Below are 57,671 nucleotides of genomic sequence, written 5' to 3'. Positions count from 1 at the left end.
GCCTGAACACGAAGTCGATGCCCTTGGCGGCGGCCTGAAGACGGAACATGCCGACGAGCTGGTCGAGGAATTCGCTGAGGCGAACCTCGTCGCGCGAGAGATACAGTCGCCCCGCCTCGATCTTGGAGATGTCCAGGATGCCGTCGATCAGGCCGGAGAGATGATCGGCGCTGCGGCGAACCACGCGGACCTGGTCGCGCGGCTTGGTGTTGAGCGTCGTATCCTGCTCGAGGAGCTGCGCATAGCCGCTGATCGCATTCAGCGGCGAGCGCAGCTCGTGGCTGAGGCCGACGACATAGCGGCTCTTGGCGAGGTTGGCGGATTCGGCGACCTCCTTGGCGCGCTGGAGCTCGGCGTCGGTGCGCTTGTGCGCGTCGATCTCCTGGATCAGCAGCGTGGTCTGCCGCCGCGTCTCGGCCTCCGCGGCGCGCCGGCTCTGCTGCGCCAGCACGAACAGCCAGGCCACCACGCCGATGATGATGCTGAGCGAGAAGAACACCTTCCACAGCACGTCGGAGACGAGCATGTTCTCGCCATGCGCGCTCGCGGAGGTCTGGAGATAGATCAGCCCCAGCACGAGCGCGACGAGGCCGGCCGAGATCACGAACACGCCGATGTAATGGCCGAGCTGCGAATTGATCCGCTGGTAGATCGGCTGCGGCAGGATCTTGCCGAGCGTCTCGGAGAATTGCGTCTGTACGCGCGCATGCGGCTTGCAGAGGTCGTGGCAGCGGGCGTCGAGCGAGCAGCACAAGGAGCAGATCGGCCCGGCGTAAGCGGGGCAGGAGGCCATGTCCTCCGGTTCGAACGAGTGCTCGCAGATGCAGCACTGGATCGCCTCGATGTTCTGCCAGCTCCGCTTCGGCTTGCGCGCGATGTAGTATTTGCCACCGGTCGCCCATGCGATCAGGGGGGCGGCGAGGAAGGCAACCGCCAGCGCGATGAAGGCCGACAGCGCCTTCGCGGTCGGCCCGAACAGGCCGTAGAAGGCGCTGATGGAGATGATGGTCGCGATCGTCATCGCACCGACGCCGACCGGATTGATGTCGTAGAGATGCGCGCGCTTGAACTCGATCTGCTGTGGCCGCAATCCAAGCGGCTTGTTGATGACGAGGTCGGCGACCAGTGCGCCGACCCAGGCGATCGCGACGTTGGAATAGAGTGCCAGCGTCTGCTCCAGCGCCTTGTAGACGCCGATCTCCATCAACAGCAGCGCCACAATGACGTTGAAGACCAGCCAGACCACGCGGCCGGGATGGCTGTGGGTCAGGCGCGAGAAGAAGTTCGACCAGGCGATCGAGCCGGCATAGGCGTTGGTGACGTTGATCTTGACCTGCGACAGGATCACGAAGGTGCCGGTCAGCGCCAGCGCGAGGTCGGGCTGTGACAGCACGTATCGAAATGCTTCGAGATACATATGCGCCGGCTCGGCGGCCTCTTCGGGCGGCACGCCGTGGCTGAGCGCGAAGAAGGCGAGGAACGAGCCGGCCAGCAATTTCAGCGCGCCGAGCACGATCCAGCCGGGGCCCGCGCTCATCAGTGCGATCCACCAGGAGGTCCTGGAGGCCCGACGGTCGCGCGGCAGGAATCGCAGGAAGTCGACCTGCTCGCCGATCTGCGCCACCAGCGAAAACACGACCGAGGCCGCAACACCGAACAGCAGCAGATCGAAATGTCCGTTGAGGTCGCCGTGCTCGCCCGAGAACTTGCGCCACTCCGTGAACGAGTAGGGGTTGGCCCAGGCGATCGCCGCAAAGGGCAGGATGTGCAGAATGATCCAGAGTGGTTGGGTCCAGAGCTGGAAGCGGCTGATCAGCGTGATGCCGTAGGCCACCAGCGGGATGATGACGACCGCACTGATGAGATAGCCGACCGGCCTCGGAATCCCGAAGCACATCTCGAGCGCGGACGCCAGGATCACGGCTTCGATCGCGAAGAAGATGAAGGTGAAGGACGCGTAGATCAGTGAGGTGACGGTCGATCCGATGTAGCCGAAACCAGCGCCGCGCGTCAGCAGGTCAATGTCGATGCCGCATTTGGCGGCATAATAGGCAATCGGCACGCCGCAGCAGAAGATGATGGTCGAGACCACGAGGATCGCGGCGGTGGCGTTGGTGACGCCGTAGTTCAGGGTGATGGTGCCGCCGATCGCCTCCATCGCCAGGAACGAGATCGCGCCCAGCGCGGTGTTGGCAACGCGGGCGGTGGACCAGCGACGCGCGCTCTTGGCCGTGAAGCGCAGCGCGTAGTCTTCCAGCGTCTGGTTGGCGACCCATTGGTTGTACTGGCGCCTGACGCGGTCTATTCGCTGCCGCCCTGCCACTTAATCCCACTCCCGATACGACCCGGATCCCTCGCAAATCCCGTACCAAAAGCCTACGTCGGCATTTTGCGGTGCAGTATACGCGATCTTGCGTATGCTTGCGCTGCACAAATTCGAGCCATCCTCACGGCACCAATCGCGTGTCCTCGAACAAAAGTGGGGTGCTCATGTCAGACGAAGCAAACAAGGGCCTGTTGTCGCCGCTCCGGCGCAAATTATTGATGGGAATGGCGGCGGTGCCGGCCATCACGATGCTGCCGCGGGCGTCTTTTGCACAGGCCCCGGCGACCTCGGCGGTCAATACCACGGGTCTCGCGGTCACCGACACCGAGGTGACGGTCGGCATCCTGCATTCGGCGACCGGCACCATGGCGATCTCCGAGACCGGCTCGATCGAAGCGGAAAAGCTCGCCATCGAGCAGATCAACGCCATGGGCGGCGTGCTCGGCCGCAAGATCAAGTTCATCCAGGAGGACGGCGCCAGCGATTGGCCGACCTTCGCCGAGAAGGCCAAGAAGCTGCTGGTCAACGACAAGGTCGCGGCGATCATGGGCTGCTGGACCTCGGCCTCGCGCAAGGCGGTGTTGCCGGTCGTCGAGCAGTACAACGGTATGCTCTATTACCCGACCTTCTACGAAGGCCTCGAGCAGTCCAAGAACGTGATCTACACCGGCCAGGAGGCGACCCAGCAGATCCTCGCGGGCCTGAACTGGATCGCCAAGGAGAAGGGCGCGAAGTCGTTCTTCTTCATCGGCTCCGACTACATCTGGCCGCGCACCTCGAACAAGATCGCGCGCAAGCACGTCGAGAACGTGCTGAAGGGCAAGGTCGTCGGCGAGGAGTATTATCCGCTCGGCAACACCCAGTTCAATTCGGTCATCAACAAGATCAAGCTGACCAAGCCCGACGTGATCTTCACTGACGTCGTCGGCGGTTCCAACGTCGCGTTCTACAAGCAGCTCAAGGCTGCCGGCATCGACCTCGCCAAGCAGCCGCTGCTGACGATCTCGGTGACCGAAGACGAAATCGACGGCATCGGCGGCGAGAACATCGCAGGCGCCTATGCCTGCATGAAGTACTTCCAGTCGCTCGACAATCCGAACAACAAGACTTTCGTGCCCGCGTTCAAGAAGATGTGGGGCGAGAAGACCGTGATCGGAGACGTCACCCAGGCTGCCTATCTCGGCCCGTGGCTGTGGAAGTTGACGGTCGAGAAGGCCGGCTCGTTCGACGTCGACAAGATCGCGGCGGCGTCGCCGGGCGTCGAGTTCAAGGGTGCTCCGGAAGGCTATGTGCGCATCCACGAGAACCATCACCTCTGGTCGAAGACCCGGGTGGGCCGCGCCAAGCTCGATGGCCAGTTCGAGCTGATCTACGAGACCGCCGATCTCGTCGAGCCGGATCCGTTCCCCAAGGGCTACCAGTAAGAAGCGCTACCAGTAAGGGCGCGGCCTCTGCCGCGTCTCCCTCGAGGCAAAACCGCTCCCTGGCGTGGATCGCAAGTCCATGCCCAAGACCCCCGCGTCGCGAACCTGCTCGCGACGCGGGACCCTTTCCCTGACGGAGGACATCGATGTTCGGCGACTACTCGATTGGCGACCTTGGCTCCATCTTCGTCATGCAGGGTTTTGCGGGACTGATCCTGTTCTCGGTCTACGTGCTGATGGCGCTCGGTCTTGCGATCATCTTCGGCCAGATGGGCGTCATCAACATGGCCCATGGCGAGTTCATGATCCTCGGGGCCTACGTCACCTGGATGACCTCCAATCTATTCCAGTCCTATTTGCCGAGCCTGTTCAGCGGCTACTTCTTCCTCGCGATGATCCTGGCCTTCGTCGCGTCCGGCGCGCTGGGAATGCTGGTGGAATGGGTGCTGATACGGCACCTCTACAAGCGCCCGCTCGATACGCTGCTCGCCACCTGGGGCCTCAGCCTGATGTTGCAGCAGGCCTATCGTTCGGTGTTCGGCGCGCGCGAGGTCGGCGTCGAGCTGCCGCAGTGGATGCTCGGCTCGCTGCACGTGACCGACAGCATCGAAGTGCCGATCAACGGCGTCTTCGTGATGTGCCTCACCGTGCTGATCACGCTGGGCGTCGCCTATGTGATGTACAAATCGCGCTGGGGCCGGCAGGTGCGCGCCGTCGTGCAGAACCGCATCATGGCCGGCGCCGTCGGCATCAACACCGAAAAGGTCGATCGCTATACCTACGGCCTCGGCTGCGGCATCGCCGGCATCGCGGGCAGCGCCTTCACCATGATCGGTTCGACCGGGCCGACCTCCGGTCAGCTCTACATCGTCGACACGTTCCTGGTGGTCGTGTTCGGCGGCGCCGCGAGCCTGCTCGGCACCATCGCCTCGGCCTTCTCGATCTCGCAGACGCAATCCACCCTCGAGTTCTTCATGTCGGGCTCGATGGCCAAGGTGCTGACGCTGCTCGCCGTTGTCGGAATCCTGATGCTGCGGCCGCAGGGGCTGTTCGCCCTCAAGGTCCGGAAGTAAGAAAATGGGGCTGATGCAATGACCGACAATCGGTTCTTCAATCGATCGGAGCTCATCGGAATTCTGGTGCTCGCGGTGTTCCTGGTGGTGGTGCTGCCGCTCTCGCTCGATGTCTTCAGGCTCAATCTGGTCGCGAAATACCTGACCTATGCATTCGTCGCGCTGGGGCTGGTGATCTGCTGGGGCTATGGCGGCATCTTAAGCCTCGGTCAGGGCGTGTTCTTCGGGCTCGGCGGCTACTGCATGGCGATGTTCCTCAAGCTCGAGGCATCAAGCGTGGAGAACACCAAGATCCAGTCGACCCCCGGCATCCCCGATTTCATGGACTGGAATCAGATCACCGCGCTGCCGTTCTTCTGGAAGCCCTTCAACAGCCTCACCTTTACCATCGCCGCTATCATTCTCGTGCCCGGCATCTTCGCTCTCATCATCGGCACCGCGATGTTCAAGCGCCGGGTCGGCGGCACCTACTTCGCCATCATCACCCAGGCCGTCGCCGCCATCCTCACCATCCTGATCGTCGGACAGCAGGGTTACACCGGCGGCATCAACGGCATGACCGATCTGCGCACGCTGAAGGGCTGGGACATCCGGCCCGACCACGCCAAGATCGTGCTGTACTTCTTCGAGGTCGGACTGCTGTTCGCCTGCATCATGATCGCGCAGTTCGTTCGGCACTCCAAGCTGGGGCGCATCCTGGTCGCGATGCGCGAGAAGGAGGACCGGGTTCGCTTCTCCGGCTACAGCGTCGCGAACTTCAAGATCTTCGCCTTCTGCATCGCCGCGGTCTTCGCCGCGATCGGCGGCGCCATGTTCGCGCTGAACGTCGGTTTCATGTCGCCCTCTTTCGTCGGCATCGTGCCCTCGATCGAAATGGTGATCTACACCGCGGTCGGCGGCCGGCTGTCGATCCTGGGCGCGATCTACGGCACGCTGCTGGTCAACTTCGCCAAGACCAGCCTGTCGGAAACCTTTCCCGAATTGTGGCTGTTTGGCCTCGGCGGATTGTTCATCGCCGTGGTCCTGGCCTTCCCGAACGGCCTTGCCGGGATCTGGGGCGACTATGTGCAGCCGCGCATCGATCGCCTGATCTCGTCACGCAAACCGAAACCCGAGGGCTGGACCGACAGCTCGGTCGCCGACGGCGCTCCGGCAGAGTGAGGAGATGATCATGCTCGTAGGTCACCACGATGCCGATGCCATGCTGGCAGTGAGGAGATAGGTCATGCTCGTCGGTCACCAGCCCAAGGAATTCCTGCTCGCCGTCGAAGCGCTCACCGTGTCGTTCGACGGGTTCAAGGCGGTCAATGATCTCTCCTTCTACGTGGACGAGAACGAGATCCGCGTCATCATCGGCCCCAACGGTGCCGGCAAGACCACGGTGCTCGATCTGATCTGCGGCAAAACCAAGGCCACGTCGGGCTCGATCCAGTTCCGCGGCAAGGAGCTGACGCGGATGAAGGAAAACGAGATCGTCAAGACCGGGGTCGGCCGCAAGTTCCAGAACCCATCGATCTACGACGATCTCACAGTGTTCGAGAATCTCGAGATCTCATATCCCCGCGGCCGCTCCGTGTTCGGCGCGCTGACCTTCACCCGCGACGCCGCCGTGCGCGACCGGGTGCACGAAGTCGCCGAAATGATCTTCCTGAAGGATCGGCTCAACGTGAACGCCGATCTGCTCAGCCACGGCCAGAAGCAATGGCTCGAGATCGGCATGCTGCTGATCCAGGACCCGGACCTCTTGATGCTGGACGAGCCCGTCGCCGGCATGAGCGTGTCCGAGCGCGCCAAGACCGCCGAGCTGCTCAATCGCATCATCAAGAACCGCTCGGTGCTGGTGATCGAGCACGACATGAAGTTCGTCGAGGACATCGCGCACAAGGTCACCGTGCTTCACCAGGGCCAGATCCTCTCCGAGGGGACCATGGAGAAGGTGAAGAACGATCCCAAGGTCGTTGAAGTCTATCTGGGTCATTAGGAGCGCGATGATGCTGGCAATTTCCGACCTCCACGTCGCCTACGGCCAGAGCGAGGTGCTGCATGGGCTCAACGTCAAGGTCGCGCCGAACGAGATCGTTGCGATCATGGGCCGCAACGGCATGGGCAAGACCACGCTGATGAAGTCGCTGATGGGCATTCTGCCGGCGAAAAGCGGCTCGGTGACCATGGACGGCGCCGAGCTCGGTGGTCTGCCGAGCTACGAGAGGGTGGCCAAGGGCCTCGCCTATGTGCCGCAGGGCCGCATGATCTTCTCGACCATGACGGTGAAGGAGAACATCGAGACCGGCCTCGTCGTCTCCGGCGGCACCGAGGTACCTGAAGACATCTACGAATTATTCCCGGTGCTGCTGGAGATGAAGGGCCGCCGCGGCGGCAATCTGTCCGGCGGCCAGCAGCAGCAGCTCGCGATTGCGCGGGCGCTCGCGACCAAGCCGAAGGTGCTGCTGCTGGATGAGCCGACCGAAGGCATCCAGCCGTCGATCATCAAGGACATGGCGCGCACCCTGAAGCGCATCCGTGACGAAAAGGGGCTCTCGATCGTCGTGTCCGAGCAGGTCCTGAGCTTCGCGCTCGAGATCGCCGACCGCGTGCTGGTCATCGAGAACGGCGAGATCGTCCGCGACGATCCGCGCGACGCCGTCGATGCCGCGCAGGTCTCCAAATATCTGTCCGTCTAACCAACCGTAGTAAAAGGGGAGCATCTCGATGCCAGAGACACTGATCAAGGTCGATCTCACCAAGTCGGCCTACGAAAATGACATGGTGCATAATCGCTGGCACCCCGACATTCCGATCGTGGCCTGGGTCAATCCCGGCGACGATTTCATCATCGAGACCTATGACTGGACCGGCGGCTTCATCAAGAACAACGATTCCGCCGACGACGTCCGCGACATCGATCTGTCGATCGTGCACTTCCTCTCCGGCCCGATCGGCGTCAAGGGCGCCGAGCCCGGCGATCTCCTGGTCGTCGACCTGCTCGACGTCGGCCCGATGAAGGAGAGCCTTTGGGGCTTCAACGGCTTCTTCTCCAAGCAGAACGGCGGTGGCTTCCTCACCGACCACTTCCCGCTGGCGCAGAAATCGATCTGGGACATCAAGGGCCTCTACACCTCGTCGCGTCACGTTCCCGGCGTCAACTTCGCCGGCCTGATCCATCCCGGCCTGATCGGCTGTCTGCCCGATCCGAAGATGCTGGATATGTGGAACAAGCGCGAGGCCGAGCTGATCTCGACCAACCCGACCCGCGTGCCCGGCCTTGCCAACCCGCCATTCGCGCCGACCGCCCATGGCGGCCGCGCCAAGGGCGAGGTCAAGGCGAAGATCGGCGCCGAAGGCGCGCGCACAGTGCCGCCGCGCGAGCATGGCGGCAATTGCGACATCAAGGACCTGTCGCGCGGATCGAAGATCTACTTCCCGGTCTATGTGCCCGGCGCCGGTCTCTCGATGGGCGACCTGCACTTCAGCCAGGGCGACGGCGAGATCACCTTCTGCGGCGCGATCGAGATGGCCGGCTGGCTGCATCTGAAGGTCGAGGTGATCAAGGACGGCATGGCGAAGTACGGCATCAAGAACCCGATCTTCAAGCCGTCGCCGATCACGCCGAACTACAAGGACTACCTGATCTTTGAGGGCATCTCGGTGGACGAGGCCGGCAAGCAGCACTATCTCGACGTCCACATCGCCTACCGCCAGGCCTGCCTCAACGCCATCGAATATCTGAAGAAGTTCGGCTACTCCGGCGCGCAGGCCTACTCGATCCTCGGCACCGCGCCGTGCCAGGGGCACATTTCCGGCGTGGTCGACGTGCCCAACGCCTGCGCCACGCTATGGTTGCCGACCGAGATCTTCGACTTCGACGTGATGCCGTCGGCGGCGGGTCCCATCAAGCACATCACCGGCGATATCCAGATGCCGATCTCGCCGGACAAGTAATCCCTGCGCGACGGGATGCGGGACGGCGCGTATCTGCCGCCCCGCATCCGCCGCCAGGTGTGTTGAACAGGCAAGAGCGTGGGGATGATGCGATGCCGGTCTATGAATATCTCTGTGACGACTGCGGTCCCTTCAAGGACCTGCGCCCGATGGCGGAATGCGACGATCCGCAAAGCTGTCCGCATTGCGAGACCATGGCGCCGCGGGTGATCCTGACCGCGCCGAATTTCTTCTGCATGCCGGCGGAGAAGCGCAAGGCGCACGCCGTCAACGAGCGCAGCACGCACGCGCCGCAGACGCTCGCGCAATACAAGGCCTCGCACGGCCCCGGCTGCGGCTGCTGCTCCACGGGCAAGACGGTCAAGGACAAGGGCTCGGCGGACAAGAAGAAGCCGGCGCGGTTGATGACCAAGAGCAGGAGCGGCGCCAAGGGTTTTCCAACGGCCCGCCCCTGGATGATCAGCCACTAACCCACGCGACCGCTCGATCGGCGGCCAACCCAGAACAACAAGTCAAGAACAGGAGCGGTCAAAATGCTTCACGGCGACATTTCCAGCAGCAACGACACCGTCGGCGTCGCAGTGGTGAACTACAAGATGCCTCGCCTGCACACCAAGGCTGAGGTGCTCGACAACGCCCGCAAGATCGCCGACATGGTGGTGGGCATGAAGGTCGGCCTGCCCGGCATGGACCTCGTGATCTTCCCCGAATACTCCACTCAGGGGATCATGTACGATTCCAAGGAGATGTATGAGACCGCCTCGGCGGTGCCCGGTGAAGAGACCGCGATCTTCGCCGAGGCCTGCCGCAAGGCGAAAGTGTGGGGCGTGTTCTCGCTGACCGGCGAGCGCCACGAGGAGCACCCGCACAAGGCGCCCTACAACACCTTGATCCTGATGAACGACAAGGGCGAGATCGTCCAGAAGTACCGCAAGATCATGCCCTGGGTGCCGATCGAGGGCTGGTATCCCGGCAATTGCACTTATGTCTCCGACGGCCCGAAGGGCCTCAAGGTCAGCCTGATCATCTGCGACGACGGCAACTATCCGGAGATCTGGCGGGACTGCGCCATGAAGGGCGCCGAGCTGATCGTGCGTTGCCAGGGCTACATGTATCCGGCCAAGGAGCAGCAGGTCCTGATTTCCAAGGCCATGGCATGGGCCAACAATGTCTATGTCGCGGTCGCTAATGCCGCCGGCTTCGACGGCGTCTATTCCTACTTCGGTCACTCCGCGATCATAGGCTTCGACGGCCGCACACTCGGCGAGTGCGGCGAAGAGGATTACGGCATCCAGTACGCCCAGCTGTCGAAGCATCTGATCCGCGACGCGCGCCGCAATGGCCAGTCGCAGAACCACCTCTACAAGCTGGTCCACCGTGGTTACACCGGCATGATCAATTCCGGCGAAAGCCCGCGCGGTGTTGCGTCGTGTCCGTATGATTTCTACAAGAACTGGATCAAGGATCCCGAAGGCACGCGCGACATGGTCGAGGCGATGACCCGCTCGACGCCGGGGACCGACGAGTGCCCGATCGAGGGCATCCCCAATGAGGCAGCAGCCAGCAACTACTGAGCTGTCGCGGATGTCGCAGGGTGGGCAAAGCGTTCGCGTGCCCGCCCCTCATCGCGAACCCGCGGACAGGGGCGCCAAGTGTGTTCGCGGCGCAGCGCCAAGCCCCGACTGGCGGGGCAGTTCTACTGTGCATGGGGTTGTTTTCGACGTTTTTGGGGGGAGGGGCGGATCAGCTCGCCACGCCTACCGCTTCTTCTGCTCGGGCTTGCGCGGTGGCCGCGGCGGCACGGGTGTGCCGGCCATCTTGTTGGCGGTCTCGCTGACGTCGAGCAGCGAGCGTCGAATGTCCTCGATGTAGCTCGCCGACTTCTTCCTCATGGTGTCGGTCAGCTCGCGCAGCCCCTGCACCGTTTCGAACAGCTCGTCGGCCCTGCCATCGACGAAGCCCGGCACTACGCCCTCGATCTTCGTGACCGCCTTGTCGAAGCCTGCGAAGGCGCTGTCGACCTTGGCCATGACGGAATCGATTTCGCCGCCCTTGCTCCTGAGGTCGGCGCTGGAGTTCTCGAATGTGCGGAGCCCCTCCTTGATCGCAGGGGCATTGCTCACGATCGTGCGGTCGACACTGTGCAAGGTGTCGACGATGGATTCGACGTCGCTGAGATCGGCGGTGAGCACGGGAATGCCGTCCGAATCAAGCGGCACCGGCGGTGCGGAAGGCGCTCCGCCGATCAGGGAGACCGCGGCGACGCCGGTGAGACCCTGGAACTCGATTCCCGCCACGGTGTCCTTGCGGATCGGCGCGGAGTTGTCGAGCAACACCAGCGCCACGACCTTGCGGGGATTGTCCAGCTTGATCGACAGGATCTGGCCCGCGAGCACACCGTCGAAATTGACCGGGCCGCCCCGGCGCAAGCCGCTGGCGGAACCGCCTTCGAACACCACGCGCAACTGGCTGCGACTCTGGATGGTGCGCCATTTCTGTACGCCGAGCAGGCCGCCGAACGCCACGGCGATCACCGCCAGCGTCGCCGTCCCGATCACCAGATTGCTCGCGCGTGCCATGCGGGTGCGATTTTACGACCAAAGCGGGGAAGTTGGAAGGAGTCCGAACGAGCGCAATGCTAACGCGGGCGGGTTAACGACTTGTCCGCCGTAGCTCGAAGAGCGAAGGCGGAAGTGTAACCCGCCACTGCTCTCCGCCGTGCAAAATGGCGCGCTAGTCCGCCCAACGCGACATCAATGCCCGGCCGCGCGCTTTGCCGCGGCATTGTTCAGCACGATCAGGGCATCGACCGCCACGCCCGTCCTGGTGTTGATCAGGAACGGATTGACGTCGATCGAGGCGATCCGGTCGCCGGCATCCGCGATCAGGTTGGACAGGCCGACCAGCGCCTTCACCGCGGAGGCCTCGTGCAAGGCCGGCTTGCCGCGATAGCCGCGCATCTTGATGCCGGCCTTGGTGCGGCCGATCAGGAGCCGCGCCTCGGCCTCGTCGAGCGGCGCGCCCGCGAGCGCGACGTCCTTCATCAGCTCGATGTCGATGCCGCCGGTGCCGAACAGCACGACCGGACCCATCTCGGCATCGAGCGAGGCGCCGACCACGAGTTCGAGGTCGGCCTTGACCTGCTGCGCGATCAGGATGCCGTCGAGCCTCGGCTTGCCCTTCAGCCGCTTCACCCGCGCGGTGATATCGGCGAACGCCTTCTTCACCTCGGCCGCATTGCTCAGGTTCAGCACCACGCCGCCGATGTCGGACTTGTGCAGGATCTCGGCGCTGACGACCTTTGCCACGACCGGGAAGCCGATCTGTTTCGCGATCTTCACGGCCTCCGCCGCCGTCTGTGCGGTCGCTTCCTTCGAGGTCGGGATGCCATAGGCCTTCAGGAGCTTCTTCGAGGCGACTTCGTCGAGCGCGGCGCCGTTCGCCGAAGTCAGCGCCTTTTCCAGCACGGCACGCGCGGCGGGTTTCGAGCTCGAGACGATGTCGGGTACTTCCTTGCGTAGCTTCGCATAGGCGAGCAGTGACTTGATCGCGGTCACCGCGCGGTCCATGCCCTGCATGACCGCGAGATGCGGCAGCGATTTGCGCAAGGACTTGGTGAACTCGGTGAAGCCGATCGACATCGCGCTGATGTAGATCACGGGCTTTGAGGCCCGGCTCGCCATCTCGTCGACGATGCGCAGGTTACGCTCGCGCAGCTCGTGCGGCGCCTTCGGCAGCTCGGCATCGATGATGACGATGTCGATTTCGGGGTCGTCGATCATCAGCTTGATCGACTTCATGTAGACGGAGGGATCGACGACCGCGGCAAAGCCGGCGTCAAGCGGATTGCCGACGATCGATCCGGGCCCGAGCATCCTCGCCAGCTCCGAGCTGACATGCGGGCTGAGCGGTGCGAAGTTCAAGCCTTCCGCATAGAAGGCGTCGATCAGCATGCCGCGCTTGCCGCCGGACAGCGTGACCGCGGCGAGCCGGTCCCCGTTGGGTACGGCGGCGTGGACGAAGCATTCGGTGGTCTCGATCAATTCGTCGAGCCCGCCGACCCGGATGACACCTTCACGCGTTGCGATTGCGTCGAACGTCTCGATCGAGCCCGCCAGCGCTCCGGTGTGCGCCATCGCCGCGGCGCGGCCGCCCTCGGATGCGCCGAGCTTGAGCGCGATCACGGGCTTGCTCGCCGCGCGCGCCGCCTTGCAGGCGTCGCGAAAGGCCTTGGTGTTGCGCACGCCCTCGAGGTAGACGACGATCACCTTGACGCTCGGATCCTCCGCGAAATAGCGCATCAGGTCCGGCGTCTCGAGCCCGGCCTCGTTGCCGGTCGTCACCATGTAGCCGACACCGACACCGCGATCCTCCAGCGCCTGGCGGATCGCCATGACGATGGCGCCGGATTGCCCGGCGATCGCCACCGCGCCCTGTTCCATGGTGACGATGCGGTCGTCGATATTGGTGAAGAGCTTTTCGCCGGCGCTTAAGTTGCCGAGGCAATTCGGGCCGGTGACGGCGAGGCCGGTTTCGCGGATGGCCGCTTGCAGTTCGGCGGCGAGCTTCTGGCTCTCGTCATCCTGCAACTCGCTGAAGCCGGAGGTGACGATGGTGGCCGAGCGCGCGCCGGCCGCGGCGGCATCGCGGATCACCTGCACGGCGAAACGCGCCGGCACCAGCACCAGGACATGATCGGGCTTTTCCGGGAGGGCTGCAAAATCCTTGTAGCAGGGCACACCCCAGATCGTCTCGCGCTTGGCGTTGACCGGATAGAGCCCGCCCTCGAAGCCGTATTTGACCAGATTGTTCCAGATGCGCTCGGCATAATTGCCGGGCTTGTCGGTCGCGCCCACCAGCACGATGTTGTGCGGGTGCAGCATGGCATGGATGCCTTTTACGATGTCGCTGGCGTCGGGCGATGGAGACCATGGGCGCGGAGAGGAGAATGCAGCAGATACGCGAGCTTCCATGGCGTGATCTCACCTGTTGTTCTTCTTGGTGGCGCGTCACTCTGTTCTATGGCGAGTTCTTCGCAGTAGCAACCACATGGTATGCCGTGTGATGGAATGAGCGATGCATCGCTGCTATTCATTCGCTCCCATCAGGACGCCATGCAGGACATAACGTTCGGGACCGGACGTGACGGCGTCGAACGGCCAGCAGGTGGCGAGCACGAGCTCGACATCCTGTGTCGCGGGATCGATGCCCGATGCGTCGAAACGGACAACGGTCGCAGAATCCACGCGATAGCGGAAATGCCTGCCGTCGCGGCGGGTGATCTCGATCACGTCTCCGATCGCGACATTCCGTAAGAAGCGGAAATGCGTATCGCGATGGGCGGCATAGACGGCAACGCCGCGTTCTCCGGCATCGGCTGTCCGCTCGATATGGCCGGGTCCGAAAGCGAGCGCCTGGCCGCTCGTGCCGTCCAGAACGATCGCACTGGCGCCGATCCGCTTCACCTCGATCCGGGCGACCGGCCAGGTATCGGCCCATGACCATGGCTTGACCACCTCTCCCGTCGCGACGCTTCTGTCGAACGCGCGTTCCAGCAGCACCTGCGCGAGCCACGCCTTGGCATGGATATAGGCGCCGTCGCCGAACAGGACGGCGCCGATCAGCGCGAGAACCAGGGGAGAGATGAGGCGCGGCATTGAGTATCTCTTGTTCGTCGTTCCGGGGCTCGCGTAGCGAGAACCCGGAACCTCGAGATTCCGGGTTCGGCTCTACGAGCCGCCCCGGAATGACATTCCCCAAAAAGGCGCGCGCGGCCGTTGGGTAGGGGACGGGCAGCCGCGCGCGCTAACAGAGGAGTTCGGGGGGCTCCTCTCTCAAGCGGCGTCAGTGAGCAAGGGCTGACGCCGGTTGAACACGAACAGGATCAGGGCGAGCACGATCAGGACCAGACCTGCGATCATCTTCAGCTCGGCCGAGGTGGCGGTCTTGGGCAGGCGGATCGCGTCGGGTGCGGCGGGGATCGGCCGCCTTGCCGCCGGCTGGTTGCGCGCATCGGCATGACGTTCGCGCAGCTGCGTCGGCACCTGCTGCGGCCGTTCGCCGAAGATCTTCTCGAAATCCCAGCCGGCCGGCAGATTGATCGGCAATTCGCTGAGCTTGAGCGGTTCGCCTTCGGGGCGGCTCGGCGTCTTGTCGATCGCGACGAGGCTGGTGAGCCGCGTGACGATCTGATGGTCGAGCGCCAGCGCCAGGATCGCCTTGTCGGCCTCTTCCGGCGTCATCTCGCGCATCGTGCGCGCCACTTCGGCGTCGCCGATCTTGCGCCTGGCCCAGAGTTTTGACAGGCCCTTGCCTTCGGCGGCATTCTGCAACGGCAGCGTCACCGACCACGGACGGTCGCCGACGCGTCCCTTGATCTCGAGCGAGCCTGCGAGCTTGTCGAGCCTGGCCGCCAGCACCAGGGGCTCGTCGCGATAGACGTCCGGAATGATCGCCGGGGTGACGTCGGCCGTGGCTTCGGAGAACTTTGCGCTGAGGCCGGTCACTGCCGGATTTTCCAGCTTCGCGAACAGGCCGCGCATGCGCTCCTCGACCTGCTCGACAGAGCCGATATGGGTGAAGGCGCCGCGGCCGAGCTCGGAAGCGCGCGTCATCAGATAGGTGTTTGGCGCGGACCCGATGCCGACCATGAACACGCGCGAGCGACCGCGCATCGCCATGATCGTCTCGAACAATTGCTGCTCGTTGCCGATCGCGCCGTCGGTCAGGAACACGACCTGGCGAACCATGCCGGTGTCACCGATCTTGTCGGTCAGCGCGGCGCGCATCGCCGGCACCATCTCGGTGCCGCCGCGCGCCTGCAAGGCGCTGACGAACGAGGTCGCTTCGCCGACATGGGCGGCATCCGCCGGCACGGAGGCCGGAAACAGCACGTCCATGGTATCGTCGAAGCGGATGACGTTGAAGCGGTCGGCCGGCTGGAGGCGGCCGAGGGCGTAGAGCAGGCTCGCCTTGGCCTGGACGATCGAGGTGCCGCCCATCGAGCCCGAATTGTCGATCACGAACACGACCTCGCGCGGCAGCGGCTTCTGCGTTGCCTGCTCGGCGCTCGGCGGCGTGACGAAGGCGAGCAGGTAATCGGCATCGCCGACATGCTCGCGGAACAGGCCGACCGACGGTGCTTTCTGAGCCGCCGGCTTCCACGTCAGTTCGAAATCGCGGTCGGCGGGCACCGCGCCGTCGGCGAGCGCGACGATGCGCGTCGCGTTGTCCGGGCTCTCGATCTTGACGCTATGATGGTGGCTCTTGACCTCGCCGAGCGCAAAGCCGGCCTTCAGACGCACTGTGATGCTGGTCGGGTTAGCGGGCGCATTCCTGGCGGGATCCAGCACCGTCGGGGAAATACGCTCGCGGTCGGGCACGGGATCGGACGTGGCGGCGCCCCAGCCGGAGCCGTCGTTGCGGAAGTCGACACTTTGTACAATCGGCGCCGGATTGTAGCGCGGGGCGACCACCAGCGGCACGCGGAGCGAATATTCATTGCCGGATTGATGCACCGGCTCCTGATATTCGATCTGCACCAGCACGGTTTCGCCGGGACCGATATTCGCCACCGAGTTGGTGAAGATGTTGGGCCGCTCCTGCTCGGTGAGCGCGGCCTTCTGGCCGGCGCTGCGCGCCTGCTCGTAGATCATGCGCGCCTGCTGCCGCTCCTTGATGTCGCCGACGATGACGCGGTCGCCGACCACCATCTTCAGCGTGTCGACGGCGCCATTGGTCGCGAGCGGATAGACATAGGTGGCCTCGACCCAGTCCTTGGTCGGATTGCGGAACACCTGGGTGACGCGGGTGCGCAGCGTCGGGCCTGATACCGTGATGTCGATATCGATGCCGAGGCGGATCGCTTCGGTGGTGGCGCCATCTTCCTTCAGGAGGAGGGTGCCGGACCTGGCATCGCCGGGCTGGAGCAGGCTGGCCTGTTCGGTCGTTGCCGACCAGCTCGTCCCGAAGCTCACCAGCAAGGCCACGAAGGCGACCAGCATCACCGCGATGCCCTGCGCGAGAAGAAACAATCCGAGCTTGATCAGCCGGCTCAGCATGGGGTGTTGGTCGCTGTCGGTTGTGTCGTAGGTGTCCATTTGGCCTGCTCCCGAAGGATGTTTGCAGGCTCAGCATCCGCCGGCAGGGCCTGATTTCGCGAGCAGAATGATCGGCAATGTTCCGCCGCGGCCGGCCCGGGCCGGGCCGCGGCCGGGTGGCCATGTGCGGTTTTGTGCTGGTTTGTCCGCCCTGCTAGAATGGTGCTCCCAAGGCAGGGGTGACGATGCAGACGCAGGGCGACAAGCAGCTTTCGGACGAGCAGAGCCGCGAGATCGCGGAGACCATTCGCGAGGAGCTCGCCAGGCGCCGGATCTCCCGGCAGGCGCTGGCCGAGCAGGCCAAGCTCAGCCTGTCGACGCTGGAGAAGGTGCTCGGCGGCCGCCGGCCGTTCACGCTGGCGACGACGGTCCGGCTGGAGCAGGCCCTAGGCGTGTCCTTGCGCAAGAGCGTCGTCGTCGTGGCGCCTCCGGCCGCGAACGATGTCGCGCCCGACAGCCTCGGCTCCTATGCGCATCGCGCGGTGACCTGGCTCGAGGATGTCTACATCACGCTGCGGCCGTCGTTCGGCGACAAGGACGCGATCTTCGCCTACCGCACCGAAATCTTGTGGGAGCCGAAGGTCTCGTCGCTGGTCTTCCGCGAGGGCGATCGGACCGATGCCGCCTATGAGCACACCGGCGAGGTCGCCGTGCCGCATCAGTCCGGCTTCATCTATCTCGTCATCATCAAGCACGGCCAGCATCGCGTGATCACGGTGTCGCGGCCGACGGTCGCCGGCGAGATGTACGGCATCATCTCGACGCTCCGCGCCGGTCCCGGCTCGCAGCTGACGCCGATTGCAGCACCGATCGCCTACGTGCCGCTCAGGAACGTTCCGACGCCGTCCTTGGGACGGGTCGCGCCCGGCGACGCCAACTATGAGCTGTACCGAAAACACCTGCGCCGCACGGTGGAAGAGCCGTTCGCGCTGTTCTTGCCGGCATAGGTTCGCCCTCGGTTCACCCTGGAGATCCGCGGACAAGGAGATGGCGGCCTCGCGGCCACCACCCCCCATGCTCGGACGGTTCGCCGAGAACTAGCCGCTCGGCTCCGCGCTGATGATGGGGCCGAACAGTTCCCACTGGCCGTTCTTGAACCGCCACATCTTGAGCTGTTCGATCGGCGCGAAGTCGGTGGGCGAGGTGTTGATCTTGATCCCCGGGATCAGCGTATCGGGGGCGAAGTCCTTCAGGCTGGCGGCCTGCTTCATCACGTTCTCGCGGGTGAGATTGTCGCCCGCCTGCTTCAGCACCTGCACCATCGTCTGGGCCGCGGCATAGCCGTAGACCAGATTGGCGTCCGAGATGTTTGCGCCGGGCATGTATTTGTCGATGAAGGCGATGAACTTCTTCATGCCCTCGTCGTCCTTCCATTGCGGATCCGACGCGTCCTTCAGATAACCGGCCGATAACACGCCCTCGGAGGCTTCGAGGCCGGCGGGCTTCATCACCGCGCCGATGGACACCGAGACATCCGTCATCAGGTGCATCGGCTTCCATTCCAGCTCCGCGATCTTCTTGATGGCTTGCGCCGCGAATTTCGGGGTCGAGATGTTCACGAAGACGTCCGCGCCGGTGCCCTTGAGCTTGACGATGTGCGAGTCGATCGATGGCTCCGAGGTCTCGTAACTCTCTTCGGCCACGATCAGCTTCGATGCCTTGTCGCCGAACACGTCCTTGATGCCGGCGACGTAGTCCTTGCCGAAATCGTCGTTGGCATAGAAGATCGCGACCTTCGCGTCCGGCTTCTCCTTCAGGATGTACTTGGCGAAGATCCGCGCCTCGACCCGGTAGCTCGGCTGGAAGCCCATGGTCCACGGGAAATTCTGCGGGTCGTTCCACTTGCTGGCACCGGTGGCGAGGAAGAGCTGCGGGATCTTCTTGGCGTTGTGATATTTCTGCACCGCGGTCTGGGTCGGCGTGCCGAGCGCGTTGAACACCAGGAACACTTCGTCGCTCTCGATCAGCTTGCGGACCTGCTCCACGGTCTTGGGCGGCGAGTAGCCGTCATCATAGGAGATCCAGTTGATCTTGCGGCCGTTGATGCCGCCCTGGTCGTTGATCATCTTGAAATAGGCTTCCTCGGTCTTGCCGATGACGCCGTAAGCGGAGGCGGGGCCGGAATAGGCCTCGACATTGCCGATCTTGATCTCGGTGTCGGAGGCGCCGGTATCGTACCTCTTCTGTGCGTAAGCCCCTTGAACCGAGAGCAATGTCAGGGCCGTAGCCGCCGCGAGCAGGACGCGTTTCTTGTTTTTCATGGAAATTCCTTGGGTTTCTTGTGGGTCGGAGCAGGCACTACAAAAGGAAAAAGCGCCCGCGAGAGGGGCGCTTTGGTCAGGCGTTGGCGACTTTCTTGTCGACTTCGGAGGCCGCCGAGAATTCCTTGCGCAAGGTCGGCTTGTGGATCTTGCCGGTGGCGTTGCGCGGCAGCGCATCGACGAAGCGAATTTGGCGTGGGCATTTGAAGCGCGCGAGATTGGCCGCGCAATGTGCGAAGACGTCGGTCTCCGTCAGCCTTTGTCCCGGCTTGACCGCGACGATGGCAAGGCCCACCTCGCCCCATTGCGGATCGGGAATGCCGATCACGGCGGCTTCGGCGATGGCGCCAAGCTGGTGCAGGACGTTCTCAACCTCGGCCGGATAGACGTTCTCGCCGCCGGAGATGTACATGTCCTTCCAGCGGTCGACGATGTAGTAGAAGCCTTCCTCGTCGATTCGCGTCGCATCGCCGGTGTGGAGCCAGCCGTCGGTGAAGGAGGATTTGTTCGCCTCCGGCCTGTTCCAGTAGCCGGGCGTGATGTTTGGTCCCTTCACCCAGAGCTCGCCAAGCTCGCCGACATCGGCGTCGCTGCCGTCGGGTCGCACGATCCGCACCTCCGTGTGCAGCACCGGCTTGCCGGCGGAGCCGGCCTTGCGCGCCGCATCCTCGCGGTCGAGCACCAGCACGGCCGGCGAGGTCTCGGTCATGCCATAGCCCTGCTGGAGTGCGACGCCGCGCGCCTCCCAGACCTTCAGCAGCGGCACCGGCATTGGCGCGCCGCCGACACCGCCGACGATCAGCCGGGTAAGGTCGGTCGTCGCGAAGGCGGGATGCTGCGCCATGAACTGGTAGATCGCGGGGACGCCGAAGAACACGTTGATGCCCTGCGCGGGATCGTTGATCAGGCCGAGCGCCGTGCCGGGATCGAAGGCCCGCATGATCATCACGGTGCCGCCGGCATGCAGCACCGGATTGGTGTAGCAATTCAGCCCGCCGGTATGGAACAGCGGCAGCACGGTGAGCAGCACCGAGGCCGGCCCGATGCAGGCGGGACCGCCGAGATTGACGCAATTCCAGAACGTCATGCCGTGGGTGATGGTCGCGCCCTTCGGATGACCCGTGGTGCCGGACGTGTACATGATGGTCGAGACGTCATCGAGTGTGACCTCCTCGATCCGGTCGAGCGGCTTTGCGGCGGCGATGCCGGCCTCGTAGGCCCCGCCGGGGCCGAGCAGCAGGCTGGTTGTGACGCCGCAGAGCTTGGCGACGCTCAGCGCCGTCTCGGCGAGGTCGGCATCATGGATCATCACCTTCGGCGCGCAGTCGGCGGTGATGAACTGGAGCTCGGGAACGGTGAGGCGTGTGTTCAGTGGCACGAAGATCGCACCTAACCGCCCGCAGGCAAACTGCACCTCCAGCGTATCGGTCGTGTTCAGCGCCAGCACCGCGACGCGTTCGCCGCGCGAGACCTTCAGCGTGTGACACAGGAACGAGGCGAGACGCGAGACCCTCGCATCCAGCTGCGAATAGGTGAAGCGGCGCTCGCTCGCGAGGTCGATGACCGCGACCTTGCCAGGCGTGCGGCGGCCATGATGGGCGATCCAGTCGTAGTAACGAACGGCCAAAAAACCCTCCCTCGGCGGTCTTGTGCCGCCTGTATCCCTGTTGCCGTGCACCATGCCCGGCGTGGCCCTGGGGCCAGCCGGAGTTTGTGCAACACGTCTTTTTTGATTTGGAGTTGGCGCGCGAGGGGCGAAAATCGTCTTGCGTTGAGTTGCTAGGTGATGGCCTGCTGAATGGCCTTACCGGGCCAGCCACTCCGCGCAAGTGAGCTGCCCAGGTTCCAGCCATGGTGGATGAGACGAATCCGTCCGCGAGGCGAGAGTGCGATGAAGAACCCGTTCTATGCCGCCGAGCACGATGCCTTCCGCGACGTGATGCGCCGCTTTGTCGAGAAGGAGATCTCGCCCTTCGCCCATGAATGGGACGAGGCCGGCGAATTTCCCCGCGCGCTCTATCGCAAGGCGGCGGAGATCGGCCTGTTGGGGCTCGGATTCCCCGAGGAATACGGCGGGATTGCCGCCGACCAGTTCATGAAGATCGTGGCGAGCCAGGAGCTGGCGCAGGCCGGCGCCGGCGGCGTCAGCGCCAGCCTGATGAGCCACACCATCGGCTCGCCGCCGATCGCGCGTGCGGCGCGGCCGGAGGTGAAGGCGCGCGTGCTGCCGCAGGTGCTGGCAGGCGAGAAGATCTCCGCGCTCGCGATCACCGAGCCGGGCGGCGGCTCGGACGTTGCAAACCTTCGCACGCGGGCGCGGCGGGACGGCGATCACTACGTCGTGAGCGGCGAGAAGACCTTCATCACCTCGGGCATGCGCGCCGATTATCTGACCGTCGCCGTGCGTACGGGCGGCGAGGGCGCCGGCGGCGTCAGCCTGCTCCTGATCGCGGGCGACACGCCCGGCCTGTCCAGGACAAAACTGAAGAAGATGGGCTGGTGGGCCTCCGACACCGCGACGCTGCATTTCGACGACTGCCGCGTGCCGGCCGAAAATCTGATCGGCGAGGAGGGCCAGGGCTTCAAGATCATCATGCAGAATTTCAACAGCGAGCGCATGGGTATGGCGGCGGGCTGCACCGCCTTCGCACGCGTCTGCCTCGACGAGGCGATTGCCTACGCCAAGGAACGCAAGACCTTCGGCAAGCCGCTCGCCCAGCACCAGGTCATCAGGCACAAGATCGTCGACATGGCGCAGAAGGTCGCGGCCTCGCAGGCGATGCTGGAGATGTTGGCCTGGCGCCTGGAGCAGGGCGAAAGTCCGGTCGCCGAAATCTGCATGATGAAGAACCAGGCAACGCAGACCATGGCGTTCTGCGCCTCGGAAGCCGTGCAGATATTCGGCGGCGCCGGCTTCATGCGCGGCATCAAGGCCGAGCGCATCTACCGCGAGGTCAAGGTCAACGCCATCGGCGGCGGTACCGAGGAGATCATGAAGGATCTGGCGTCGCGGCAGATGGGGCTGTGACCTTCGCCGTCATTCCGGGGCGGCGCGAAGCGTCGAACCCGGAATCTCGATATTGTAGGACTCATCTCTGGATTCCGGGTTCGCGCTTCGCGCGCCCCGGAATGACGAAGGGAAAGAAATGCTATTCACCGCCGACCACGACGACATCCGCCGCTCCCTGCAAAAATTCATCGCGAACGAGATCAATCCGCACGTCGACAAATGGGAGAAGGCCGATATCTTCCCCGCGCACGCGCTGTTCAAGAAGATGGGCAGCCTCGGCTTCCTCGGATTGAACAAGCCGGTCGAATTCGGCGGCTCGGGGCTCGACTATTCCTATGCGCTGATGATGGCGGAGGAACTCGGGGCCATCACCTGCGGCGGCGTGCCGATGGCGATCGGGGTGCAGACCGACATGGCGACGCCGGCGCTGGCGCGGTTCGGCTCCGACGAGGTGCGGCGCGAATTCCTGGCGCCCTCGATTGCGGGTGATTTCGTCGCCTGCATCGGCGTCTCCGAGCCCGGCGCCGGCTCCGACGTCGCCTCGATCAAGACCGCTGCGCGCTCCGACGGCGACGACTATGTCATCAATGGCGGCAAGATGTGGATCACCAACGGCACCCAGGCCGACTGGATCTGCCTGCTCGCCAACACCGGCGACGGGCCCGTTCACCGCAACAAGTCGCTGATCTGCGTGCCCATGAAGGCCAAGGGCGTCACGGTCGCCCGCAAGCTCGACAAGATGGGCATGCGCTCGTCCGACACCGCGCAGATATTCTTCGACAATGTCCGCGTGCCCAAGCGCAACCGGATCGGCGAGGAGGGCAAGGGTTTTACCTACCAGATGATCCAGTTCCAGGAGGAGCGGCTGTGGGGCGCGGCCGCCTGCCTCAAGGCGCACGAATACATCATCAACGAGACCATCGAATACACCCGCAACCGCAAGGCTTTTGGCCAGAGCATCCTCGACAACCAGGTCGTGCACTTCAAGCTCGCGGAGATGCAGACCGAGGTCGAGCTGCTGCGCGCACTGATCTATCGCGCCGGTGAGGCGCTGGTGGCGGGTGAGGACGTGACCAGGCTCGCGACCATGGCCAAGTTGAAGGCCGGCCGGCTCGGCCGGGAGCTCACCGACGCCTGCTTGCAATATTGGGGCGGAATGGGCTTTACCAACGAGACGCCGGTCAGCCGTGCCTATCGCGACAGCCGTCTGACCTCGATCGGCGGCGGCGCCGACGAGGTCATGCTGATGGTCCTGTGCAAGATGATGGGCACGCTGCCCGGCAGTAAAGGGAATGCATCATGATCACGCTCTATCACTGCGATGCCGCACGCTCGTTCCGTCCGCTCTGGATGCTGGAGGAGATGGGGCTGCCGTACGAGTTGAAGATGCTGCCGTTCCCGCCGCGGGTGTTCGCCAAGGAGTATCTCGCGCTCAACCCGCTCGGCACGATTCCCTTCATGATCGACGGCGAGACGAAGATGACGGAGTCCTCGGGCATCTGCCACTACCTCGGCACCAGATACGCCCCGACGCCGCTGATGGTGGACGTCGAGGATCCCGCCTATGGCGCGTTCCTGAACTGGATGTATTTCAGCGATGCCACGTTAACCTTCCCGCAGACGCTGGTGCTCCGCTACACCCAGCTCGAGCCGGAGGAGCGCCGCAATCCGCAGGTCGCCGGCGACTATGCCAAATGGTTCCTGGGCCGGCTGCGCGCCGTTGAGGCAGCGACCGCGAATGCCGAAACCTTGTGCGCCGGCCGCTTCACCGCCGCCGACATCGTGATCGGCTACGCGCTCCGCCTCGCCGACAACATCGGGCTCGCCAAGGATTTCGGGCCAAACGTCGCAGCCTATTGGGCGCGATTGCAGCAGCGCGAGGGCTTCAAGCGCGCCGTTGCTGCGGAGCAGAAGGCTGGTGTCGAGCAGAATGTCGCGCCGCGGGTAAGGGCGTAAGGGACGCTGTCATTCCGGGCCGATGCGAAGCATAGAATCTCGAGGTTCCGGGTTCGGTCCAACGGACCGCCCCGGAACGACTGCGCATGTTTCCCTGACAGCGCTATCCCTTCGTGACAGCGCTCAAATTTGCGCTAAGGTGATCTTCGTCCGCAGCGGCCAGAGAGCCGCGCGAGGAGGACCCCAATGGAAGATAACGGTCGCGAATCCGACCATCTGATGCTGATCACGCCGGAACGGGTGTTTTATGCCGGCCTGCTCGGCCGCCCACGCAAGCGGACCCCCGGCTGCTGCCATGTCTATGTGGCGGTCAAGGGCAACCTGCACCTGACGATCGACGATGTCCTCGCCACCGCCGAGCTGTTCGTCACCCTGCCGAACCAGCGGCATTCCATTGCCGGCGACTACCGCACTGCAATCAGCGTGACGCTCGAGCCCGAAAGCATGCCGGATGGCGTGATCGAGGCTTTGGCCGAGCGGCTGACCGGACCGGACCGGGCCGTCTATGCCCGCAAGATCCTCGCCGCCTACGCGCTGCTGCGCCAGCGCCGCTACGGCGACATCACCACCGCCGAATTCGACGAGATGTGCTTCGGCGAGGCGCTGCCGCGCCGCGTGCTCGACCCGCGGGTGATGCGCGCGGTCGCGCGCATCGGGCGCTTCTCCGGCGAGCCGGTGACGGCGGATACTTGCGCGGCAGAAGCAGGTCTTTCCGCCTCGCGCTTCCTGCATCTGTTCAAGGAGGAGACCGGCATCTCGTTCCGCTCCTTCCGCGCCTGGAAGCGCGCGCGGCACTTGCTGCATTTCGCCAACCAGGACCTCAACCTCGCCCATCTCGCGCAGGACATCGGTTATCCCGATAGCACGCATTTCAGCCACTCGATCCGCCGCTTCTACGGCTTGAAGCCGCGCGCGATCTTCGTCGGCTCGCGCGATCTTGCGATCTATCGCAGCACCGAGACGGTGAGGCTCGCGGAAGCGAGCTAGGCTCGCTCTCGTAGGGTGGGCAAAGCGAAAGCGTGCCCACCATTTTCACCGAATACCAAGACGTGGTGGGCACGGCGCAAGAGCGCCTTTGCCCACCCTACGCACCTACAACTCGCTATTTTCCAGCTTCTCCGCGCAAGAAGCCGCATGCCGCGCGTCACATGATCGCAAGCGTTGAATTCTCAACGTGCGAGACATCCAAGTCATGAGCGTCAAGGCATGAGCGACAAGGCCGTCATCACCTGCGCGCTGAATGGCGTGCTCACCGACCCCAAGCAGCACAACGTGCCGGTGACGCCGGAGCAGATGGCGCGCGAGGCCAGGGCTGCGTTCGATGCCGGCGCCAGCATCATGCACATCCATCTGCGTCAGCAGGCGCCGAACAAGGGGCACCTGCCGTCCTGGGAGGTCGGCGTCAGCAAGGAGATCCAGCAGGCGATCCGCGAAGCCTGCCCGGGCGTGATCATCAACCACACCTCGGGCGTGTCGGGGCCGAACTATAGCGGCGCGCTCGACTGCATCCGTGAGACGAAACCGGAGATCGCCGCCTGCAACGCCGGCTCGCTGAACTATTTGAAAGTGAAGGCCGACAACACCTGGGCCTGGCCGCCGATGATGTTCGACAACGCCGTCGAGAAGGTGAAGGACTATCTCGACGTCATGAACGCGGTCGGCACCATCCCCGAGTTCGAATGCTTCGATGTCGGCATCGTCCGCTGCGTCGGCATGTACACCCAGGTCGGCATGTACAAGGGCCCGCTCGAATATAACTTCGTGATGGGCGTCGCCTCCGGCATGCCGTCGGATCCCGACCTGTTGCCGATCCTGATCAAGCTGAAGCGTCCGGAGGCGCATTGGCAGGTCACGGCGATCGGCCGCGAGGAGATCTGGCCGCTGCACCAGCGCTGCGCCGAGCTCGGCGGTCACCTGCGCACCGGCCTCGAAGACACCTTCTATCTCGCCGACGGCACGAAGGTGACGTCGAACGGCCAGCTCATCGAAGCCGTCGCCGCCTGTGCCCGCCGCGCCGGCCGCGAGATCGCAAGCCCCGCCGAGGCGCGGAAGATCTTTGGGACGAATCGGTAAGCCACACTCCGTCATTCCGGGATGGCCCGAAGGGCCAGGCCCGGAATCCATAACCACGATCGGGAATATGGATTCCGGGCTCGCGCTACGCGCGCCCCGGAATGACGGGAAGGAGCATTAATGTCCATTCTCGAAAACACCATTTCCCCCGGCAGCGCGGCCTACCACGCCAACCGCGACGGCATGCTGGGTTTGATCGACCGCATGCGCGCGCTGGAAGAGCGCACGCGTGCCGCATCGGCCGCGGCAAAGGACCGCTTTCACAAGCGCGGCCAGCTGCTGCCGCGCGAGCGCGTCGCGCTGGTGCTCGATCCTGGCGCGCCCTTCATCGAGCTGTCGACGCTCGCCGGCTACATGTTCGACGTGCCCGATCCGAACAAGAGCGTGCCGGGCGGCGGCGTCATCGCCGGCATCGGCTTCGTCTCGGGCATCCGCTGCATGGTCAGCGCCAGCGATTCCGGCATCGACGCCGGCGCGCTGCAGCCGTTCGGCCTCGACAAGACGCTGCGGGTGCAGGAGCTCGCGCTGGAGAACAAGCTACCCTACGTGCAGCTGGTCGAAAGCGCCGGCGCCAATCTCTTGCGCTACCGCGTCGAGGATTTTGTTCGCGGCGGCAATATCTTTCGCAACCTGGCGCGGCTCTCGGCGGCGGGTCTCCCGGTCGTCACGGTGACGCACGGCTCGTCCACCGCGGGCGGCGCTTATCAAACGGGCCTGTCCGACTACATCGTCATGGTGCGCGGCCGCACCCGTGCCTTCCTCGCAGGTCCGCCACTGCTGAAAGCCGCAACCGGCGAGATCGCGACCGAGGAAGAGCTTGGCGGCGCCGAGATGCACACCCAGGTCTCCGGCCTCGGCGACTATCTCGCCGAGGACGATCGCGACGCGCTGCGCATCGCACGCGAGATCATGGCGGCGCTGGAATGGGAGCGGCCGGACGGAGCTGCTCCGCAATTCAAGCCGCCGCGCTACGACCAGGACGAGCTGCTCGGTATCATGCCGATGGACCACAAGCGCCCCGTGGACATGAAGCAAGTGATTGCCCGCATCATCGATGATTCCGACTTCACCGAGATGGCGCCGAATTACGGCCCGGCCACCGTCTGCGGCCATGCCCGCATCGAGGGCCAGGCCATCGGCATCATCACCAACAACGGCCCGCTCGATCCTGCCGGCGCCAACAAGGCAACGCATTTCATCCAGGCTTGCTGTCAGACCCGCACGCCGCTGCTCTATCTCAACAACACCACCGGCTACATGGTCGGCAAGGCCTATGAGGAAGCCGGCATGATCAAGCACGGCTCCAAGATGATCCAGGCGGTGACGTCGGCGACGGTGCCGCAGATCACCATCTATTGCGGCGCCTCGTTCGGCGCCGGCAATTACGGCATGTGCGGGCGCGGCTTCCATCCGCGCTTCTGCTTCTCCTGGCCGAACGCCAAGACGGCGGTGATGGGCGGCGAGCAGGCCGCCGAGACCATGGCCATCGTGACGGAAGCCGCCGCCGCGCGGCGCGGCAAGCCGATCGAGAAGGACAAGCTCGATGCGATGAAGGCGCAGATCGTCGGCGTGTTCGATGGTCAGATGGACGTGTTCTCGACCAGCGCGCGCGTGCTCGACGACGGCGTGATCGATCCGCGCGACACCCGGGCGGTCCTCTCCGAAGTGCTCGCGATCTGCCGCGAAGGCGACGCACGCAGGCCCCAGCGCATGCAGTTTTCGGTGGCCCGGCCATGAGGAACGGATCAGTGCAGCACCGGCCGTTCTTCAAGGTCCTGATCGCCAACCGCGGCGAGATCGCGTTGCGGGTGATGCGCAGCGCGCGCAAGCTTGGCCTCGGCGTCGTCGCGGTCTATTCCGACGCGGATCGCGATGCGCTCCATGTGCGGCAGGCCGATCAGGCCGTGCGCATCGGCGAGGCGCTGCCGGCGCAATCCTATCTCAACATCCCCGCGATCATTGCCGCGGCGAAAGCCAGCGGCGCGGATGCCGTCCATCCCGGCTACGGTTTCCTCGCCGAGAACGAGGACTTTGCGCAGGCCTGCAAGGACGCCGGTCTCGTCTTCATCGGCCCATCGCCCCAGGCGATCGAGGCGATGGGCAACAAGGCCGGCGCCAAGGAGATCATGCGGAAGGCCGGTGTGCCCTGCGTGCCCGGCTATCAGGGCCTTGAGCAAGGCGACGAGGTCATGCTCGCGGAGGCCAGGAAGATCGGTTTTCCCGTGATGATCAAGGCGGTGGCCGGCGGTGGTGGCCGCGGCATGCGGCTCGTGACCGATGCTGCATCCTTCCCCGACGCGCTGCGCAGCGCGCGGTCGGAGGCGAAAGCCGCGTTCGGCGATGCCACGGTCATCCTCGAACGCGCGATCCAGAATCCACGCCATATCGAAATCCAGGTGTTCGGCGACAGCCACGGCAACGCCATTCATCTCGGCGAGCGTGACTGCTCCGTGCAGCGGCGGCACCAGAAGCTGGTCGAGGAAGCGCCGTCGCCGGCCGTCACGCCGGAGCTGCGTGCGAGAATGGGCGAGGTCGCCGTCGCCGCGGTGAAGGCATTGCGTTACGAGGGCGCCGGCACGCTGGAATTCCTGCTCGATGCGAGCGGGGAGTTCTACTTCATGGAGATGAACACCCGTCTCCAGGTCGAGCATCCCGTGACCGAGGCGATCACGGGGCTCGATCTCGTCGAGCTGCAGCTGCACGTCGCGCGCGGCGAGCAATTGCCGGTAAAGCAGCAGGACATCCGCTTCGCAGGTCACGCCATCGAGGTGCGGCTCTGCTCGGAAGATGCCGCGCAGGACTTCATGCCGCAATCCGGCCGCATGGCGCGCTGGCAGGTGCCGGATGGCATCCGCGTCGAGCACGCGCTGCAATCGGGCTCGGAGATCCCGCCGTTCTACGATTCCATGATCGCCAAGGTGATTAGCCACGGCGCGACACGCGAGGAGGCGAGGGGGCGGCTGATCGTCGGCCTGGAGCAGCTCACCGCCTTCGGCGTGACCACCAATCAGGCCTTCCTGATGTCCTGCCTGCGTCATCCCGGCTTTGCCAGGGGCGAGGCGACGACGGCGTTCATCGGCGCGCATCGCGACGAGCTGCTGGCTCCCCCGGCGGACGCGGCGTTCGGCACGGCGCTGGCAGGCCTGCTGCTCTACGTCACAAATCCGCGCGCGCCGTCGTGGCGGGGCGGCCGGAGCCTGTCGGCAACGTTTCCGCTTCCTGCGAAAATCGAGATCGCCGGCCAGGCGCGCGAACTCGAAGTTACGCGAGAGCGGGATGGTGGGTACACCGTCGCCACCGACGGCCGGCAGGACAAGTTCGAAATTGATCAGCTCGATCCTGACGCGATCCGCTTCCGTCACGACGGCATGATGGACAGCGCCAAATTCCTGCGCGATGGCGATCGGCTCTATCTCCAGCATCGCGGCTTTCCGCTCGCGGTGACCGACTTCACTCTCGCTGCGCCAAAGGCGGCGGCAACCAACGGCGGCGACGGAAAAGTCCGCGCCGCCATGAACGGCCGTGTCGTCGCCGTCCTGGTCAAGCCGGGCGACCGCGTCGCCGCCGGCCAGCCGGTGCTGACGCTGGAAGCGATGAAAATGGAGCACGTCCACAAGGCCGGCATCGACGGCGTGGTCGCCGCGATCGACGTCACCGAGGGTGAGCAGGTCACGACGGGCAGGATCGTGGCGGAGATCGGGGCGGGCTAGCGCGGCAAACTCGTCGTTGCGAGCGCAGCGAAGCGATCCAGAATCTTTCCGCGGCGGCAGTCTGGATTGCTTCGCTGCGCTCGCAATGACGACGGAGATGCTGCCCCGAACTCAACTCGCTGCGGGTTGCTGGCCTCCATCTCGTATGGAATCATAAATAATTTCAAGGAGATGTTAGAAACTTGCATCGATCGCGCGATTCAGATTGAACAATGTTCATTAGTGGATTACCAATACTGAACATTGTTCAAATACGGAGCTCCCATGTTGTGCGCACATGACCACGCTCAAAAGCCCAATGTCACGTTCCCCTCAACGCCCCGTCGGTTCGCCGCACCTACAGTTCGCGAAAAATACCTGATCGGCGCGCTCTTCGTTCTGGCCCTGGCGGCGCTGCTGGCGCCGACTCTGCCCCCCGGCGCGTGGCACATCCCGCATTTCGTCGACGCCCGCTCCTGGCTCGGCGTGCCCAACGCCGGCGACGTACTGAGCAATCTCGCCTTCCTCGCGATGGGCGTCTGGGGCTCGGAGCGGCTGCGCGCCCGCCATGATGCCCCCGTGGGAGCAAGCTGGTTTTTTGTGGGACTGATCCTCACTTGCTTAGGCTCGGGCTTCTATCATCTGGACCCCGACATGCCGCAACGGCTCGTGGCTGATCGTCTCGGCATGGCGGTGGCGTTCGCAGGATTCCTGGGCATCGCGGCCAGCGAGCGCATCAGCGTGCGCGCAGGCGAGGCGGTGCTGGTGCTGATGATGGTTGCGGGCCTGCTCGCGGCCTGGGTGGCACGCGAGAACCTCACGCCATGGGTGGTCGTGCAGTTCGGCGGCATGGCGTTGGCCGTGGGACTGGCGCTGACACGGCCCCTGCCTGGTGCGCTTGGCGTGCCGCTCGGCGGCGTGATTTTCTTTTATGTGCTGGCCAAGCTTTTCGAGCTCGGCGACGAGGCCGTTTTCGAAGCGACAGGGCACATCGTCTCGGGCCACACACTCAAGCATCTGGCTGCTGCGCTGGCGGCGTGGCCGGTGATCCGGGCGTTGGCGCCTGTTGCTATTGGCTCCGCCCAGTCCCGTCATTGAGCAAACACGCCACCTGGTGCCCGTCGCCCGCATCTAATAGCGCCGGCCGCTCCGTCCTGCACCGGTCCATCGCGAACCGGCAGCGCGTGTGAAACGCGCAGCCGGATGGCGGATTGACCGGGCTCGGCACGTCGCCGTCGACCAGCGGCGCGAGCTTCTTCGCGAGCGGGTTGGCGATCGGCACCGAGGCGAGCAGGGCCTGCGTGTAGGGATGGCGGGGGTTCCTGAACAGCTCGTCCTTGGCGGCGATCTCGACGATGCGGCCGAGATACATCACCGCGACGCGGTGGCTGATATGGGCGACCACGGCGAGGTCGTGCGCGATGAAGAGATAGGAGAAGCCGTGCTGGCGTTGCAGGTCGATCAGCAGATTGATCACCTGCGCCTGGATCGAGACGTCGAGCGCGGAGACCGGCTCGTCGCAGACGATCAGGCGCGGCCCCAGCGCGAGCGCCCGTGCGATGCAGATGCGCTGGCGCTGGCCGCCGGAGAATTGATGCGGAAAGTTGCGCATCTGGTCGGGCCGCAGGCCGACCTGCTCGAACAGCCTTGCAGTCCGCGCTTCCAGCTCCTTGCCGCTCGCGAGCCCGTGCACGGCCAGCGGCTCTCCGACAATGTCGCCCGCGGTCATGCGCGGATTGAGCGAAGCAAAGGGGTCCTGGAACACGATCTGCATCGAGCGACGGTGCGGGCGCAGCGCCGCCTTGGAAAGATGCGTGATGTCCTCGCCCTCGAGACGGATCTGGCCCGAGGTCGGTTCGACCAGCCGCAGCACGCTGCGCGCCACCGTCGACTTGCCGCAGCCGGACTCGCCGACCAGCCCCAATGTTTCGCCGACACCAACCGTGAACGAGACGCCGTCCACCGCGTGCACGGTGCCGACCTGCCGGCGCAACACGCCGGCGCGCACCGGGTAGTGCTTCCTAAGGTCGGTGACCTCGAGCAGCGCTTCGGTCATGCGACCTCCGCGACGTCAGCCGCGCGCCAGCAGGCGGCGAGATGGCCGCCGCCCCAATCCTGCAATGGCGGGTACTCCTCGCAGCGCTTGATCGCGAGCTTGCAGCGCGGCGCAAAAGCGCAGCCTGACGGCAGCCGCACCAGCGACGGCACGGTGCCGGGAATTTCGTTGAGCCGCGCCTGCGTCGCGGCGCCGGACGCCGGCACCGACGGAATCGAGGCCATCAGCCCGCGCGTATAGGGGTGTCTGGGATCGGCGAACAACGCCTCGACGCTGGCTTCCTCGACCTTCCTGCCCGCATACATCACGATCACGCGCTGCGCGGTCTGCGCGACGACGCCGAGATCATGCGTGATGAGAACGAGCCCGGTGCCGAGCTCCTTCTGGAGGTCGAGGATCAGCGCCAGGATCTGCGCCTGGATGGTGACATCCAGCGCAGTGGTCGGCTCGTCCGCGATCAGCAGCGCCGGCCGGCAGGCCAGCGCCATCGCGATCATCGCGCGCTGACGCATGCCGCCCGACAACTGGTGCGGATATTCCTGCGCGCGCCGTGCCGGCTCTGGAATCCGTACCAGCCGCAGCATCTCGACTGCGATGTTCCGGGCTTCTTTGGCCGACGTCACCCGGTGCAGCCGCACGGCCTCGACGATCTGGTCGCCGATCCGCATGACGGGATTGAGCGACGTCATCGGCTCCTGGAAGATCATGGAGATGCGGTTGCCCCTGACGGCGCGCATCTCCGCTTCGTCCAGCGTCAACAAATCGGTGCCTTCGAGCGAGACCGACCCGCCGACGATGCGGCCGGGCGGATCGGGCACCAGCCGCATCAGCGACAGCGCGGTGACGCTCTTGCCGCAGCCGGACTCGCCGACGATCGCCAGCGTCTCGCCGCGCCTGACGGTGAAGGAAACATCATCGACGGCCTTGAAGAGACCGGAGTTCGTGAAGAACACCGTCTTCAGGTTCTTCACTTCGAGCACGAGATCGGATTTATCAGCCATCAGCCGCGCTGCCGGGGATCGAGGATGTCGCGCAGGGCGTCGCCGAACAGATTGGCGCCGAACACGGCGAGGCTGATCGCGATCCCCGGGAAGATCACCAGCCACGGCGCGGTGCGGGCATATTCGGCAGCGGATTCCGACAGCATGCGGCCCCAGGACGGATAAGGCTCGGGAATGCCGAGGCCGAGGAAGGAGAGCGAGGCTTCGGTCAGGATCGTCGAGCCGAGCTGGGCGGTCGCCAGCACGATCAGCGGCGCCAGCGTGTTCGGCAGCACGTGGCGGAGCGCGATGCGCACCTCGCTCATGCCGATCGACTTGGCAGCTTCGATAAAGGGCAGCTCGCGCAGCGCCAGCGTGTTGGCGCGGACGACACGCGACACGGTCGGGATCAGCGGAATGGCAATGGCGATGATGACGTTCGGCAAGGACGGACCGAGTGCGGCGGTCATGATCAACGCCAGGACCAGCAATGGAAGCGCCTGGAGGACGTCGGAGACACGCTGGAACACCAGATCGACCCAGCCGGAGAGATAACCGGACGTCAGCCCGACGATCACGCCGATCGTGCCGCCGAGCGCGGTCGAGCCGATGCCGACGGCAAGCGAGATCCGCGAGCCATGAATGATGCGGCTGAAGACGTCGCGGCCGAAGGAATCCGTCCCCATCCAGTGCGCCAGGCTCGGGCGGGCCAGCGCACGGGCGGCGTCGATCGTCAGGGGGTCATAGCGTGCAATGAAATCGGCAAAGATTGCGGTCAGCACGAACGCCGTCATGATGACGAGCCCCGCAGCGCCGAGCACATGCCGCTGCGCCAGAAACAGCACGCGCCGCCAGCCCCCGGTCGCATGCATGCCGGCGCGCCTGAGTTCGAGATCATAGTCGATCGTGGCCAATCGGCTCTCCTAGTCCGTGTACCGGATACGCGGGTCGAACACCGCATACAGCATGTCGACGATGAAATTCGCGCTGACCACCACCACGGCGATCAGCATCACGAGGTTCTGCACGATCGGATAATCGCGCCAGCGGATCGCCTCGACCAGGAAGCGTGCGACGCCGGGGATGTTGAACACGGTCTCGGTGACGATCAGGCCGCCGATCAGGAACGCGGCCTCGATCCCGATCACGGTGATAACGGGCAGGATCGCGTTCTTCAGCGCATGCTGGTAGTTCACCGCGGCGTCGGACGCGCCCTTGGCGCGCGCGGTGCGGATGTAATCCTGCCGCAGCACCTCCAGCATCGAGGAGCGGGTGATGCGCATGGTCAGCGCCGAACTGCGGAATCCGACCACCATCGCCGGGATGCAATAGGTTGCAACCGCCTCCCCAAAACTCTGGGGGTTCGGATTGAAGAGCGGCATCTGGCCGAACATCGCCACCGATGCCGTGAGGACCAGCAGCCCCAGCCAGAATGACGGCAGCGACAGGCCGGAAAGACTGACGACACGCAGCGCGTAGTCGAGCCGCGTTCCCTGCTTCACCGCGCTGATGACGCCCAAGGGAATCCCGATCGACGCCGAGAACAGCAGTGCCAGGCCGGCGAGCCGCGCCGTGATCGGGATCCGCGGCAGGATCTCCTGAAGCGCCGGTTTCTCCGAGACATAGGAGTAGCCGAAATCGCCGCGCAGGAAGCCGCTGATCCAGTGCCAATATTGCACCACCAGCGGCTGGTCGATGCCGAGCTCCTTCTCCAGATTGGCCTTGTCGGCGGGATCGACATAGCCGGCCGCGGCGAACAGGATGTCGACGATGTTGCCGGGCACGATGCGCAGCAGGAAGAAGATGACGACCGAGATCCCGAACAGGGTCACGAGCATCAGGAACAGGCGCCGTACCAGATAGGCAAACATCCCGCGCCCTCCCGTCGAACCGTTAGCGCGCTACTTGTCCATCCAAACGTCTTCGTACCGGTATCCATTATAGGAGCTGTTCGACATCACCGTCACGCCCTTGACATAGGGCTGCCAGCAACTGCCGGTGCGCGCGTGGAAGATGATCGGGCGCGCGACGTCCTCCTGCAACTTCTTGTCGATGTCCCACACCAGCTTCTTGCGTTTGGCGATATCGGTCTCCTGCGACTGCACGTCGAACAGCTTCTCGATCTCCTTGTTGCAGTAGTTGGTGTAATTGCGTTCGGAACCGCAGGAATAATTCTCGTAGAACGACTGGTCGGGATCGTCGACCGCGTTGCCGGTCAGGTTGAGCCCGAGCATGTAGTCCTTGCGCGCGATCTTCGGAAACCAGTTCGCGGTCTCGACCACGTCGAGCTCGCCGTCGATATAGATGCTCTTGAGCTGGTCGATCAGGATCACCGCGGGATCGCGGTAGACCGGAATGTTGCGGGTGGAGATCTTGACGGCGAGGTGCTTGTCCGGGCCGTAGCCGGCCTTCTGCATCAGCTTCTTGGCTTCCTCGCGGTTGGCGTTCACATCGGGGCCATAGCCCGGAATGGTCTCGAGCATCTCCTTCGGCATGCCCCACAGCCCGTTCGGCTGCGGCAGCATGGTGCCGCCGACATCGCCCTGGCCCTCGAACATGATCGAGATGAAGGCCTTGCGGTCGAGCGCCAGCGCCATGGCGCGGCGGATGTCGATGTTGTCGAACGGCGGCGAGGAGGAGTTGACGATGATGTTGGTCGCGACATTGTTGGGTTCGACCACGCAGACCGCGTTCGGCGCCTGGGATTTCACGTCCTTGAGCAGCGGAATGCTCACCTCCGTCGGGAAGGTCATGTCGAACTTGCCGGCGACGAAGGCGAGGATGGCGGTCGAGCGGTTCGGAATGATGGTGAGCTCGATGCCGTCGAGATAGGGCCGGCCCTCGCGCCAATAGTCGGGATTGCGGGTCAGCTTGATCGATTCATTGGCCTTGAACTCGACGAACTTGAACGGGCCGGTGCCGATCGGGTGCGTACGCATGTCGCCGGGCGAGACATGGCAGGGATAGACCGGCGTATAGCCCGAGGCGAGCAGCGCCAGCAGCGAAGGCTGCGGCCGCTTCAGGTTGAAGGAGACCTCGAGATCGCCGTTGGTCGAGATGTCGTTGACCTGGTCGTACCAGGTCTTGCGCGGGTTCTGCCGGAACTTCTGCTGCGATTTGCCCATCAGCATGTCGAAGGTGCATTTGACGTCCGCAGAGGTGAACGGCTTGCCGTCGTGCCATTTGACGCCCGGGCGCAGCTTGAAGGTCAGTGTCTTGTTGTCGTTCACCCATGCCCAGCTCTCCGCGAGCTCGGGGACGATGGTGTCCATGCTGTTCTGCGCCACGTCCTGCTTGTAGATGACGAGGTTGTTGAACACAGGCATGAAGGGAACGTTGAGCGAGTAGGTCGCGCCTTCATGGATCGAGGCATTGCCGGGGCTGTCGCGGTGATACATCCGCAGGATTCCGCCCTGCTTGGGCCCGCCGGCCAATGCGATGGTCGAAAACGCCAGCAAAGATAGCGCCGCCGTCGCGGCAAGCGCCCGCACGCTCCGCATCCTCGTCCTCCCTGGACAACAGCCTTTTGCGGCCTGTTGAAGCGACGATAGCGACGCGCGCGCAGCGAGGCAACCGGCAAGGGTGGCGGCGCTCTCGACAATTCGGATGACGGAAGGCCGCAGGTCTCACTCTTTCACAATGAAAGAGTTCCCCCGGCGTCGTCCTGGCGAAAGCCAGGACCCATTACCCCAGGGAGGTGTTTGGCGAAGATCGTCGTCCGGTATTGCGACCTACAACAATCGCGAGATCACGCGGTATGGGTCCTGGCCTTCGCCAGGACGACACTGAATGTGTGGCGCAGGATTGCCCAAAACCGCTCACACAATCCGCGACGACTTGTTCCCCCAGTACCGGTCGCGCAGCAGCCGCTTGTACAGCTTCCCCGTCGGCAGCCGCGGCAATTCCTTCTCGAAATCGACCGAGCGCGGCACCTTCTGCCGCGACAGCGATTGGCCGCAGAAGGCGATCAGCTCCTCGGCAAGCGCCTCGCCCGGCACCACGCCCGGCATCGGCTGCACCACCGCCTTCACCTCTTCGCCGAGATCGGGATTGGGCACGCCGAACACGGCGGCGTCCGCAACCTTCGGGTGGGTGATCAGCAGATTTTCGCATTCCTGCGGATAGATGTTCACGCCGCCGGAGATGATCATGAAGGTCGCGCGGTCGGTGAGGTAGAGGAAGCGATCGGCATCGACATAGCCGACGTCGCCGACCGTGCTCATGCTGCCGTCGGCCGAGCGCGCCTCTTTCGTCTTCTCCGGATCGTTGAAATATTCGAACGGCGAGGCGGTCTTGAACCACACCTGGCCCGGCGTGCCGGTCGGGCATTCCCGCATGTTCTCATCGAGAATGTGGAGGTCGCCCAGCAGCACCTTGCCGACGGTGCCGCGATGGCTAAGCCACTCCTCGCTGTTGCAGGCGGTGAAGCCGAGGCCCTCGGTGGCGCCGTAATATTCGTGGATGATCGGCCCCCACCATTTGATGATGTCGTCCTTGACCAGGGCCGGGCAGGGCGCCGCGGCATGGATCGCGATCTCGAGCGAAGACAGGTCGTAGCGCTTTCGCACCTCTTCCGGCAGCTTCAGCATGCGCGAGAACATCGTCGGCACCAGCTGGGTGTGCGTGATACCCCATCGCTCGACGAGCTGGAGGTAACGCTCGGGATCGAAGCTCTCCATGATGATCACGGTGCCGCCCATGCGGATCGTGAGGTTCACGGCGGCTTGCGGCGCGGAGTGATAGAGCGGCGCCGGCGACAGATAGACCATGCCCTCGCGGTAGTGCCAGAGCTTCGTCAGGAAATCGAACAGCGGCAGATTGTGTTTCGGCGGCTCCTCCGGCAGCGGCCGCAGGATGCCCTTCGGCCGCCCTGTCGTGCCGGATGAATAGAGCATCGCGGTGCCGAGCCACTCATCCGCAATCGGGGTCTTCGGCAGACCGGCGGTCACTTCGGCAAGTCCGACGATGCGGTCACTCTCGCCGGGACCGTCGGCGACGACACAGAGCCTGATGTCGGGGCAGGCCTGGATCGCCTCGCGCGCGATGTCGAGCTTCGCCACGGAGGTGATCAGGATTTTGGACTGGCTGTTGACCAGGAGATAGGCGAGCTCGCCGGGCGTGAGGAAGGAGTTGATGCAGGTGTAGTACAGCCCGGACCGCTCACCGGCGCCGCAGGCCTCGAGATAGCGCGAATTGTTCTCCATGAAGATCGAATAGTGATCGAGCCGCTTCAAACCGTGCTTGCGGAACAGGTGCGCCAGGCGGTTGCTGCGCGCCTCGAGCTCACGATAGGTGACGGTCTCGCCGGTCGCCGCCATGATGAAGGCGGGCTGGAGCGGGCGCAGGCGGGCATGGAGACCAGTGTACATCGATCCTCCGGCTTGAGATTATGCGGCGAGAAGCAGGATTTCGCGCAACTGCGCGGGGCCGTCGATCCTGCGCGGGTTGCGCGGCACCCAGGGCGTGCGCATCGCCTGCTCGGCGATGGCGTCGAAATGCTCGGGCGACACGTGCACCTCCGCGAGGCTGCGCGGCATGCCGAGCGAGCGGATGAAGGCGTCCAGCACGTCGGCGGCGTTGTTGTGGCCGGGAAAGCCCATGGCGGCGGCCACGATCATCTGGCGCTCGGCATTGTCGCGCGCATTCCAGCGCATTACCGCCGGCAGCATGATGCAGGAGGTGTAGCCATGCGGCACGTCGAAGGCCGCACCCAGCACGTAACCGATGCCATGGCTCGCGCCCATCGGCACGCCGGCCGCAAGCGCGCCCATCGACAGCCAGGTGCCGATCTGCGCATCCATTCGTGCGTCGAGGTCGGCAGGATCGGCCTTCACCCGCGGCAGCGCGTCGGCGAGCATGGCGAGGCCCTTGACCGATTGCGCGTCGGCATAAGGGTGCGTCTCGCGCGAGCAGATCGCCTCGACGCAATGGTCCACGGCGCGGATGCCGGTGGACAGGAACAGCCATTCCGGCGTGTGCACGGTGATGGCGGGATCGAGGATGGTCGCGCGCGGCACCGTGAGCGGATGCCGCAGCATCTGTTTCACATGCGTGCTGCGGTCGGTCACGCCCGCGATCGCGCTGAACTCGCCGCCGGCAATGGTCGTCGGCACGCTGATCTGTCGTACGGTCGGCGCGTTCATCTCCGGCGCGACGCCCTTGTGCACGCGGATGCGCTCGATGCCGTCGACATCGTCGATGCCGTTGGCAAGGCAGAGCTGCACCGCCTTGGCGCCGTCGGTGATCGAGCCGCCGCCGACCGTGACGATCAGGTCGGCGCCCACCTCGCGGGCCGCATTGGCGGCGGCGATCACCGCCTCGCGCGGCGTGTGCGCCGGCATGGCGTCGAACACGCCCGCACAGCGTGCGCCGAGCGCCTGTCTGATCTTCTCGATTTCGTCGGTCTGCCGGTTCAGCGTGCCGGAGACCATCAGGAAGGCACGGCGCGTCCCCAGCCGGTCCATCTGCGCGACGATGGCGCCTGCCGCAGGATGGCCGAAGACGACCTCCTCGATCGCGCCGTAAACGACACGTCCCTGGTGCACGTCTGTCCTCCCGGACAATTCGTCTTGTTCTTGTAGAGGTAATCTAGCCGAGCCTGCCCCGCCCGTCATGCGCGAAGACGCTGGCTACTCTTCTCCCTCTCCCCGCCTGCGGGGAGAGGGTTGGGGTGAGGGGGGCTCTCCGCAAGGGAGGTGACAGTTGGACTCGCGGAGACTCCCCCTCACCCGGATCGCAACTTGCGATGCGATTCGGCCTCTCCCCGCAAGCTGGGAGAGGCGAAGGAGCGCCATCTCCCTCCCTGTCAACCCATCATCAGGCTAGGTCCTCTCGCCGAGCGTTGCGCGAGCCATCGTCTTGAAGATTTCATTATGGCAGCCCATCTTGTGTCCCCCGCGGGTAGGCGAGTACCCTGCGTTTTCTGCGGCTTTTATGCGAGGACCTGGGATGAGCGGACCGGATGGAAGCGAGCAACTTGTCAAAACGCACGATTTCGTTCGGCCGCGGCCTTACGCCATCGCCGGCCTTCTCGCCGCGGCGTTTGCACTCACCGGTTGCGGACAGCCGACCTCGCAGGCCGCGGCCCCGCCACCTCCGCCGGTGACGGTCGCCCAGCCGGTCAAGCGCACCGTCACCGATTGGGACGAATTCACCGGCCGCTTCGAGGCCGTGGAGGAGGTGCAGGTGCGCCCCCGTGTCGGCGGCTTCGTCAACTCCGTCGAATTCCAGGACGGCGCCATCGTGCACCAGGGCGATCTGCTCTACGTCATCGACCCGCGTCCGTTCGAGGCGGTGGCGGAGCAGGCGGACGGTCAGCTCTCCGATGCGCGCGCCAAGGTGGAGCTTGCCAAGCGCGAGCTCGATCGCGGCCTCAACCTGGTGCAGACCAGCGCCGTCTCCGAGCAGGTCGTCGATCAGCGCCGCCAGGCCTTGCAGGCCGCGCACGCGGCGGAAGTGCAGGCCGAAGGCGCGCTCAAGGCCGCCAAGCTCAACATCGAATTCACCCATGTGACCGCGCCCCTCACGGGCCGCGTCAGCCGCCATCTCGTCAGCCCCGGCAATCTCGTGCAGGGCAGCGATACCGGCACTTCGACGCTGCTCACCTCGATCGTCGCGCTGGATCCGATCTACGTCTATTTCGACATGGATGAGACGACGTTCATCAAATACAGCAAGCTCTGGTTCGAAGGTAAGCGCCCGAGCTCGCGCGATACGGCGAACCCGGTGCAGGTGACGCTGGCCGGCGAGACCAAGCCCTCGCATGAGGGCACCATCAACTTCCTCGACAACCGCCTCGATGTCTCCACCGGGACCCTGCGCAGCCGCGCCGTGATCAAGAACACCGATCTGTCGATCCTGCCCGGCCAGTTCGGCCGCGTCCGCCTGATCGGCAGCGCGCCCTACGAGGCGCTGCTGATCCCGGATGTCGCCGTTGCGACCGACCAGTCCCGCAAGATCGTGTTCGTGGTCAAGCCTGATGACACCGTCGAAGCGCGTCCCGTGGTGCTTGGGCCGATCGACGATGGCCTGCGCGTGATCCGCGAAGGGTTGAAGGCTGACGACCGCGTCATCGTCAACGGCATCCAGCGCGCCCGCGTCGGCGCCAAGGTCGCGCCGTCTCCCGCGCCAGCGCCGGCCGGCGGCAAGCCCGGTGACAAGTCATGAACCTTGGCCGCCTCTCCATCAACCAGCCCATCCTGGCGATGGTGCTGTCGATCGTGCTGCTGATCGTCGGCGCGCTCGCCTATACGACGCTGCCGGTCTCCGAATATCCGCAAGTCGTGCCGCCGACCGTCGTCGTCACCACGCAATATCCCGGCGCCTCCGCGCAGACCGTGTCCGACACGGTCGCCGCTCCAATCGAGCAGCAGATCAACGGCGTCGAGGACATGCTGTATCTCTACAGCCAGGCGACCTCGAACGGGCAGCTGACGATCACCGTCACCTTCAAGCTCGGCACCGACCTCGACAAGGCGCAGGTGCTGGTGCAGAACCGCGTCGCGATCGCGCAGCCGCAACTGCCGGACGAGGTGCAGCGCAACGGCGTCGTCACCCGCAAGAACTCGCCCGACATCCTGATGGTCGTGTTCATGCTGTCGCCCGACGACAGCTTCGACCAGCTCTACATCTCCAACTACGCGCTGCTGCAGGTCCGCGACCAGCTGCTCCGCATCGACGGCGTCGGCGACATCCAGATCTTCGGCGCGCGCGATTATTCGATGCGGCTGTGGCTCGATCCCGACCGGATCGCAAATCTCGGTCTGACCTCGACCGAGGTGCTGGCGGCGATCCGTGCCCAGAACGTGCAGATCGCGGGCGGACAGATTGCCGAGCCGCCGATCGCCGATCGCGCCTTCCAGCCGAACCTCACCTTCACCGGACGCCTGAAGGACCAGAAGCAGTTCGAGGACATCCTGATCAAGGCCGGCTCCGACGGCCGCACGGTGCGGCTGCGCGACGTCGCCCGGATCGAGCTCGGGGCGCTGGCGTATTCCACCAACAGCTTCCTGTTGCGCAAGTCGGCGGTCGCGATGCTGGTGACGCAGCGACCGGGATCGAACGCGCTCGCGACGGCCAAACACATCTCCGACACGATGACGAAGCTCAAGGAGAGTTTTCCAAAAGGCCTCGACTACAATATCGGCTACAACCCGACCGAGTTCATCGCGCAGTCGGTCCACGAGCTGATCAAGACCATCTACGAGGCCATGCTGCTCGTGGTTATCGTGGTGCTGGTGTTCTTGCAGGGCTGGCGGCCCGCGATCATTCCGATCATCGCGATCCCGGTTTCGCTGGTCGGCACCTTTGCGGTGATGGCGGCGCTCGGCTTCTCCATCAACAATCTCACGCTGTTCGGTCTCGTGCTCGCGGTCGGCATCGTGGTCGATGACGCCATCGTGGTGGTGGAGAATGTGGAGCGCCATCTTGAGCACGGCCTGAGCCGGCGCGATGCCGCGCTGAAGACCATGGAAGAGGTCGGCGGCGCGCTGGTCTCGATCGCGCTGGTGCTGTGCGCGGTGTTCGTGCCGACCGCATTTCTGGGCGGCATTTCCGGGCAGTTCTTCCAGCAATTCGCCGTCACCATTGCGGTTGCGACCGCGATCTCCTGCTTCTGCTCGCTGACGCTGTCACCGGCGCTGGCCTCGCAGATCCTGACGCCGCACGAGGAGAAGCGGCCGCCGGCGAGCTGGAATGTCGTCGCGCGCGGCTGGAATGCCTTCACCGGCGTCTTCAACCGCACGTTCGACCGTCTCGCGCATGGCTATGCCGGCCTTGCCAATTTCGTGATCCGGCACTCGGTGGTGATGCTGCTAATCTATGTCGTGCTAATCGGCAGCGCAGGCTGGCTGATCGGGACGACGTCGCAGGGCTTCATCCCGGCGCAGGACCGCGGCTACGTCATTATCTCAGTGCAGTTGCCGGGTGCGGCATCGCTGGCGCGGACCACCGAGATTGTCCGAGAGATCGAGCGGATCTCGCTGGACACGCCAGGCATTATCCGCGTGGCCGCCTTCGCCGGCTTCTCGGGCGCGACACGAACGCAGGCCGGCAATGCGGCGGCGCTCTTCCCTGTGTTCGATGAGCCCGAGGTGCGGCTGAAGAAGGGCCTGACCGCGAATGCCATCACGGCCGAGCTGCGCAAGCGCCTCGCCGCGATCCAGGGCGCCTTCATCATCGTGATTCCGCCACCCGCCGTGCCCGGAATCGGCACGGGCGGCGGCTTCACCATCCGCATCCAGGACCGCCAGGGCCGAGGGCCCGAGCTGCTGGCATCCGCGACCGACGAGCTCGTCGCCGCCGCCCGCAAATCGCCCTCGCTGCTGGCTCCGACGGTGTTCTCGCCGTTCTCAGCCAACACGCCGCAGCTCTTCGTCGACATCGACCGCACCAAGGCGCAGAAGCTCGGTGTACCCATCGCCAACATCAACGACACGATCCAGACCTATTTCGGATCGACCTATGTCAACGACTTCAACCTGTTCGGCCGCACCTACCACGTCACCGCGCAGGCCGATTTCCCGTTCCGCAAAGAGCCGAGCGATCTCGCGCGGCTGCGCACGCGCAACGCCTCCGGCGACATGGTGATGCTCGGCAGCGTGGTCGACTTCAAGGATGTCTCGGGGCCCGACCGCGTCGCGCGCTACAATCTTTACGCGGCGTCCGAGCTCCAGGGCGAGCCGGCGCCTGGGACGAGCTCGACCACCGCGCTCAACGCCATCAAGAAGCTCGCCGACGACACCCTGCCGAGCGGCTTCACCTTCGAGTGGACGGATCTCTCGTACCAGCAGGTCACCGGCGGCAACGCGGGCCTGCTGGTATTCCCGATCTGCGTGCTGTTCGTCTATCTCGTGCTCGCCGCGCAATATGGCAGCTGGACCCTGCCGTTCGCGGTGATCCTGATCGTGCCGATGTGCCTGCTAGCGGCCACCATCGGCGTCCGCATCATGGGGCAGGACGTCAACATCCTCACCCAGATCGGCTTCGTCGTGCTGGTGGGACTGGCGGCGAAGAACGCGATCCTGATCGTCGAGTTCGCGCGCGACATCGAGAACGAAGGCAAGCCGCGGTTGGAGGCCGTGATCGACGCCTGCCGCCTGCGTCTGCGGCCGATCCTGATGACCTCCTTCGCCTTCATTCTCGGCGTGCTGCCGCTGGTGGTCTCGACGGGCTCCGGTTCGGAAATGCGCCAGGCCGTCGGCGTCGCCGTCTTCTTCGGCATGCTCGGCGTCACCCTGTTCGGGCTTCTGTTCACGCCGATCTTCTATGTGGTGGTGCGCAACCTGGCTGAGGGGAAGAACGACGGGAAGCCGAAGGTCGCAATGTGATGTTTCTCCAGCGTCGTCCTGGCGAAAGCCAGGACCCATTACCCCAGGGAGAAGTTGCGGCGCGAGCAGGTTGCGACCACCGGTCTTCGCCAAATTGCTCCCTGGGGTATTGGGTCCTGGATCTACGCTCCGCTTCGCTGCGCTTGTCCAGGACGACGGTTTTTTGTGGTGCCGCCCTTCATACTAACGACCAACACGCAATGGATGGGCATTCCCGGGGTTCTTCACTAGTATCCGCGCGATTTCAAAACAGAACACTGCTGGGAGCCAACACATGAAATCAGCCCTTTTGGCCGCCGTCGCAACCTCGGCCCTGCTGCTGGCAGCACCGGCCTCCGCGCAAGGCGTCAAGATCGGCATCCTCAACGACCAGTCCGGCGTCTATGCAGACTACGGCGGCAAATGGTCGGTCGAAGCGGCCAGGATGGCGATCGAAGATTTTGGCGGCGAGGTGCTCGGTCAGAAGATCGAGCTCGTCACCGCCGACCACCAGAACAAGCCGGATCTGGCGAGCTCGATCGCGCGGCGCTGGTACGATGTCGAGAACGTCGACATGATCACGGAGCTGACGACCTCTTCGGTCGCGCTCGCGATCCATGAGCTCTCCAAGGAAAAGAAGAAGATCGACATCGTCGTGGGCGCCGCGACCTCGCGCCTCACCGGCGATGCCTGCCAGCCCTACGGCTTCCACTGGGCCTATGACACCCGCGCGCTCGGCGTCGGTACCGGCGGCGCGCTGACCAAGGCCGGCGGCGACACCTGGTTCTTCCTCACCGCCGACTACGCCTTCGGCTACGCGCTGGAGAAGGACACCAGCGAGATCGTCACCGCCAATGGCGGCAAGGTGGTCGGCTCGGTGCGCGTGCCGCTCAATTCCTCGGACTTCTCTTCCTTCCTGCTCCAGGCGCAAAGCTCGAAGGCGAAGATCGTCGGGCTTGCCAATGCCGGCCTCGACACCACCAATTCGATCAAGCAGGCGTCCGAGTTCGGCATCGTCGCCAGTGGTCAGAAGCTCGCGGGCCTCCTGATGACGCTGGCCGAAGTGAACGGCCTCGGCCTGCAGGCCGCGCAAGGCCTGGTGCTGACCGAGGGCTATTACTGGGATATCAACGACAAGACCCGCAATCTCGGCGAACGTTTCCTCAAGCGCACCGGGCGGATGCCGAGCATGATCCATGCCGGCACCTATTCGGCGACGCTGAGCTATCTGAAAGCGGTCAAGGCCGCCGGCACCAAGGATACGGAAGCCGTCGCCAGGAAGCTGAAGGAGCTGCCGGTCGACGACGACTTCGCGCAGGGCGGCAAGGTTCTCGAGAACGGCCGCATGGTCCACGACATGTATCTGTTCGAGGTCAAGAAGCCCTCGGAGTCGAAGAAGCCCTGGGACTACTACAAGCTGCTCGCCACCGTCCCCGGCGACAAGGCGTTCTTCACCGCCAAGGACAGCGGCTGCCCGCTGACGAAGTGAGGCGTAGCGTCATTCCGGGGCGATGCGAAGCATCGAACCCGGAATCTCGAGATTCCGGGTTCGGCGCTGGCGCGCCGCCCCGGAATGACGGCTTGCAATTCATCCCTCACACCAGCCGCGACACCACCGCCCCGATCGCCCCTACCCATAGCGCTATGGCGGCCAGCGCCTGGACCGCAAAGCCCGGGCCGCGCTTTGCGGCGGCCTGCGAATAACCGATGAAATAGACGATGCGGCCGACGATCCAGACCGCGCCGATCCCGGCCGCGACGGCGTCGCTGATATAGATCGCGAACAGCCAGAGCGACGGCAGGAAGATAGGCATCCATTCCAGCGTGTTGACCTGGATGCGGAAGGCGCGCTCGAAGTCCGGGTGTCCTGAGGTCGCCGGCACCTTGATGCCCGTCCTCGCTCGCGCGCGCGAGACGTTGATGGTGGCGAAGAAATAAAACGCAATCGCCAGCAGCGTGACGAGGGCGGTGAGGTGATACATCGCTCGCTTCCTTGAAGAGGTCGCGCTTCAATACCCGGTCAGCTCGAGATAGCCAACACCGTCATGCGTGCCGGCAAAGCTGATCGGCCCTTCCCAATAGGAGAAGCCGGTCCCCATCCAGGCCTTTGGATTGAGCGGCTTGCATTGGATTGAGAACGAGCGCGAGGGGATGGCGATTTGCCACTCCACCGGCAGCTTGCGCCCCGCGACCTCGGCGGTCGCCTTCGGCGTCATCTGGATGTCGCTGCCCGAGATCATCTGCGTGCTGCCGGTGGCGGTGATCCAGTTGCCGAACGGATAGTCCCGGCCGTCCTTCTGCCGCAGCCGGTACAGCATCAGCTTGTCGCCGGATGCAAGATGCAGCGACAGCCAGTCCCAGCCGGTCTGGTCGGCGTCGAGCGGCTGGCTGCTCCACTCGCGGTCCATCCAGGCCTGCCCCGACACATCGACCGGCTTGTCGTCGATGGTGAGCGTGCCGCGCGCGCGGTAGAACGGCTGGCTGTAATAGTAGGAGGCCTGGCCGCGCTCCGACTTGCGGCTGAAGCCGCCGTCACCCTGCAACACCACCGCACGATCGGCCTCCAGCGTCAGCGCATAGCTGAAGTTCGTGCCGGAGGCCTTCAGCGTCAGGGGCGCCAAAGTGCGATCGTTGGTGCGCTCAAGACCCTTCATCTCCCAATCGTCGATCCACGCCGCGAAGGGCTTCGCTTCGACGCCGGCCTGTCCGATCCCGCCGCGCGAAAACAGCTCGCTGAAGCGATGGGTGTCGGCACGCGTCACCGCGGCATGCGCCATCCAGATTTGCTGATTGGCCCAGCCTTCGCCTTGCGGTCCCGGCTGCGCCGCCTGACGGAACAGCGTCCATTGCAGGCCGCAAGCCGCGCCGCTGCTGTCGACGAGGTTCGCCGTGAGATACCACCACTCGATGCGAAATTCCGGATGCGGCCCGTGATCGGCGGGGAAGGCGAACGTCTTTCCCGGCGTGACCTTCGCAAAGCCGTCGGCCGTCTCGCCGAGCCCGGCATAGCCTTGCGCGCCGGCGCGGCGCGCAAGAGCGAGCGCGGCTATGCCGCCGGCAAATGCGCGCCGCGAGATCTTGTCAGCGCTCATTGGCAAACACCTTGACGAGGTTCGCCGGCTGCATCCGCGCCAGCCGTGCGACCGGCAGCAGCGCGGCGAGCAGCGAAGCGATCAGCGCGACCGCGACCAGCTCGACGAGTTGCAGCGGAAACACATGGAACGGCAGCCGCCAGCCGAATGCTTTCACGTTAACGATCGCAATCAGGCACCACGCCACCAGCAGCCCGAGCGGCACGGCCAGCAGCGAGGTGAACAGCGCCACCGACAGCGTCTTGGTCAATTCGATCGCGGCGAGGCGCGGCCGCGTGACGCCGATCGCCCACAGCGGTGCGAGCTGCGGCAGGCGGGAGTTGGCCAGCGTCAAAAGGCTGGTCAGCAGCGCGATGCCGGCGACACCGAGCGTGAAGGCGTTCAACGCCGATGTCACCGCAAAGGTGCGGTTGAAGATGCGGATCGATTCTGCCTTCACCGTCGCCTGGTCGGCGACGCTGCGGTCGTCGAGCGCAAACCGTTTCTGCAAGGCCGCGATCAAGTCCGGAATCTTGTCCCGCGCGACGATGAGGCCGATCCGCGTCTGTGGCGTCTGCGGAAAGTGACGGATCAGCGCCGCGACATTCACGGCCAGCTGTCCCTTGGGATTGCCGTAATCGGCATAGATGCCGACGATGTCGAGCTCCCAGGTCCCGCCCGGCGCCGGCACCTCGACGACGTCGCCGACGCGGACGTTGAGGCGGCGGCTCAATTGCTCGCTGATGAAGGCGGCATTGCCCGGCACCAGCTGGGTCCAGGCGCGTGGCGCAGTCTCCAGCAGCGGCCAGCGCTCGCGATAGAGTGCGTGATCGGGCAGGCCGAACAGCTCCACCGGCTGGCCCTGGACTTGCGTCTCGGCGCGGCCGCCCGACAGGATCGCCTGGACTTCGCTGCGCTCCTTCAGCCAGTTCCGGATCGCGACGCCGTGCGCATTGTCGGAAGCGCTGATGTAGACGTCGGCCGCGAGCCGCCCGTCGAGCCAGCCGACGAAAGTGCGGCTGAAGGTTTCCACCATGGTGGAGACGCCGACATTGACGGCGAGCGCGAGCAGCAGCGCCATCAGTGCCAGCGACAGCCCGGAGAGCTGCTGCCGGCTGTCCGCCCAGAACCACAGCGCGAGCGGTCCTCGCGCGCCGCGCTGGCCTATGAGCAGGATGATGTCGAGGAAGGCCGGCAGGATCAGTGCCGCGCCCAGCATCAGCGCCGCCAGCACGCCGAAGCCTGCGATCAGCGATTCGCCATAGTGAAGCAGCAGCAGCGCAACCGCGAACACCATGCACGCCGCAATGCTTTGCAGGATCAGCCAGCGGCGCTGCCTCTGCTGCCAGGCGTACGGCTGCGCGGTCGCCAGCACCGGCATCCTGATCGCCTTGATCAGGCTGGTCGCCGCCGCAACGAGCGCGCCGGCAACGCTGATGCCGATGCCGGCGAGCCACCATTCGGGCTGCAAGCTGAGTTGCCCCGGGATCTGCGCGCCATAGAGCCCGCGCAGCGACGCCGCGACGTCGGGCAACAGCGCTGCCGCGATGAAATAGCCGCAGACGAGCCCGATCAGTCCGGCGACCAGCGCCAGCGCCACCAGCTCGATCACCAGCACCGTGTTGACGAGGCGCGCCGAGGCGCCGCAGGCCCGCAACGTGCGCAGCATCGGCAGCCGCTGCTCGAAGGCAAGACCCACGGCCGAATTGACGATGAACAGGCCGACGAAGAACGACAACAGGCCGAAGGCGGTGAGGTTGAGATGGAAACTGTCGGTGAGGCGCTCCAGCTCCGTCTCGGCGTTCGGCTCGACCCGTTGCAGCCGGTCGCCGACGACGCTCGCCAGCGGCGCAGGCTTGCCCTTCGGCTTGCCGATCAGCAACCGCGAGATTTGGTCCGGCTTGTTCAGGAGCTTCTGCGCCACGCCGATATCGACCACCAGCACGTCGGGCACGAGCTGCGGCTGCACGTGCAGCGGCGGCAGTGTTGCGCCGCTGCTGATCGGCGGCGCCGCGCCTTCCTGCTCCTGCAAGTCGGCCAGCGTCTCCTTCGCCACCAGCGTCCGGCCGGGCGGCGCGACGAAGCGCGTCAGGTCCGCGGCACCAAGGCGCGGCGCGTTGCCGACATCCACCGGCAGCGTCACCGGCTCGATGCCGAGCAGCCGCACCGAGCGCCCGTTGATCTGGACGCGGCCTTCCAGCACCGGCGAGACCGGCCAGCCCGCGCGGCGGAGCCTGACGAACAGGTCTTGCGAAAAGGTCGCCGCATTGGGTGCGACCAGCATCGGCGTCCGCACGCCGCCGAACGTCGCCGCGGCGCGGTCATAGGCATTGCGGGCCTGCTGGTTGATCGCCTGCACGCCGCTCCACAGCGCGGTCGCGGCGATCAGCCCGATCAGAAGTGTCGCGAACTGCATCCTGTGCCGCCGCCAATGGCTCAGGAGCACCGCGAGGACCCACAGCGCGCGCCTCATGCGATTCGCCCCGCATGCAAAGTGAGGTGGCGGTCGAGCGTACCGGCCAGATGCAGGCTGTGCGTCACCATCAGGAAGCCGCAGCCGGTGCGCGTGACGAGGTCGCGCGTCAGCGCCAGCACGTCCTCGGCGGTCGCTTCATCCAGATTGCCGGTCGGCTCGTCCGCGAGCAGCAGCGAGGGTCTTGTCGCCAGCGCCCGGCCGATCGCGACCCGCTGCTGCTGGCCGCCGGACAATTGCTCGGGATAGCGCTTCAGGAGGGCGCCGAGCCCGAGCCGTTCGACCAGTTCACTGGACCAGGCCGCGTCGTGCCGGCCGGCGATCCGCGCCTGGAAGGCCAGATTGTCGGCCACCGACAGGCTCGGAATCAGGTTGTACTGCTGGAACACGAGGCCGATCCGGTCGCGCCGCAGGCTGGCGCGTCCCGCGTCGGACAGCTTGGTGACCTCGGTGTCTTCCAACCGGATCGAGCCGCCATCGGCGGCATCGAGCCCCGCGATCAGGTGCAGCAGCGTGCTCTTGCCGCTGCCGGATTCGCCGGTGAGCGCGACGCGTTCACCGGCCTTGAGGTCAAGGTCGACGCCGCGCAGCACGTGGACCGGTTCGGCGGCCGAGGAGAACGTCTTGGAGAGATTTCGGATGCTCAGCACGATGAATGGCGCCGGACGGAATTAACGGAAATGCTGCGTAGCACACCTGCCGCGGAAATGCCGGGGTTGCGTTGCCGTCGAAGCCGTTGTTAGCTCCAACAACGGCCAAATCAAAAAACTGCCAAAAAGACAGACGGGGAGAACGATGAGCGCTCAGGGAACGCCCATGGTGGCGGGCAAGACGACGACATCCAGGGAAACACCGAAGGGCGCCTGGACGGTCACCTTTCTGCTGTTTCTGTTCATGCTGGTTAATTTCGCCGACAAGATCGTCGTCGGCCTCGCCGGCGTGCCGATCATGGCGGACCTGAAGCTCTCCCCGGAGCAGTTCGGCCTGCTCGGGTCTTCGTTCTTCTTCCTGTTCTCGATCTCGGCCATCGTGGTCGGCTTCATCGTCAACAAGGTGCCGACGCGCTGGGTGCTCCTGACGCTGGCGGTGGTCTGGGCGCTGGCGCAGTTTCCGATGGTCGGCACCGTCTCCTTCACCACGCTGCTGATCTGCCGCATCGTGCTGGGCGCCGGCGAAGGCCCGGCCTTCTCGGTCGCCGCGCACGCCATCTACAAATGGTTCCCCGACGAGAAGCGCACGCTGCCGACTGCGATCCTGTCGCAAGGCTCGGCTTTCGGCGTCATCCTGGCGGTGCCGGCGCTGAACTGGGTCATCGTCAATCACTCCTGGCACTACGCCTTCGGCGCGCTCGGCGTCGTCGGCCTGATCTGGGTCTGTGCCTGGCTCGCGCTCGGCAAGGAAGGCCCGCTGGAGGACACGCACACCCTTGCGGCCACCGAGGCGAAAATTCCCTATCTTCAGCTTCTCACCTCGCGCACCTTCGTCGGCTGCGTCGCGGCGACCTTCGGGGCCTATTGGGCGCTGTCGCTGGGGCTGACCTGGTTCACGCCGTTCATCATCAAGGGCCTCGGCTTCTCGCAGAGCCAGGCCGGCTGGATTTCGACCCTGCCCTGGGTGTTCGGCGCCACCATCGTGATCCTGACGGGTTGGATCTCGCAACTGATGATGGCCCGCGGATCGACCACGCGCGTCGCCCGCGGCGTGCTCGGCTCGGTCCCGTTGATGGTCGGCGGCCTGATCCTGGCTGCGATGCCGTATGTTCAGGGCGCCGGCCTTCAGCTCGCCTTGCTCGTGGTCGGAACGGGCCTGTGCGGCGCGATCTACGTCGTCTGTCCGCCCATGCTCGGCGAATTCACGCCGTCGTCGCAGCGCGGCGCGATCCTGGCGATCTACGGCGCGCTCTACACGCTCTCGGGCATCATCGCGCCCGCCGTGATGGGCACCGTGATCCAGCGCGCCGGCAGCATGCTCGACGGCTACATGACCGGCTTCACCATCAACGCCGTGATCATGGTCGGCTCCGGCCTGCTCGGCCTGGCCCTGCTCTGGCCGAACAGCGAAAAGGCTCGGCTGACGCGCGCTGCCGCCCCGCAGGCAGCGGCGCTGAAAGGCGCGGTGTCGCCGACGTAAGGGGTGGCAGGCGTTCAAGGCCCGCCACAAACACCGCTGTCGTCCCGGCGAAGGCCGGGACCCATAACCACAGGGAGTGGATTGAGGCGAAGCTGATAACTCCAAGTCTTCGCAAAACAATTGCCGCGGCGTATGGGTCCCGGCCTTCGCCGCGACGACACCGAATGTGAGGCGCTGCCTTCGCGTCTCACATGCATCCTACCGCGCTAGTTCACCACCCCCTGCGCGCCACGAATCAACTTCCCCGGCCGGCGCCCCGTGGCCGCGCCATGCCGCCGCGTCACCACGCCCGACACGATGGTCGCTTCATAGCCGTCGACGTCCTGCAACAGCCGCCGCCCGCCGACCGGCAGATCGTAATGCACCTTCGGCGGATGCAGATGCAGGCGGTCATAGTCGATCACGTTGACGTCGGCCTTGTAGCCGGGCGCGATCAGCCCGCGATCGGTGAGGCCGACCGAGAGCGCGGTCTTGCGTGACTGTGCCGCGACCACGAACGGGATCGACAGCTTCTCGCCGCGCTTGCGGTCGCGTGTCCAGTGCGTCAGCAGATAGGTCGGGAAGCTCGCATCGCAGATGATGCCGCAATGCGCGCCGCCGTCGGACAGGCCCGGCACCGATTGCGGATCGATCAGCATCTCGCGCGTCGCATCGAGATTGCCGTCGGCATAGTTGAGGAACGGCACGTAGAGCATGCCGCGGCCTTCGTCCGACAGCATCGCGTCATAGGCGAGCTCCTCGGGCTTCCGGCCCTGCTTGCGCGCCCGCGGCCCCAGCGCGTTCTCCGGCGGCTGCTCGTAATCGGGAGGATCGCCGAGCAGGAACATCTTGTCGTAGTTGGGCCGGAAGAACAGCGGATCGTCGGTCGCGGTCGCCGTCTCGCTCAGGATCGCCTGACGGATCTCGCTCTGATGCAGCCGCGCCAGCCGCTCCTTCAGCGGCAGATGTGCGATCGCCTTGTAGCTCGGATGGGTCTGGAATGGGTTGCGCGACAGCTCGAGCCCTAGCAGCAGGCCGACCGGGCGCGCCGCGATCTGCGCGGTGATGGAGAGGCCGCGCTGTGCGGCGGCATTGATCTCGTCCAGCGTCTGGCGCCAGCGCTGCGGCGCCTTGTCGTTCTGCGTGATCGAGAACGAGATCGGGCATTTCGTCGTGTCGGCGACCCGCAGCATCATCGGCAGGTCCTCGTCGATGGTGGAGAGATCGAGCACGAATTGCAGCACGCTGCGGCCCTCGCGATGCATCGCACCCGCGATCGCGGTGAGCTCGTCCTCGCCGGCCTTCAAGGTCGGCGTGAAGTCGCCGGTCGAGGTGCGGTGGTTGAGCGTGCGCGAGGTCGAGAAGCCGAGCGCGCCGGAGCGGACCGCTTCGCCCGCGAGCTTTGCCATCGCCGCATTGTCTTCCGCCGTGGACGGATCGCGGCGCGCGCCGCGCTCGCCCATGACATAGACCCGCAGCGCCGCATGCGGCAGTTGCGCGCCGACGTCGATGTCGAAATCGCGCTTCGACAACCAGTCCATGTAGTCCGGAAAGCTCTCCCAGGCCCAGGGAATGCCGGCGCTCAGCACCGGCTCGGGAATATCCTCGACGCCCTCCATCAGCTGGATCAGGCGGGTGTGGTCGGCGGGCTTGCACGGCGCAAAGCCGACGCCGCAATTGCCCATGATCGCGGTGGTGACGCCGTTCTGCGAGGACGGCGTGATGTCCTGGCTCCAGGTGACCTGCCCGTCATAATGGGTGTGGACGTCGACGAAGCCCGGCGTCACCAGTTTTCCGCGCGCGTCGATTTCTTCTTTGCCCTTGCCGAAGATCTTCCCGACCTCGCTGATTCTGCCGCCGGTGATGGCGACGTCGGCCTCGAACAGCTCGCCGCCGTTTCCATCCGCGACCGTGCCGCCGCGGATCACGAGATCAGGATTGGTCATGGTGTTTCTTCCCGTTTTGTTTTTGTTACACGCAGTTCTCTCTACTCGTCGTCCCGGACAAGCGTCAGCGCAGATCCGGGACCCATAACCACAGGGAGTAGTTTGGCGAAGACTCGGAGTGACCAGCTTCGCGCGACAACAACTCCCTGGCGTAATGGGTCCTGGCTTTCGCCAGGACGACAGTTGAACTTGTCGCTACGCCGCAGCCTGCCGCTTCCGCTCGGTGAACGGCGACAGCACCACGGTCGCCAGCATGAAGATCACGGAGGCGCCGAACACCCAGTGCGGCGCGCTCTGGTCCATGATCCAGCCGAACAAAAGCGGGCTGACGATGCCGCCGAGATTGAAGCCGGTGGAGACGATGCCGAAGGCGCGCCCCGCAGCGCCGGCGGGAGCGGCATTGCGCACCAGCATGTCGCGCGAGGGCGCGATCACGCCGGAGAGGAAGCCCGCCGCCGTCATCGTCGCGGTCAAAGCCCAGCCGGGCAATGTCACCAGTGCGATCAAGAGCACGATCGCCGCATTCGCGGCAAAGCAGGCGGCGGCGACATAGCCGTGACGCTCGGTGTGATCGGCGAGGAAGCCGCCTGCGAGCACGCCCGCGGCGCTGGCGCCGAGGAATGCGGTCAGCGCGATGTTGGCGATCGAATAAGAGGCGCCGTAGCCGCTCATCAGCGCCACCACGCCGAAATTGTTGATGCCGGCCACCGACAGGCTGAGCAGCATGAACAGCGCGGTCAGCGTGATCAGCGCCGGCGTGATGACGGCCTGCTTCGGCGCGCTCTCGTGACCGGGCTTTTTCTTGTGCGCGCCGGCCTCGGGAATGCTCATGGCGACCAGCAGCAGCGCCACCAGCACGCCGATCGCGCCCGATGCGATCAATGCGCCGACGCCACCCGATACGGTGACCAGCGCGGCGACGATCGCCGGCGTCACGGCGCCGCCGAGATAGCCGGCAAAGGTGTGGATCGAAAAGGCGCGGCCCATCCGCGCCTCGTCCATGTGCTCCGCCAGGATGGCGTAGTCGGCGGGATGATAGACGCTGTTGGCGAGCCCGAGCAGCACGGCGCAGGCAATCAGCGAGGCGTAGCTCAAATGCAGGCCGAGCAGGATCAGCGCGAAGCCGCCGAGCGTCAGCCCGATCAACAGGATCCTGCGCGCGCCAAAATGGTCGACGAGATAGCCGGTCGGCGCCTGCGTCAGGCCCGATACGACGGCAAGGGTCGTGAGCGCGAAGCCGAGCTCGACATAGCCGACGCCGAGCCTGTCCTTCAGGAACGGAAACAGCATCGGCAGGACCAGCAGATGGAAATGGCTGACCCAATGCGCGATCGAGATTCCCGTCAGCGTGCGCAGCGCGCTGTCCGCCTTGCCTTGCTGCGGTGCGGCGAGAACATCGACCATTGCAGTTCCGTTTCACTCCCTGAAGGGAGCGCAAACTATCGGGGACAGCGGTTATTTGTCCATGAACGCAGGCGCATGGCAGGTAGTGCGGGTGGCGCCGCTGTCTCAATCATTACCCGACGATGCGATCGGGCACACTGCGCTCCCTCCGCCCTTGCGGGGGAGGGCGGGAGAGAGGGGTAGCCCAGCAAAAGGTCTATCCGTGGTCGATGCAAAGATCGTCGCGCTCTCGAAAGAGTGTGCCGTGTGGCACCCCTCTTCCCGCAAGGGGGGAGGGAACGCACCATTCGTGGGGCAGGCTTCAACTCACAACGGCTCGTCATCGGGACCGTACCGGTCACGCTTCGGTGTTGCGATGTCGCCGTCTTCGTAATCGTCGTCGTCGGTGTCGCGCGGCGGCGGCTTCTTCGCCTTGTCGTCCGCCGGCTTCTCGCTGGCGGTTTTGGGCGGCGCGCTCGGCTTGGCGGTCTTGTTGGCGATCTTGGCCATGGCTGTTCCCGGATGGTGATGCTGCATCCGATCCTAGTCCCAATATGTGGGCGGTTCCTGACTTATCTCAAGAATGGCGCGCCGGGGCGTCAGTGCACCACCGGTCCGCCCGCCTTCTTCCAGGCATCGATGCCGCCGGCGATATGGGCGGTATTGGCGAGGCCCGCCTCCTTCGCCGCCGCGACGGCCATCGCCGAGCGTTCGCCGAAGGCGCAGAAGAATACGATGCGGCGGCCGGTGGCGGCCGCGACCTCGCGCAGCATGCCGCCGGGCTTCAGGCTCTCCTCGACGGACGGATAGGGCGTGTGCAGGGCGCCCTCGAGCATGCCGTGTTTCATCCGCTCGTTGGTCTCGCGCAGATCGACCAGCAGGATGTCAGGCCGGCCCAGGACGCGGATCGCCTCGCTGGCGGTTAGCGCGCGGCCCTCCTTTTCCAGCTCCTCCTGATGCAGGCCGACGCGCATGTTGGCGGGCACCGCCACGTCCATCATCTTCGGATTGGGCAGCTTCAGGTTCGCCATCAGCTCGATATATTCGTCGACCGAGCGCACCTGGAGCCGCGGATTGTAGCGCTTCTCCTCGCCGATGGTGGAGACGGTGTCGCCCTTGTAGTCATGCGCCGGGAACACCATCGTTTCGTCCGGCAGCTTGAGTAGGCGATTGAAGATCGAATCGTACTGCGCGCGCGAGGAGCCGTTCTGGAAATCGGTGCGGCCGGTGCCGCGGATCAGCAGCGTGTCGCCGGTGAAGACGCGGTCGCCCATCAGGTAGGAATAGGAATCGTCGGTGTGGCCGGGCGTGTACATCACGTCGAGCGACAGCCCCTCGATCGTCACCTTGTCGCCGTCGGCGACACGCATCGCCACCACGTCGGCCTTGGTCTGGTCGCCCATCACGGTCATGCAATGGGTGCGGTCGCGCAGCTCGCCGAGGCCGGTGACGTGGTCGGCATGAAGGTGGGTATCGACCGCCTTGACCAGCTTGAGGTCGAGCTCGCGCAGCAATTGGCAATAGCGGTCGACCTTCTCCAGCACGGGATCGAGGATCAGCGCCTCGCCGCCGTGGCGGCTGGCAAGGACGTAGCTGTAGGTGCCCGAAACACTGTCGAAGAGCTGGCGGAAGATCATGGCAAGACCCGGCGTGGAACTGATTGGAAATTCTACTACGGTTCTGGTCGAAAAGAGAAGCAATCCACTGTGAAGATGGGAAAATTTAGAAGATCTTTATTGTGAGGTAATGGGCCCGCGCGCTCCTCGTCACATACTCACTGTCATCGCCCGCCTTGTGCGCAATTGCGCACTGGGGCGGGCGATCCAGTATTCCAGAGACAGCGAGAGGTACGGAGAAGCCGCGGCGTACTGGATTCCCCGCCTGCGCGGGGAATGACAGCGCCGGGTGAGGCGTCGGCGCCCCCTACGGCCGCACCACCGTGTACCCATTCTCCGCCAGGAACAGGATCTGCCCGACCCCGACCTGCACCGGCGTCGCGGCGGGGATGAACTCCGGCCGCTTGCCTGTCTCCCGCTCGACCGTGTCGACGGTGTTGAGGCAGATGTCGAAGCGCACGCCTTGCGCGATCAGGCTCTCGACCTGCTTGCGGCGCTCGCTGTTCGACAGCAGCAGGTCGATGCCGGGTCCGAATGCCACCACCTCGATCGCGACCTTGTCGGGGGCGTAGGCCTTCAGGAGATTGTTGGCGACGCTGAGCACCAGCGCCTGCTTCCTGGCGTCGCCGTCGGAGAGCTGCAGCACGATCTTGTGCTCGGCGAACGGCTTGTCCTGAAGCGGCACCTGCTGCGCAAAAGCCGGCGGCATCGCGGCCAAGGCGAGCAGCGCCAGCATCATCGCGCGAAACATTTGCGAGCGCGTCATCCCTGTCCCGCAATGCCCGGATTGTTCTCGACGCCCTTCAGCGTGACGCCGGAGCCGAGCCGCTCCGAAAGCATCCGGCCCGAGCGCAGATATTTGGCCACCACGTCCCACACCG

Annotated in this window: 45 protein-coding genes (2 of these 45 cut by a window edge); 21 read left to right on the top strand and 24 right to left on the bottom strand. The window is 64.9% G+C overall.

Features of this window, described 5'->3' with window-relative positions:
- Positions 1-2,323: the 5' portion of a hybrid sensor histidine kinase/response regulator gene (locus tag WN73_RS36835; RefSeq protein WP_271557147.1), read on the bottom strand. It extends 1,049 nt beyond the left edge of the window; the window shows 2,323 of its 3,372 coding nt (coding positions 1-2,323); its start codon is at positions 2,321-2,323; its stop codon lies beyond the left edge, outside the window.
- 167 nt (positions 2,324-2,490) lie between these two features.
- On the opposite strand from WN73_RS36835, the gene urtA reads away from it, so the two are divergent.
- From urtA to WN73_RS36795, 8 genes are all read left to right on the top strand, one after another.
- Complete coding sequence (gene urtA, locus WN73_RS36830; RefSeq protein WP_038965210.1) at positions 2,491-3,750, top strand: urea ABC transporter substrate-binding protein; 1,260 nt, start codon at positions 2,491-2,493, stop codon at positions 3,748-3,750.
- 146 nt (positions 3,751-3,896) lie between these two features.
- On the top strand, positions 3,897-4,823 hold the full coding sequence (gene urtB / locus WN73_RS36825) for an urea ABC transporter permease subunit UrtB (protein ID WP_060909468.1): 927 nt from the start codon (positions 3,897-3,899) through the stop codon (positions 4,821-4,823).
- Between the two features lie 18 nt (positions 4,824-4,841).
- On the top strand, positions 4,842-5,984 hold the full coding sequence (urtC, locus tag WN73_RS36820) for an urea ABC transporter permease subunit UrtC (RefSeq protein WP_011083790.1): 1,143 nt from the start codon (positions 4,842-4,844) through the stop codon (positions 5,982-5,984).
- Between the two features lie 64 nt (positions 5,985-6,048).
- Entirely contained in the window at positions 6,049-6,804 is a 756-nt protein-coding gene (gene urtD / locus WN73_RS36815; protein ID WP_011083791.1) for an urea ABC transporter ATP-binding protein UrtD, read from the top strand.
- Positions 6,805-6,814: 10 nt separating this feature from the next.
- Entirely contained in the window at positions 6,815-7,504 is a 690-nt protein-coding gene (gene urtE / locus WN73_RS36810; protein ID WP_161532940.1) for an urea ABC transporter ATP-binding subunit UrtE, read from the top strand.
- Between the two features lie 28 nt (positions 7,505-7,532).
- Complete coding sequence (fmdA, locus tag WN73_RS36805) at positions 7,533-8,762, top strand: formamidase (protein ID WP_271557137.1); 1,230 nt, start codon at positions 7,533-7,535, stop codon at positions 8,760-8,762.
- A gap of 92 nt (positions 8,763-8,854) precedes the next feature.
- On the top strand, positions 8,855-9,232 hold the full coding sequence (locus WN73_RS36800) for an FmdB family zinc ribbon protein (protein WP_060909466.1): 378 nt from the start codon (positions 8,855-8,857) through the stop codon (positions 9,230-9,232).
- 63 nt (positions 9,233-9,295) lie between these two features.
- The gene (locus WN73_RS36795) at positions 9,296-10,336 is read left to right on the top strand and encodes an aliphatic amidase (protein WP_271557133.1); all 1,041 of its coding nucleotides are present in this window, start codon (positions 9,296-9,298) and stop codon (positions 10,334-10,336) included.
- Between the two features lie 183 nt (positions 10,337-10,519).
- On the opposite strand, the gene WN73_RS36790 is transcribed toward WN73_RS36795, so the two are convergent.
- The 4 genes from WN73_RS36790 to WN73_RS36775 form a co-directional block, all read right to left on the bottom strand.
- Positions 10,520-11,341 carry an MlaD family protein gene (locus WN73_RS36790; RefSeq protein WP_271557130.1) on the bottom strand — a complete coding sequence of 274 codons (822 nt, stop codon included), beginning with the start codon at positions 11,339-11,341 and terminating at the stop codon, positions 10,520-10,522.
- Positions 11,342-11,515: 174 nt separating this feature from the next.
- Entirely contained in the window at positions 11,516-13,735 is a 2,220-nt protein-coding gene (locus WN73_RS36785) for an acetate--CoA ligase family protein (RefSeq protein WP_271557128.1), read from the bottom strand.
- Between the two features lie 114 nt (positions 13,736-13,849).
- Entirely contained in the window at positions 13,850-14,419 is a 570-nt protein-coding gene (locus WN73_RS36780; protein ID WP_271557126.1) for a class GN sortase, read from the bottom strand.
- 177 nt (positions 14,420-14,596) lie between these two features.
- Positions 14,597-16,861, bottom strand: coding sequence for a marine proteobacterial sortase target protein (locus tag WN73_RS36775; RefSeq protein ID WP_271557124.1), 2,265 nt, complete (start codon positions 16,859-16,861; stop codon positions 14,597-14,599).
- Between the two features lie 185 nt (positions 16,862-17,046).
- Here WN73_RS36775 and WN73_RS36770 point away from each other — a divergent pair, with 185 nt between their 5' ends.
- Positions 17,047-17,808, top strand: a complete 762-nt coding sequence (locus WN73_RS36770; protein WP_271557122.1) for a helix-turn-helix transcriptional regulator — start codon at positions 17,047-17,049, stop codon at positions 17,806-17,808.
- 90 nt (positions 17,809-17,898) lie between these two features.
- Here WN73_RS36770 and WN73_RS36765 read toward each other — a convergent pair whose 3' ends face one another.
- Together WN73_RS36765 and WN73_RS36760 are read right to left on the bottom strand one after the other, a co-directional pair.
- Positions 17,899-19,122, bottom strand: coding sequence for an ABC transporter substrate-binding protein (locus tag WN73_RS36765; RefSeq protein ID WP_271557120.1), 1,224 nt, complete (start codon positions 19,120-19,122; stop codon positions 17,899-17,901).
- Between the two features lie 76 nt (positions 19,123-19,198).
- Positions 19,199-20,749: an acyl-CoA synthetase gene (locus WN73_RS36760; RefSeq protein ID WP_271557118.1), complete on the bottom strand. Its 1,551-nt coding sequence runs from the start codon at positions 20,747-20,749 to the stop codon at positions 19,199-19,201.
- A gap of 264 nt (positions 20,750-21,013) precedes the next feature.
- Here WN73_RS36760 and WN73_RS36755 point away from each other — a divergent pair, with 264 nt between their 5' ends.
- The 8 genes from WN73_RS36755 to WN73_RS36720 all read left to right on the top strand — a co-directional run bounded on the left by WN73_RS36755 (position 21,014) and on the right by WN73_RS36720 (position 30,948).
- Complete coding sequence (locus WN73_RS36755; protein ID WP_271557116.1) at positions 21,014-22,150, top strand: acyl-CoA dehydrogenase family protein; 1,137 nt, start codon at positions 21,014-21,016, stop codon at positions 22,148-22,150.
- 118 nt (positions 22,151-22,268) lie between these two features.
- On the top strand, positions 22,269-23,435 hold the full coding sequence (locus WN73_RS36750) for an acyl-CoA dehydrogenase family protein (protein ID WP_038965217.1): 1,167 nt from the start codon (positions 22,269-22,271) through the stop codon (positions 23,433-23,435).
- Complete coding sequence (locus WN73_RS36745) at positions 23,432-24,088, top strand: glutathione S-transferase family protein (RefSeq protein WP_011083803.1); 657 nt, start codon at positions 23,432-23,434, stop codon at positions 24,086-24,088. Before WN73_RS36750 ends, WN73_RS36745 begins: the two co-directional genes overlap by 4 nt.
- Before the next feature lie 186 nt (positions 24,089-24,274).
- Positions 24,275-25,075, top strand: a complete 801-nt coding sequence (locus WN73_RS36740) for a helix-turn-helix domain-containing protein (RefSeq protein ID WP_011083804.1) — start codon at positions 24,275-24,277, stop codon at positions 25,073-25,075.
- A 219-nt stretch (positions 25,076-25,294) separates the two neighbouring features.
- Entirely contained in the window at positions 25,295-26,161 is an 867-nt protein-coding gene (locus tag WN73_RS36735; RefSeq protein WP_011083805.1) for a 3-keto-5-aminohexanoate cleavage protein, read from the top strand.
- A 120-nt stretch (positions 26,162-26,281) separates the two neighbouring features.
- Positions 26,282-27,898: an acyl-CoA carboxylase subunit beta gene (locus WN73_RS36730; RefSeq protein ID WP_028172657.1), complete on the top strand. Its 1,617-nt coding sequence runs from the start codon at positions 26,282-26,284 to the stop codon at positions 27,896-27,898.
- Positions 27,895-29,871, top strand: coding sequence for an acetyl/propionyl/methylcrotonyl-CoA carboxylase subunit alpha (locus WN73_RS36725; RefSeq protein WP_271557112.1), 1,977 nt, complete (start codon positions 27,895-27,897; stop codon positions 29,869-29,871). Before WN73_RS36730 ends, WN73_RS36725 begins: the two co-directional genes overlap by 4 nt.
- 243 nt (positions 29,872-30,114) lie before the next feature.
- On the top strand, positions 30,115-30,948 hold the full coding sequence (locus WN73_RS36720) for a hypothetical protein (RefSeq protein ID WP_271557110.1): 834 nt from the start codon (positions 30,115-30,117) through the stop codon (positions 30,946-30,948).
- On the opposite strand, the gene WN73_RS36715 is transcribed toward WN73_RS36720, so the two are convergent.
- The 7 genes from WN73_RS36715 to WN73_RS36685 form a co-directional block, all read right to left on the bottom strand.
- A complete protein-coding gene (locus WN73_RS36715) occupies positions 30,920-31,906 on the bottom strand; it encodes an ABC transporter ATP-binding protein (protein ID WP_161532955.1) in 987 nt (328 codons plus the stop codon). The two genes, WN73_RS36720 and WN73_RS36715, sit on opposite strands and share 29 nt — an antisense overlap.
- Positions 31,903-32,907, bottom strand: coding sequence for an ABC transporter ATP-binding protein (locus tag WN73_RS36710; protein ID WP_271557107.1), 1,005 nt, complete (start codon positions 32,905-32,907; stop codon positions 31,903-31,905). Before WN73_RS36710 ends, WN73_RS36715 begins: the two co-directional genes overlap by 4 nt.
- Positions 32,907-33,800 (bottom strand): ABC transporter permease, encoded by an 894-nt coding sequence (locus tag WN73_RS36705; RefSeq protein WP_028172662.1) that lies wholly within the window; start codon positions 33,798-33,800, stop codon positions 32,907-32,909. Before WN73_RS36705 ends, WN73_RS36710 begins: the two co-directional genes overlap by 1 nt.
- A gap of 9 nt (positions 33,801-33,809) precedes the next feature.
- Positions 33,810-34,757 (bottom strand): ABC transporter permease, encoded by a 948-nt coding sequence (locus tag WN73_RS36700; RefSeq protein WP_011083812.1) that lies wholly within the window; start codon positions 34,755-34,757, stop codon positions 33,810-33,812.
- Between the two features lie 30 nt (positions 34,758-34,787).
- Positions 34,788-36,386: an ABC transporter substrate-binding protein gene (locus tag WN73_RS36695; RefSeq protein ID WP_028172663.1), complete on the bottom strand. Its 1,599-nt coding sequence runs from the start codon at positions 36,384-36,386 to the stop codon at positions 34,788-34,790.
- A gap of 318 nt (positions 36,387-36,704) precedes the next feature.
- Positions 36,705-38,255, bottom strand: a complete 1,551-nt coding sequence (locus tag WN73_RS36690) for an AMP-binding protein (protein WP_028172664.1) — start codon at positions 38,253-38,255, stop codon at positions 36,705-36,707.
- Between the two features lie 18 nt (positions 38,256-38,273).
- Positions 38,274-39,431 (bottom strand): iron-containing alcohol dehydrogenase, encoded by a 1,158-nt coding sequence (locus WN73_RS36685; RefSeq protein WP_028172665.1) that lies wholly within the window; start codon positions 39,429-39,431, stop codon positions 38,274-38,276.
- 403 nt (positions 39,432-39,834) lie between these two features.
- Here WN73_RS36685 and WN73_RS36680 point away from each other — a divergent pair, with 403 nt between their 5' ends.
- The 3 genes from WN73_RS36680 (at position 39,835) to WN73_RS36670 (ending at position 45,681) form a co-directional block, all read left to right on the top strand.
- Complete coding sequence (locus WN73_RS36680; protein ID WP_028172666.1) at positions 39,835-41,052, top strand: efflux RND transporter periplasmic adaptor subunit; 1,218 nt, start codon at positions 39,835-39,837, stop codon at positions 41,050-41,052.
- The gene (locus tag WN73_RS36675; RefSeq protein WP_011083817.1) at positions 41,049-44,213 is read left to right on the top strand and encodes an efflux RND transporter permease subunit; all 3,165 of its coding nucleotides are present in this window, start codon (positions 41,049-41,051) and stop codon (positions 44,211-44,213) included. The genes WN73_RS36680 and WN73_RS36675 overlap by 4 nt, the downstream gene beginning before the upstream one ends.
- 274 nt (positions 44,214-44,487) lie before the next feature.
- The gene (locus WN73_RS36670) at positions 44,488-45,681 is read left to right on the top strand and encodes an ABC transporter substrate-binding protein (RefSeq protein ID WP_028172667.1); all 1,194 of its coding nucleotides are present in this window, start codon (positions 44,488-44,490) and stop codon (positions 45,679-45,681) included.
- Between the two features lie 106 nt (positions 45,682-45,787).
- Here WN73_RS36670 and WN73_RS36665 read toward each other — a convergent pair whose 3' ends face one another.
- Genes WN73_RS36665 through WN73_RS36650 form a run of 4 tightly spaced genes read right to left on the bottom strand, consistent with a single transcriptional unit; the run spans position 45,788 to position 50,386 of the window.
- A complete protein-coding gene (locus WN73_RS36665; protein WP_028172668.1) occupies positions 45,788-46,174 on the bottom strand; it encodes an MAPEG family protein in 387 nt (128 codons plus the stop codon).
- A 27-nt stretch (positions 46,175-46,201) separates the two neighbouring features.
- Positions 46,202-47,284, bottom strand: coding sequence for a lipocalin-like domain-containing protein (locus WN73_RS36660; RefSeq protein WP_028172669.1), 1,083 nt, complete (start codon positions 47,282-47,284; stop codon positions 46,202-46,204).
- A complete protein-coding gene (locus WN73_RS36655; RefSeq protein WP_028172670.1) occupies positions 47,274-49,736 on the bottom strand; it encodes an ABC transporter permease in 2,463 nt (820 codons plus the stop codon). Before WN73_RS36655 ends, WN73_RS36660 begins: the two co-directional genes overlap by 11 nt.
- A complete protein-coding gene (locus tag WN73_RS36650) occupies positions 49,733-50,386 on the bottom strand; it encodes an ABC transporter ATP-binding protein (protein ID WP_011083822.1) in 654 nt (217 codons plus the stop codon). The genes WN73_RS36655 and WN73_RS36650 overlap by 4 nt, the downstream gene beginning before the upstream one ends.
- A gap of 145 nt (positions 50,387-50,531) precedes the next feature.
- Here WN73_RS36650 and WN73_RS36645 point away from each other — a divergent pair, with 145 nt between their 5' ends.
- Positions 50,532-51,866: an MFS transporter gene (locus WN73_RS36645; RefSeq protein ID WP_028172671.1), complete on the top strand. Its 1,335-nt coding sequence runs from the start codon at positions 50,532-50,534 to the stop codon at positions 51,864-51,866.
- 206 nt (positions 51,867-52,072) lie between these two features.
- Here WN73_RS36645 and WN73_RS36640 read toward each other — a convergent pair whose 3' ends face one another.
- From WN73_RS36640 to soxB, 6 genes are all read right to left on the bottom strand, one after another.
- Positions 52,073-53,791: an N-acyl-D-amino-acid deacylase family protein gene (locus tag WN73_RS36640; RefSeq protein WP_271557101.1), complete on the bottom strand. Its 1,719-nt coding sequence runs from the start codon at positions 53,789-53,791 to the stop codon at positions 52,073-52,075.
- A 195-nt stretch (positions 53,792-53,986) separates the two neighbouring features.
- Positions 53,987-55,195 carry an MFS transporter gene (locus WN73_RS36635; RefSeq protein WP_161532965.1) on the bottom strand — a complete coding sequence of 403 codons (1,209 nt, stop codon included), beginning with the start codon at positions 55,193-55,195 and terminating at the stop codon, positions 53,987-53,989.
- Positions 55,196-55,501: 306 nt separating this feature from the next.
- Positions 55,502-55,684: a hypothetical protein gene (locus WN73_RS36630; protein ID WP_028172674.1), complete on the bottom strand. Its 183-nt coding sequence runs from the start codon at positions 55,682-55,684 to the stop codon at positions 55,502-55,504.
- Positions 55,685-55,773: 89 nt separating this feature from the next.
- Positions 55,774-56,811, bottom strand: a complete 1,038-nt coding sequence (locus WN73_RS36625) for an MBL fold metallo-hydrolase (protein WP_011083827.1) — start codon at positions 56,809-56,811, stop codon at positions 55,774-55,776.
- A 286-nt stretch (positions 56,812-57,097) separates the two neighbouring features.
- On the bottom strand, positions 57,098-57,556 hold the full coding sequence (locus WN73_RS36620; RefSeq protein ID WP_161532967.1) for a DsrE family protein: 459 nt from the start codon (positions 57,554-57,556) through the stop codon (positions 57,098-57,100).
- Positions 57,553-57,671 carry the final stretch of a thiosulfohydrolase SoxB gene (gene soxB / locus WN73_RS36615; RefSeq protein ID WP_028172675.1) on the bottom strand. The gene runs 1,633 nt beyond the window's last position, so 119 of the gene's 1,752 nt are visible here — the last part of the coding sequence; its start codon lies off the right edge, out of view; it ends in the stop codon at positions 57,553-57,555. The genes WN73_RS36620 and soxB overlap by 4 nt, the downstream gene beginning before the upstream one ends.

Origin of the sequence: Bradyrhizobium sp. CCBAU 45394, from assembly GCF_028128655.1 — a bacterium.
In the GTDB taxonomy this organism is placed as follows: domain Bacteria; phylum Pseudomonadota; class Alphaproteobacteria; order Rhizobiales; family Xanthobacteraceae; genus Bradyrhizobium; species Bradyrhizobium diazoefficiens.
This window is presented reverse-complemented; position numbering and strand designations above follow the sequence as displayed.

Excerpts from the sequence above, each read along its gene's own strand:
- urtA (WP_038965210.1), top strand. The coding sequence starts at position 2,491 with ATGTCAGACGAAGCAAACAAGGGCCTGTTGTCGCCGCTCCGGCGCAAA.
- urtB (WP_060909468.1), top strand. The coding sequence starts at position 3,897 with ATGTTCGGCGACTACTCGATTGGCGACCTTGGCTCCATCTTCGTCATG.
- urtC (WP_011083790.1), top strand. The coding sequence starts at position 4,842 with ATGACCGACAATCGGTTCTTCAATCGATCGGAGCTCATCGGAATTCTG.
- urtD (WP_011083791.1), top strand. The coding sequence starts at position 6,049 with ATGCTCGTCGGTCACCAGCCCAAGGAATTCCTGCTCGCCGTCGAAGCG.
- urtE (WP_161532940.1), top strand. The coding sequence starts at position 6,815 with ATGCTGGCAATTTCCGACCTCCACGTCGCCTACGGCCAGAGCGAGGTG.
- fmdA (WP_271557137.1), top strand. The coding sequence starts at position 7,533 with ATGCCAGAGACACTGATCAAGGTCGATCTCACCAAGTCGGCCTACGAA.
- WN73_RS36800 (WP_060909466.1), top strand. The coding sequence starts at position 8,855 with ATGCCGGTCTATGAATATCTCTGTGACGACTGCGGTCCCTTCAAGGAC.
- WN73_RS36795 (WP_271557133.1), top strand. The coding sequence starts at position 9,296 with ATGCTTCACGGCGACATTTCCAGCAGCAACGACACCGTCGGCGTCGCA.
- WN73_RS36790 (WP_271557130.1), bottom strand. The coding sequence starts at position 11,341 with ATGGCACGCGCGAGCAATCTGGTGATCGGGACGGCGACGCTGGCGGTG.
- WN73_RS36785 (WP_271557128.1), bottom strand. The coding sequence starts at position 13,735 with ATGGAAGCTCGCGTATCTGCTGCATTCTCCTCTCCGCGCCCATGGTCT.
- WN73_RS36780 (WP_271557126.1), bottom strand. The coding sequence starts at position 14,419 with ATGCCGCGCCTCATCTCTCCCCTGGTTCTCGCGCTGATCGGCGCCGTC.
- WN73_RS36775 (WP_271557124.1), bottom strand. The coding sequence starts at position 16,861 with ATGGACACCTACGACACAACCGACAGCGACCAACACCCCATGCTGAGC.
- WN73_RS36770 (WP_271557122.1), top strand. The coding sequence starts at position 17,047 with ATGCAGACGCAGGGCGACAAGCAGCTTTCGGACGAGCAGAGCCGCGAG.
- WN73_RS36765 (WP_271557120.1), bottom strand. The coding sequence starts at position 19,122 with ATGAAAAACAAGAAACGCGTCCTGCTCGCGGCGGCTACGGCCCTGACA.
- WN73_RS36755 (WP_271557116.1), top strand. The coding sequence starts at position 21,014 with ATGAAGAACCCGTTCTATGCCGCCGAGCACGATGCCTTCCGCGACGTG.
- WN73_RS36750 (WP_038965217.1), top strand. The coding sequence starts at position 22,269 with ATGCTATTCACCGCCGACCACGACGACATCCGCCGCTCCCTGCAAAAA.
- WN73_RS36745 (WP_011083803.1), top strand. The coding sequence starts at position 23,432 with ATGATCACGCTCTATCACTGCGATGCCGCACGCTCGTTCCGTCCGCTC.
- WN73_RS36740 (WP_011083804.1), top strand. The coding sequence starts at position 24,275 with ATGGAAGATAACGGTCGCGAATCCGACCATCTGATGCTGATCACGCCG.
- WN73_RS36735 (WP_011083805.1), top strand. The coding sequence starts at position 25,295 with ATGAGCGACAAGGCCGTCATCACCTGCGCGCTGAATGGCGTGCTCACC.
- WN73_RS36730 (WP_028172657.1), top strand. The coding sequence starts at position 26,282 with ATGTCCATTCTCGAAAACACCATTTCCCCCGGCAGCGCGGCCTACCAC.
- WN73_RS36725 (WP_271557112.1), top strand. The coding sequence starts at position 27,895 with ATGAGGAACGGATCAGTGCAGCACCGGCCGTTCTTCAAGGTCCTGATC.
- WN73_RS36715 (WP_161532955.1), bottom strand. The coding sequence starts at position 31,906 with ATGACCGAAGCGCTGCTCGAGGTCACCGACCTTAGGAAGCACTACCCG.
- WN73_RS36710 (WP_271557107.1), bottom strand. The coding sequence starts at position 32,907 with ATGGCTGATAAATCCGATCTCGTGCTCGAAGTGAAGAACCTGAAGACG.
- WN73_RS36700 (WP_011083812.1), bottom strand. The coding sequence starts at position 34,757 with ATGTTTGCCTATCTGGTACGGCGCCTGTTCCTGATGCTCGTGACCCTG.
- WN73_RS36695 (WP_028172663.1), bottom strand. The coding sequence starts at position 36,386 with ATGCGGAGCGTGCGGGCGCTTGCCGCGACGGCGGCGCTATCTTTGCTG.
- WN73_RS36690 (WP_028172664.1), bottom strand. The coding sequence starts at position 38,255 with ATGTACACTGGTCTCCATGCCCGCCTGCGCCCGCTCCAGCCCGCCTTC.
- WN73_RS36680 (WP_028172666.1), top strand. The coding sequence starts at position 39,835 with ATGAGCGGACCGGATGGAAGCGAGCAACTTGTCAAAACGCACGATTTC.
- WN73_RS36675 (WP_011083817.1), top strand. The coding sequence starts at position 41,049 with ATGAACCTTGGCCGCCTCTCCATCAACCAGCCCATCCTGGCGATGGTG.
- WN73_RS36670 (WP_028172667.1), top strand. The coding sequence starts at position 44,488 with ATGAAATCAGCCCTTTTGGCCGCCGTCGCAACCTCGGCCCTGCTGCTG.
- WN73_RS36665 (WP_028172668.1), bottom strand. The coding sequence starts at position 46,174 with ATGTATCACCTCACCGCCCTCGTCACGCTGCTGGCGATTGCGTTTTAT.
- WN73_RS36660 (WP_028172669.1), bottom strand. The coding sequence starts at position 47,284 with ATGAGCGCTGACAAGATCTCGCGGCGCGCATTTGCCGGCGGCATAGCC.
- WN73_RS36655 (WP_028172670.1), bottom strand. The coding sequence starts at position 49,736 with ATGAGGCGCGCGCTGTGGGTCCTCGCGGTGCTCCTGAGCCATTGGCGG.
- WN73_RS36645 (WP_028172671.1), top strand. The coding sequence starts at position 50,532 with ATGAGCGCTCAGGGAACGCCCATGGTGGCGGGCAAGACGACGACATCC.
- WN73_RS36640 (WP_271557101.1), bottom strand. The coding sequence starts at position 53,791 with ATGACCAATCCTGATCTCGTGATCCGCGGCGGCACGGTCGCGGATGGA.
- WN73_RS36635 (WP_161532965.1), bottom strand. The coding sequence starts at position 55,195 with ATGGTCGATGTTCTCGCCGCACCGCAGCAAGGCAAGGCGGACAGCGCG.
- WN73_RS36630 (WP_028172674.1), bottom strand. The coding sequence starts at position 55,684 with ATGGCCAAGATCGCCAACAAGACCGCCAAGCCGAGCGCGCCGCCCAAA.
- WN73_RS36625 (WP_011083827.1), bottom strand. The coding sequence starts at position 56,811 with ATGATCTTCCGCCAGCTCTTCGACAGTGTTTCGGGCACCTACAGCTAC.
- WN73_RS36620 (WP_161532967.1), bottom strand. The coding sequence starts at position 57,556 with ATGACGCGCTCGCAAATGTTTCGCGCGATGATGCTGGCGCTGCTCGCC.